This window comes from Pseudoxanthomonas sp. YR558, from assembly GCF_900116385.1.
GTDB lineage: Bacteria > Pseudomonadota > Gammaproteobacteria > Xanthomonadales > Xanthomonadaceae > Pseudoxanthomonas_A.
In genome coordinates, this window is sequence record NZ_FPCI01000001.1 from 1,015,814 (window position 1) to 1,071,190 (window position 55,377).

Sequence of the window (55,377 nt, forward strand, 5' to 3'; positions counted from 1 at the left end):
GCGACATGCCAGTCGGTGTCCGGCACGCGTCGCGCTTCCGGTGTCAGGCGTGCGGCGATGTCATCGGGAACGCGCGTCCCGTTGTGCGGCAGGCTGATGAACAGCGGCGCAGTGCCCTGGTGCAGCATGTAGGTGTCCATGGCGCCATTGTATCGCCGCGCCCCACGCCGTGGATTCAGCGCATCAGCACCACTTCCTCGGCGCTGGTGGGATGGATGGCCACCGTGTCGTGCAGGTCCGCGAGGGTGATGCCTTTCTTGAGCGCGACGGCGAACCCCTGCAGCATTTCGTCGGCGCCTTCACCCAACAGATGGATGCCGACCACGCGCTGCTCCTCACCCACGCAGACCAGCTTGAACAGGCTGCGCTGCGGCGAATCGGCCAGCGCGTGCAGCATGGGTCGGAAACGCGTGGTGTAGGTCTTCACGCTGTCTCCGTGCGCAGCGCGGGCCTCATCCTCGGTCTGTCCTACCTTGCCTGCGGGCGGGTGCGAAAAGACGACGGTCGCGATGTCGCGGTAATCCAGCCGGGCATCGGACTGTCCATCGAACACCCGGTCCATAAGCCGTCGCGCGGCCGCGATAGCCACCGGCGTCAGCGCCGCCTGGCCGGTCACGTCGCCCACCGCATGGATGCCAGTTATGTTCGTGTCCTGCCATGCGTCCACCGGCACGAAACCCCGCGCATCGGTCTTCACGCCCGCGGCCTCCAGCCCCATGTCGCCGGTATTCGGACGGCGGCCGGTGGCGAAGATCAACCCGTCGAAGCGCTCGCTGCGCGTGCCGTCTTCCGCCAGCACGATCACGCCGCCGTCGCGCGCTTCCTCCAGCGCCGCCACCGCATAACCGAAGTGCAGACGCACCCCATGCTGGCGCATGTCATCGGCCAGTTCCGCGGTGATCTGCGCGTCGAAGCCGTCGAGCAGCTTCTGGCTCCGCACGAACAGCTCCACCTGGCTACCCAGTGCCTGCAACACGCCAGCCAGTTCGACCGCGACGTAACCCCCGCCAACGATGGCCACGCGCTGCGGTGCGGCGCACAGGTTGAAGAAGTCGTCCGACACCTGCCCCAGCGCCGCGCCCGGAATGTCCGGTCGCGAGGGCCGACCACCGGTAGCGATCAACAGGTGCCCCGCGCGCAACGGCACGCCGTCCGCGTTCACCACGGTGTGCGCGTCGAGCAATCGTCCGTGGCAGGGCATCAGCACCACGCCGCTTTCATCCAGCCGCTTGCGGTAGCTGGCATGGATGCCGGCGATGTAGCGCTGGCGATGGACGATGAATTCCTTCCAGTCGAGCACCGGCGGCGGCACGTCGAAGCCGAGCGACGATGCCAGCGCGATCTTCTGGGCCATGTCGGCCGCCAGCCACATCGCCTTCTTCGGTACGCAGCCGACGTTGACGCAGGTGCCCCCCAGCTCCTTCGGTTCCAGCAAGGCGACCCGCGCACCGTGCGAGGCCGCGCGGAACGCGCCGGCGAGTCCGCCGGAGCCGCCGCCGATCACGACAAGATCGAATTCCTGTGGCGTCATGCGAATCGCTCCGGTCGGTAGGGAGTGGGATCGAAGGCCGGTGTACGGCCGGTGATCATGTCGGCCATCAACTGGCCGGTGGCCGAGCTCATGCTGATGCCCAGCATGCCGTGGCCCGCGGCGATCCAGACACCGCGCTGGCCGGGCGCGCGGCCAAGCAATGGCAGATCGTCCCAGGTCATCGGACGCCAGCCGCACCAGCGCTCACGGACGTCCGGCCCAACGGGCTCGCGGAGGAACTCGCGCGCGCCCCGCTCCAGCGCGGCGAGGCGGGTCGGGTTAAGACGGTCGTCGTGGCCGGAGAATTCCATCGTGCTGCCGAGCCGGAAACCGCTCTCCCACACGGTGACGCACACCGAGCGATCCTTCAGCACCATCGGATGGCGCGGCACCCGCGTGGGTCGCGAGTAGGTGATCGAGTAGCCCTTGCCGGGCTGGATGGGCGCGCGAATACCGAGCCGGCGCGCGAACGCGGGCGTCCAGGCGCCCAGCGCGATCACCGCTTCGCGCCCTTCCCGCGGCTTCTGGTCCGTCGTTACCCGAACACCTTCGCCAAACTGTTCGAGACGCTCCACGCGACAGTACTCGTCGATGACGCCGCCACGGGCACGCACCACGCGCGCGAGTTCGGCCACGTAGCGGTCCGGGCGCAGGCGGGCATCGCCCGGGAACCGGATGGCGCCCGCCACGCCCGGCAACATCGCGGGCTCCTCGCGCTCGTAGTCGTGCCCACCGAACACCTGCGTGGCAATACCGAATTCCTTCAGCACCACGCTTTCGTCCACGTATTGCTGGAACTTGCGCGGGTCGCGGAAGACGTAATCCAGACCTTCTTCCTCGAACTCGCACTGCAAGCCGTAGCGACCGACCCAATCGGCCAATCGCGTACGCGCATCATCGAGCAATGCCGCGCGTGCTTGTGTGCTCTCCCGCCAGTCGCGCGTGTTGCAGCGCATGGCGAAGCGCAACAACCAGTGCCACAACGCCGGATCGAAACGGGGCTTGAGATAGAGCGGCGCATCGGGCGTGAACATCCAGCGCAACGCCTGCGCCACCACGCCAGGCGCCGCGAGCGGCGGCGCATGGCTGGGCGTGATCGTGCCGCAGTTGCCGTGCGAAGCGCCTCCGCCTGCGGGGCCCGCATCGATGACGCGCACGCTGCGGCCAGCTTCCAGCAACGCCAGGGCAGTCGCCAGGCCGATGGCACCGCCACCGATGATGAGGACGTCGTCGCGGGAGGAATTCACCACGACAGTGTAGTCGCAATCACGCAGTGCGAAGGCGCAGCGGCTGCCACTTGGCGTAGGTCAGCGAGCGCCATGCCCATTCCATCGGTCCGAACCGGAAGCGCGACAGCCAGGCATGGCTGAGCAGCACCTGCACACTGAAGAAGATCAGGGCGAACAGCGGGTGCCAGGCGCGCGGCAACTGTTCGAAGTAGCCCAGCCCATAGCCGTAGAAGATCCACGTGCACACCAGCGACTGCATCAGGTAGTTGGTAAGGGCCATCCGGCCCGCTGGCGCCAGCACTGTGAGAGAGCGCTCGCCCATCGGGCTCTGCAATGCTCTCAGGATCCACGCCAGGTAACCCAGGCACATCAGCAGGTTGGCCGCCATCTGCAGCGCGAAGGCCGTGGATACGCGCAGGTTGAAGGTCGTCGGATCCATCGTCGGCGACAGCGCCACCGAGCCGAGCATGGCCAGCAACCCGAGCGGCAACGCCACCCAGCGCAGCCCGGCGTAGAGACGCGGAAACTCGAGCGGACGCGCAATAGCGCCGCTGCGCACGAACCACGCGCCCAGCAGGAACAAGCCGAAGGCGATGAACCCGAACATGGTGATGTTGCTCAGCGCCATGCCGGTGCTCTTGAAGCGCTGCCATGTCGCATCGACGTAGCTGCCACTGGCGTAAGCAGCCCGCTCGCTATCGACGAGCGCCTGCATCTGCGCACCGATCTCGCCCATCGCCTTGTCCCAGCCCTCGGTGCCGCCGAGCAGCGAACCCATTGCGCCCATCAGGTACATGAAGCCGATCGGCATGACGTAGGCGCCAAGCCCGAACCACACGTACCAGCGGTACGGCAACGGCCGGAATGCCAGAAGCAGGAACGAACACAGGGCGTACATCATCAGGATGTCGCCCGCCCAGATGAAGATCGCGTGCACCAGGCCGATCGCCAGCAGGACAAGTCCGCGGCGCCAGTAGATACCGGCGAACGGGCGGCCTGCCTGCTCGGCGCGCTGCGACATCACCGCGAACCCCATGCCGAACAACAGCGAGAACAACGTGTAGAACTTGCCCTGCACAAGTACGTAGATCAGCAGGTCGACGATGCGGTCCGCTCCGGTCAGCGCCGGATCCACGCCGCTCGCCGAGGCCATCACCGGGCCCACGAAGCCTTCGAGATTCATCAACAGGATGCCCAGCAGCGCGAAGCCGCGCAGCACGTCCATCGCCTCGATGCGCTCCGCCATCCCCACCGGTGCCAGGTTTTCCGTGATCGTCGCCGTCATTCCCTTCCCCCTGGATCGAAGCCTCGATTAGAACATGCCCGCCACACCGTCCTGTGCGCCAAAAAAAACGGCCCGCGTGCGCAGGCCGTTCGATGGACGCATCGGGCGCGACTCAGTGGTGGTGGCCACCGTCGCCGTGCACGTGACCGTGCTCGAGTTCCTCGGCACTGGCTTCACGCACTTCGACGATCTCCACGTCGAAGTGCAGGTCCTTGCCCGCCATCGGGTGGTTGAGGTCCACGTCGACCACGCTCATGCCCACCTTCTCGATGGTGACGGCGCGCGGGCCGAAGTTGGTCTGCAGCACGACCTGCTGGCCGGGGATCAGGCGCTGGTTGCCGAAGTGCTTCTTGGGCACGCGCTGGGTCAGGCCGTCGCGACGCTCGCCATAGGCATCGGCCGCGGCGACATCGACGCCGAAGCTCTCGCCGGCTTCACGGTCCTGCATCGCGTTCTCGAGGCCCGGGATGATGTTGCCATGGCCGATCAGGATCGCCAGCGGCTCGCGGTCCTTCGAGGTTTCGATCGGCTCCTGGCCGGCTTCGGACACGGTGTAGTGGAAACGGACGACGCTGTCTTTTGCGATTTTCATGCGGGACTCTGGGCGGGGCCTGCCTGCCGGCCGGCAGGACAGGAGCGGCTTGTCGGCCGCGAGGGAATGCGGCGAAGATGCGCCGCAATGAAGGCCCGACATTATCCCGGCTTGCCCCTGCCCGCGCCACTTCAGCGCTGGGCCGCGCTGTCCCTCTGCGCCGTCGTGTTGGGCCTGGCCGGCTGTGGCGGTTCCAAACCCCAGGCCAGGAAATCCTCGCCCCCGCCCGCGCAGCGCGCGTGGCCCGTGGTGGAGGCCGACGATCCGGCCGCCGCGACGGCAGTGCTGATGCGGGCTATCGGCCTCGTAGGCACGCCTTACCGGTACGGCGGCAACACCCCGGAGTCCGGCTTCGACTGCAGTGGCCTGGTCACTTATGTATTCCGGGACATGCTGGATGTCCGCCTGCCCCGGACCTCGCGCGAGCTGGCGGGCGTGCAGGGCCCGAAGATCGAGCCCCTCCGGTTGGCGCCGGCCGATCTGGTGTTCTTCGGCAGCCGGGGGAATGTCACCCACGTGGGCATTTACGTGGGTGAGGGGCGCTTCGTCCACGCGCCGAGCACCGGGGGTACGGTCCGGCTGGACCATCTGGACGGTCCCTACTGGCGGGACCATTACACCGGCGCGAAACGCGTCCTTCGTTAGGAATCGGTCAACTCTGTGACAGCGGACGTTCACTCTTAACGAATAAATAACGATTTCTGAACCAAATCGGTCCGATCAGCCGGCATTATCGTGATCATCCTGTGAAACCTTCCCGCGCGTGACGACCGACGACCTGCCGCCAGGCCTGCCAGCCGCCACCCACCGCATCCCGCGGGGGGTTACCCGAATCCTCCTCAGCCTGTCGCTCTGCGTCGCCGCCTCCACGGCTGTCGCCCAGAACGCGCCGGCCCCGGTCGACGCTGCCGCCCCGGCCGCCGTCAGCGCCGATGTGGTCGAAGCGCCCGCCGCGACCCCGGCCAAGTCGGTTACCGCCAGCGTCAAGGAAAAGGCCGCCGAGGCCGCGACCGCGACGCTCTCCGCCCTGCTCCCGCGCCTGGCCGCCAGCGATACGCTGCCGCTGGTCGATCGTTCGGCAATGGTCGCTGGCGACATCAGCAAGCTGCTGGCCGCCTACGACCTCAGCAAGGAAGGCGTGGTCGCCCAGGAACAGCAAGGCGGCAAGGTCCAGGTCGTACTGCAGCGCGCGCTCGCACTGATGGGCACGCCCTACCGTTGGGGCGGCACCTCGCCCGACAGTGGCTTCGACTGCAGCGGCCTGGTCGGTTACGTGTTCCGCACCGCGCTCGGCATCGAACTGCCGCGCGTCTCCCGCGACATGGCCAGCAAGGCGGACGCCGAACTGATCGGCGCGCGCGAGGAACTGCGCCAGGGAGACCTGGTGTTCTTCGGCCTGAAGGGCCGCGTGAACCATGTCGGCATCTACGTCGGCGAAGGCCGCTTCCTGCACTCGCCCAGCCGCGGCAAGGATGTGCGCGTGGACACGCTGCTGACCGGCTACTGGGGCAACCGCTACCTCAGCGGCCGCCGCGTCGCGATGTAACGCGCAGCGCAGATCCGCGATGCGAAGAAGGCCGCCCTGTGCGGCCTTCTTCTTTTCGGTTCGGTGCAGCGCAACTTGCGCCGCATGGCGCGTTGCCGCCATCCTCCGGCAAACGCCACATGCGCGTCATCCAACCATTCGCGCCGAAGGGGAGTCGTACGCGATGCAGGCTTCATTGCTGACCAACCTGCTGCTGCCGTTGGCCTTGGGCATCATCATGCTCGGGCTGGGATTGGGGCTGACGCTGGACGACTTCCGTCGCGTCGCGCGTTATCCGCGCGCGGTGCTGATCGGACTCGCGCTGCAGACGCTGGTACTGCCTTGGGTCGCGTTCGGGCTGGCGCTGGCGTTCGGCCTGCCGGCCGAGCTCGCCGTCGGACTCATGCTGCTCGCGGCTTCGCCCGGTGGCGCGACCGCCAACATCTATAGCCATCTCGCCCGCGGCGATGTGGCGCTGAACATCACCCTGACGGCGATCAACAGCCTGGTCTGCCTGCTGACGCTGCCGGTGATCCTCAACCTGTCGCTGGAGTACTTCCTCGGCGCCGGCCAGTACGTGCCGCCGCCGACGAAGAAGGTGGTCGAGGTCGCCGCCATCATCCTGCTGCCTGTCGCGATCGGCATGTTGCTGCGCGCGAAGGCGCCGGGTTTCGCAGCGCGCGCGGAGAAGCCGATCCGGCTGCTGTCGGTCCTCGTGCTCGCCTTGCTGGTGGTCGCCGCGGTCGTGCAGTCATGGGAAACGCTGGCCACCTACTTCGCCATCGTCGGCCTGGCCTGCTTGCTATTCAATCTGGTCAGCATGGGCGCTGGCTACGTGGCGCCGCTGGCGCTGCGCCTGCCGAAGAAGCAGGCCATCGCCATCGCGATGGAGATCGGCATCCACAACGGCACGCTGGCGATCTTCATCGCGCTCAACGTGCTGGAGAAACCGACGATCTCCGTGCCGGCGGCGGTCTACAGCCTGCTGATGTTCGTCACCGCAGCGGTGTTCGCCTGGTGGGTGTCGCGCAGCGCGCGCGAGGCCAGCGCCTAGCTGCCGGCACCGGAACCGCGCGCTACATAGGCCATGCTGATCGATGCAGGCGCCGTGTCGGCGAAGCCGAACTGCGCATAGAGGTGCCGGGCTTCTCCATCCGCGACCAACATGACGTAGGCCGAGGGTGGTGCGTTTGCGCGCAACCATGCATCCAGCGCCGCCATGATGCGCTTGCCCAATCCCTGCCCCTGGTGGTCCCGTCGCACGGCGATGTCCACGACGACGAACACGGTGCCGCCGTCGCCGACCACCCGCCCCATGCCGATCACGTCACCGGCCTTCAGCAGACTGACTCCGTACAACGTGTTCGCAAGCCCGCGCTCCGCGGCTTGCTGCGACTTCGGCGACAGGCCCGTCTCGATGCGGAGCCGCCGGTAGGTCGGCGCATCGGGGAACGACTCGACCAGTTCGATCGTCCCGGCGTCGCTCATGGCGTCGGCGCTGCGTCGTCCGCGAGGCCCACGTTCGTCGACGCCGATTCGTAGACCTCCCTGTCCAGCAGGCCGGTCTCCTTCGCCACCAGCACCGGTACCAGCATCTGGCCGGTCACGTTGGTCATCGTGCGCATCATGTCGAGGATGCGGTCGATCGCCACGAGCAGACCGATGCCTTCCAGCGGCAGGTTCGCCGCGCTCAGCACCAGCGTGACCATCACCGTCGCCGTACCCGGCACACCGGCCGTGCCGAAGCTGCCCAGCACGGAGGCCAGCAGGATGACGAAGTACTGGTTCACCGACAGGTCCAGACCGAAGTACTGCGCCACGAAGATCGAGGTCAGCGCCGGATAGATCGCGCCGCAGCCGTCCATCTTGATGCTGGCGCCGAGCGGCACGGCAAACGCGGCGTAATCCTTGTCGACGCCGAGGTTGTGGGTGACGCTGCGCAACGCGACCGGCATCGAGGCGAAACTGGACGAACTGACGAACGCCACCTGCATGCCCGGCGCCGCGCCGCGGAAGAACTTCCACGGGTTCAGGCCATGCGCGAGCAGCAGGCTGCCGTACACCACCACGATGTGGAGCGCGCAGGCGACGTACAACGCACCGATGTAGCTGCCCAGCGGCAGCAGCTTCTCGAAGCCGTACGTGCCCACCAGCGAACCGATCAGGCCGAACGTACCCAGCGGGGTCATTTCCAGCACGAAGCGGGTGACCTGCACCATGGTGTCGCTGGCCTCGCCCGCGAGCTTGCGCAGGCCCGCGCTGCGTTCGCCGAGCTTCACGAGTGCGAAACCGAGCAATCCCGCGAAGAAGATCACCTGCAGGATCTTGCCTTCGGTCAACGCCTTGAACGGATTGGCGGGCACGATGTCGAGCAGCACCTGCACCGGCGTGGGCACTTCGCGGACCTGGTAGTCGGGCGCCATCATCAGGCCCGTCAGTCCCTTGCCTGGCTGCACCACCCAGCCCACGGCCAGGCCCACGCAGACGGCGAGTGCCGCGGTCGCGGCGAACCACAGGAACGTGCGCCCACCCAGCGCCGCCACGGACTTTTGTCCGTGCAAACTGGACACCGCATTGATCACCGCAAAGAACACCAGCGGCACCGCGATCATCTTGATCAGCGTGACGTACAGATCGCCCAGCGGCTTCAGCCAGGTCCCCGCCGCCGGCCCCATCAGCCAGCCTGCGAGCGCGCCCAGCACGAAGCCGGCGACGACGCGCTGCCAGAACGGGATCTTCAACCAGGCCGACACCAGCTTCATCCAGACGACTCACTTAAATGGACGGGACACCTTATCCCAAGGCCTACCCCGGGGCGACCTTGCGGGCGGAATGCCGGGTGTCATGAACAGGACACTGCCCGGACGGCATAATGATGCGTCTGCCTTTCCCCGGTTCATCATGCATCTGCGCTCTTTCGTATCGCCGCTCGCCGGCGCAGTCCTGCTCACCGTCCTGGCCGGTTGCGCCAGCACGTCGCCTTCACAGCCCTCTTCCGTCCGCGTCGACGTCGCGCCGGTGGCGCATCCGCAGGGCGAGACCCCGCAGTGGTGGTATCGCAGTGGTGCTGCCAAGGCGGCTGGCAATGGCGCCATGCAGGGGCGCGCGAAGAACGTCATTGTCTTCCTCGGCGACGGCATGAGCCTGACCACGGTGGCCGCGGCGCGCATCTTCGAAGGCCAGCGCAAGGGCACGCCGGGCGAGGAAAACCTGCTGAGCTGGGAGCGCTTCCCACACACCGCCTTCAGCAAGACCTACAACACCGATTCGCAGACGCCCGACTCCGCCGGCACGATGACCGCGGTAGCGACCGGCGTGAAATCGCACATGGGCGCCATCGGCGTCTCCGCGGGCCGCAAGAACGATTGCGCCGACAGCCGCAACAAGCACCTGCTCAGTTGGTTGACGCTGGGCGACAGCGCGGGCCTGGCGACAGGCATCGTCACCACAGCGCGGCTCACGCACGCCACGCCTGCCGCCACGTATGCCCATGTCCCGCACCGCGATTGGGAGAACGACAGCGACCTGCCCGAGGAAGCCGTCGCGGCGGGCTGCACAGACATCGCCCAGCAACTTCTCGCCGCTGCGCGCTTCGGCCATGGCCCGACCGTCGCATTGGCCGGTGGCCGGGGTGAGTTCCTGCCGGTCGACGTGCGCGATCCGGAAGAAGACGACAAGGTCGGCCAGCGCCTGGATGGCCGCAACCTCGTGGCCGAATGGCAGCAGGCGCATCCCCAGGGCGCCTACGTCTGGAACACGCAGCAGCTGAAGGCCGCGGCCGACGCGCCGCAGCTGCTGGGCCTGTTCGAATACGACCACATGCAGTTCGAACACGATCGCCGCAAGGACGACCAGGGCGAGCCCTCGCTCGCCGACCTGACCCGCGCAGCGATCCACACGCTCTCGCGCAATCCGGAAGGCTTCGTACTGCTGGTGGAAGGCGCGCGCATCGACCACGCCAACCACTACGGCAACGCGTATCGCGCGCTCGACGAAACCGTCGCGATGTCCGACGCGGTGCAGGCTGCGCTCGACGCGACCTCGCGCGACGACACGCTGATCCTGGTCACCGCCGACCACTCGCACACGCTGAACTTCGTCGGCTATCCGGTGCGCGGCAACCCCATCCTCGGCAAGGTGCGGGGCCAGGGCGGCGAAGACGACACGCCCGGCGACCTCGCGCGCGACCAGACCGGCATGACCTTCACCACGCTGACGTACGCCAATGGCCCCGGCTATACCGGCGCCAGCAACCGCCAGCCTGCGGGTCCGAAGAAATTCCTGCACGCACCCAGCAGCGTCGAACCCGCCGAAGGCCGCCCGGACCTGAGCCATGTCGATACCGAGCATCCCGATTACCTGCAGGAAGCGTTGGTGCCGTTGAAGTCCGAATCACATGGCGGCGAAGACGTCGGCATCTGGGCCATCGGCCCCGGCAGCGACGCCTTCCGCGGCACGCTGGAGCAGAACACGATCTACCACGTCATCGTGCAGGCCACGCCGAAGCTGCGCGCGCGCTTGTGCGCCGCCGGCACCTGCGACGCCAATGGCGTGCCGGTGGAACTGCCGAAGATCGGCGATTTCGAGAAGAAATGAACCTACGCGCCGGCAAGCCCGGCGCCACGCTTCAGAACGGCTTGGCCAGCACCAGCCAGATGATCGCGATCAAGGCGAACAGCGGCAGTTCGTTGAACCACTTCAATGCGGTCGGCGATGGCAGCGATTTGCCCTTCGCGACGCCCTTCAGCCATCGGCCGGTGACGATGAAGTGTGCCAGCACCAGCGCGACCAACGTCAGCTTGGCGTGCAACCAGCCGCCGCTGATCCCGAAGTAAAACCACAGCACGCCACCGAGGATCACCGCGATCCCGAACATGCTGTGGCCAAAGCCGTACAGACGGCGGCCCATCAGCAACAGGCGCGCCTGCGCGTCGGGCTGCCCGGTGGTCTCGGCCAGGTTGACCAGGATGCGCGGCAGGTAGAACACGGTCGCCATCCAGGCGATGACGAAGACGAGATGGAAGGTCTTGACCCACAGGTACATGCGGCTGGCTCCGTGTGGCTGCGCAGGATGGCGTGCGGCGCATAGGATAGCGCGCCGCATCGCGTAAGCTTGCTGCCTTTCCGTACCCGGGCACGCGCATGACCAAGCAGTACGACGCGGACTATTTCAAGCGCTGGTACCGCGACGGCGACATCGGCGGTGCGCCGCGGCTCGCGCGCAAGATCGCGCTGGCGGTCGCGGTGGCCGAATACCATCTGGAGCGGCCGATCCGCACCGTGCTCGACATCGGCTGCGGCGAAGGCGCGTGGCGCGCACCTTTGCTGAAGCTACGCCCGAAACTCCAGTACCTGGGCTTCGACAGCAGCGAGTACGCCATCCGCCGCTTCGGGCGTACGCGAAACCTGCACCCCGCGCGCTTCGAGGACTTCCAGTACCTGCGTCCGTGCGCGCCGGTCGACCTGCTGGTGTGTTCGGACGTGCTGCACTACGTGCCGACCCGCGAACTGAAGCGCGGCCTCCCCGGGCTGGCGGAACTGTGCGGTGGCGTCGCGTTCCTCGAGACCTTCGCCAAGGAGGACGACTTCGACGGCGACCACGAGGGCTTCCAGCCGCGCAAGGCGGCCTGGTACCGGCAGGCCTTCAACGGCGAGGGGTTCCAGTCGATCGGCAACCACTGCTGGCTGGGCCCGCGACTGGCGGGCGACGTGGCGGTACTGGAGGCCGCGGATTATCGGCCGATAACCTGAACAGGCCACGCGCGGCGCCCTCGCCTTTTGGGGTATGCTGCGGCGCAGCACCGTGCACCAAAAGCGGGATTCCGGACAGCCATGACCTTGTACCAACTGCACGAACTCGGACGCGCATGGATGGCGCCGCTGGCCTATATGGCCGAAGCGAACGCGCGCATCTTCTCCGCCCCGACCAGTTGGTTGTCCAACGTGCCGGGCGCCGAGCGCATCGCCGCCGGCAACGAACTGATCTACCGCATTGGCAAGGATTACGAAAAACCGGCGTGGGAGATCCACGAGGTCGAGGTCGAAGGGCGCACCGTTCCCGTGGTGGAGCAGGAGATCGTCAAGAAGCCGTTCTGCCGCTTGTTGCGCTTCAAGCGCTACACCGACGACGCCGAGACGATCACCACGCTGAAGGACGACCCGGTCGTGCTGGTCGTGGCACCGCTCTCCGGCCACCACGCCACCCTGCTGCGCGACACCGTGCGCACGCTGCTGCGCGACCACAAGGTCTACGTGACCGACTGGGTCGATGCGCGCATGGTGCCGGCGTCCGAGGGCGCCTTCAGCCTGGACGATTACGTCGCCTACGTGGAGGAATTCATCCGCCACATCGGCGCGGACAAACTGCACGTGATCAGCGTCTGCCAGCCCACCGTGCCGGTGTTGGCGGCCGTGTCGCTGATGGCTGCACGCGGTGAAGCCACCCCGCGTTCGCTGGTCATGATGGGCGGACCGATCGATGCGCGTCGCAGCCCGACCGAAGTGAACAGCCTTGCCACGCGCAATCCGCTGTCGTGGTTCGAGAACAACGTGATCCACTCGGTACCGATGCCCTACCCGGGCGAAGGCCGTCGCGTGTATCCCGGTTTCCTGCAGCATGCGGGCTTCATCGCGATGAATCCCAGCCGCCACTTCATGTCGCACTGGGACTTCTACGCGGACCTGGTGAAGGGCGACCTGCAGGACGCCGAATCGCACCGCAAGTTCTACGACGAGTACAACGCCGTGCTCGACATGCCGGCCGAGTACTATCTGGACACGATCCGCACCGTGTTCCAGGAGTTCCTGCTGCCGCGCGGCAAGTGGAAGGTCAATGGCGAACTGGTGACGCCCTCGGCTATCAAGAAGACGGCCCTCATGAGCATCGAGGGCGAACTGGACGACATTTCAGGCCAGGGGCAGACCGCCGCCGCGCACGACCTGTGCACCGGCATCGCGAAAGCCCACCACAAGCACCTGACCATCGAAGGCGCCGGCCACTACGGCATCTTCAGCGGCCGCCGCTGGCGCGACAAGGTCTATCCGCAGGTGCGCGACTTCATCGCGAAGTACGCAGGCTGACGGCACCCACCCACCTTCGTGGCGTGCGCCGATGCACGGCGCACGGGTCTAGCGATTGTCCGGCGACGTGTCGGCGCGCGCAGTGATCCATCGCACCGCCGCGTCCACGGGCGCGCTGGAATCGGCGAAAGCCACGTTGTGCCCGAGCCCGGGAAACACCTGGGACTCGTATGCCTTGCCTTGCGCCTTGAGCGCGTCGAGACGTTCCACCGACAATTGCACCGGCGCCTGCACGTCCACGTCGCCGTAGAGCCAGAGCCCCGGGATCGAAAGCGCGGCAAGCGCATCGCGCGGGTCGGTGTCGGCGAACTGATAACGGTCCGGATCGTTGCGGATGTGGTCGCGCGCGTCGGCCTCGGTATGCGTCTTCCAGAAATCCGGCGCGCCCTGCGTGTAGAACTGGAAGCGCAGCTGCTCGCGCGCGGTGACGACAGGCCCGCTGAAGAGCACCATAAATCGAACAGCAGGTCGCGTGTTGGCGGCGAGCGGAATGATCCAGGTCGCCTGGCTGAAACCCACCAGCCCGACGGGCACGTCGCGAGAAGGAAGATGCGCCAGCAGTGCATCCACGGACGCGCCCGCATCCGCCGCCAGCAACGCGAGATTGGCGGCGTCGACATTGTTGGTGCCCACCTCGGGACCCGCATACACGCCGCCCGATCCACCGACGCCACGCTTGTCGTACGTCAGCACCGTGATGTCGTTGCGGGCCAGGCGTACCGCGAAATCCGGCATGCGTTTTTCTTGCCCGGACCCATGCACGATGACGACCGCCGCGCGCGGATGTGCCGGCTGAAAGAGCGTACCGACCAGGGTGACGCCTTCGCTCTCAAAGCTGACTTCTTTCGATACGACGGCAGGCGGCTCTTCGGCGTGCGGACGAAACGGGACCAGCAGCAGCGACAGGCACAGCAAACGCCCAAGCACATGACGCATGACGACGGCTCCTCGATTCTCTTCGTGAAAACGCCGGGCTGCGAAGGCGGCCCGGCGTTCGATGACCTACACCACCGGCGTCCGCACCAGCAGGTGCTTGGCCAGCCAGCCGTGGAAGCGGCCGATGTAGCGCGCCAGGTGCAGCGTGCCGAACAGCAGCAGGAAGCCCGCCAGGAAGCACACCGGCCACAGCCACGGCCAGTCGGGCGTCAGGTTGATGACATCGACGTCGAACGCGCCGGCATGGCCCAGCAACAGGATGACCGGTGCCGCCATCAGGCTCAGCGAAACGGCCAGGAACGTGATCGCGATGGTGAAGTAGGCCGTGCCCAGCGCCTGCATCAGCACCAGGTACAGCATCGCCGTCCAGGTGCGCCCGTCGGTGAACAGTTCCTGCAACCGCGTCATCCACGGCTTGTCGCGCTGCGTGTACAGCGGGCGGCGCGGCATGCGTTCGCCCAGCAGCACTTCCACGATGCGGCCTTCCACCAGCGACAGCAGCCGCACCGACATCAGGAACAGCAGCAGCAACGGGATGCCGACGATCAGGATCAGCAGACCCACCGACAGGCTCGCGCCGGTGACGACCCAAGTGAAGTAGAACGTGCCGGTCGCCAGCGACAGCAGCATGTAGAACAGCGCGCCGTAGGTGCGTGGATCGGCGGCGACGCCGAAGAAGCGCCCCAGCAGCGACGTGCGCTTGGGCGGTGCCGGCGGCTGCAGTGCGCGCGTCACCGTGACCTCGGTATCGCGGTAGATGTCGGCCACTTCCTCCGGCGCGCCATAGCTGCCGGCGACGGACGCAATGACCTCGGCTTCCGATGTGCCGGGGTTGGCCGCCATTTCCGCGCGCAGGTATTCCTCCGCGTCGTAAAGGGCGTCCTGGACCATGGCCTTGTCGGCACCCGACAGCGCGGCGCGCAATTGCTCCAGGTAAACGGGGATGGTGGTGGGCAGGCTGCCCGGGGCGGTGGTGGTGTTCATGCAGGAATCCCCTCAAGCACGGAATCAACGGAATCGCGGGTGGCGCGCCAGGCGGCGGTCCAGGCCTGCAGGGTCTGCCGCCCTGCCTCGGTGATGCGGTAGTAACGACGCGGCGGCCCGGCGACCGAGGGCTCGACGAAGCTGTCCAGCAGCCCGCCCCCCTCCAGGTTTCGCAGCACCGGGTAGAGCGCGCTCTGCTTGCCGCTGAGCACGCCTTCGCCCACGCGCTCCAGCTGTTTGGCGATCAGGTAGCCATACAACGGCTCCCCTGCGCGGGCCAGGACGGCCAGCAGTGCCAGCGAGACGGTGCCGGCGCTGAGCTCTTTCTGGAACTTCTTCAGATGGATATCGGGTTCGTTCATCGCTCCCCCTTTGCGGACCCGCCGCTAGGTTGGAGAGGATGCTATTGCGAACTTTGATATAGCGAATGTGCCAGTAGTCACTGGGACCGGCGGCCTCCCTACAATCGGGTCACCTACCCGACCGGATCCGCCATGCGCCTGACGCCCTTGCTGCTCGCCTGCCTGCTTGCCCTGCCTGCCGCGCACGCGGCCGAGGCGCCGAAGTACCTCAGCGCCAAGGAGATCCTGGATGCCTCCCCGGATGCCGACTGGCGCACGCTGGATCCCGCGAACACGCTGTACATGGACGTGCGCGGCGGCCGCGTGGTGATCGAACTGGCGCCCGCTTTCGCACCCGAGCATGCGGGCAACATCCGTACGATGGCGCACGAGGGCTTCTGGAACGGACTGGGCATCTACCGCTCACAGGACAACTTCGTGGTGCAGTTCGGCGATGCCGATGCGGAAGACACCGCCAAGGCGAAATCGCTGGGCACCGCGAAGACGAAGCTGCCGGCGGAATTCGCGCGCACGGACAAAGGCGTGTCCTTCACCCGATTGCCGGACGTGGATGGCTGGGCACCCGAGGTCGGCTTCGTCGATGGTTTCCCGGCGGGGCGCGATCCGAAGACGAACGAGGTCTGGCTGGCGCATTGCTACGGTGCCCTGGGCGCCGGTCGCGGTGGTCCGCCCGACAGCAGCAACGGCAGCGAGCTCTACGTGGTCACCGGCCAGTCGCCACGACAACTCGACCGCAACATCACCCTGGTCGGCCGCGTGGTGAAAGGCATGGAACTGCTCAGCGCGATTCCCCGCGGTCCGGAGCCGATGGGCTTCTACGAGAACGCCACCGAGCGCACGCCGATCACCACCGTTCGCCTCGCCAGCGACGTGCCGGAAGCCGAACGCACGCCATTGCAGGTCCTGCGCACCGATTCGAAGACCTTCGCCGCCGCCACCGAGGCGCGCCGCAACCGCCGCGACGGCTGGTACGTGCGTCCGGCCGGCCATATCGACCTGTGCAACGTCCCGCTGCCGGTGCGCACGCCCCCGACCCGCTGAGCCCCCGCAAGCGCCGCCCCGACGGGCGGCGCTTGACAGCCGCGCCCTGTACTTAGATATTTAGCAAATACGTTAATTATCTAAGTTCATATGACAGTCGACCGCATCTTCGACGCCCTGGCTTCGCGCCCGCGTCGCGAAATCCTCGCCTACCTGTCCGCGCAGGAGCTCACCGCCGGCGAGATCGCCGCGCGTTTCGACATGAGCGCGCCCGCCATCTCGCGGCACCTGTCCGTGCTGGAAGCCGCCGGCCTGGTCAGTAGCGACAAGCGCGGCCAGTTCGTTTTCTACCGACTGGCGCCCGACAACCTGGTCAACACACTGACCGGTTTCGCCTTCGAAGTCTGCCCCACCGCCGGCCCGCTGAAGCGCGAAGCCAAGGCGCGCGCGCGCAAGACCGCAACACCCAAGCCCCGCTGATCTTCGAGGAGTCCTGCCATGCACCGCCATGCCGATGTCGTCCCGGGGTTCCCCACCGCCCGCATCCGCTCCTACTCAGGCGGGCTGCCGGTGGAAGTGGTGTTGCTCGCGCAGCTCGGGCCCGGCGCGGGCGATCGCCTGCACGCGGACACCGGCGCGCTGCAGCGCGCGCATCCGGGCTTCGTGGATGCGCTGGATGAGCCATCGGTGCGCATCGCCGCGCCCGATTTCGATGCCGGCGAACGCAGCGCGCTGTACACCTTCACGGTGGGCTCGGCAGGCCATCCCTTCCACCGTCACGCCGGGCACCGCACGTTCACCGCCGTAACCGGCAGCGGTGGCGCGCGCCTGCGTTTCTCCACGGCATCGGACGCGCAGCTCGCGCACGATCCGTCGCACTTCGCCGCTGCCCTGCATCACGTCGACCTGCCCGCCGATGCGCTTTTCAGCGTGCGCTTCGGTGGTGGCACCTGGCACCAGTTCGCGCCGCTGCAGGCAGGCAGTTCGCATCCGGTGCTGTTCGCCCTGTCGTGCCACACCGACGAACTTGGCGGGCTGCCTCAGGGCGCCCTGCAGGACGAAGTCCTGGCCGGCGACGCGAACATCGCCACGCTGACGGAAACGCTGCCGCCTTCCGTGCAGGCGTGGCTGGCCGCGCATCCCGCGCATGTCGAGCGCATCCCGACCGTTCGACTTGCCCTGCATGCGCCGCCTGGCAGCTGGCAGCAGCACCTCTGTGCCGGCCTGCGCGCACGTGCCGGTCGCGTCCGCACGCGGTTGGCGGGCTGGTGCGGCGAGATCGGGTTCGTCGAGGGCCGCGCATCGCCGGTGAAGGCGTTGCCGTCTCCGCCTATCGGATCATTGCTGTTGGATCAACTGCCGGACTTCCATCACGAGGACACCTTCAGCCTGCGCCTGCAAGGCACAACGCACGCGATCGCATCGGCCCTGATGGCGGATGTGCTGGAAGGCTTCCTGCAATACCGCCCCGCCGGCGTGACCCAGCTGATGCGATTGCGGAATGTATTGGTGCGCCCGTTGCGGCTGCGCACCTCGCCGCTGGGCTGCCCGGTGTCGTCGCTGCTGTCGACCGGCGACGGGCCGTTGTTCGCTGGACGCTATCCGGTGCTGGCGCAGCGGATCGATGCCGACGGGCGACGCGCGCAGGTGATCCTCGGCGCGGACGACCGCCATCTGGCGTTCCGTTCCTGCGTGGGCGTGCAGATCACCGATACCGGCGTTGACATCACGCTGGGCACGCGCGTGCGGTGCGCCAACGTGTTCGGACGTGCCTACATGGCCGCCATCACTGGCGTGCACCACGCCTACATCGCGCCGACGATGCTACGCATGGCCGTGGAAGGCGCCGTGCAGCGGCACGCGCCACTGACGCTGGCGCAGGGTTTGTTCGCCTGACGCCCGTCAGGCGGCGCGCTGGCTGGCCGCCACGCTGCCCAGGATCAGCGCGCCCGCGGCCAGCATCGCCAGCGTGACCGGCTCGCCGAGGAACGCCCACGCGAAGCCCGCGCCGAACAGCGGCACCAGGTAGGTCACCGTCGACGCACGCGCCGGACCGATGCGCTGGATCAACCGGTAATACAGCAGGAAGGCATAGCCGGTGCAGACCACGCCGATGGCGATGGCCGCCCCCCATGCACTTGGCGCGATACTGGCCGTTGGCCAATGCGTCGCCGCGAACGGCAGTACCAGCAGCGCCGCGCAGCTCAGCGTCGCCGCCGCTGCGGCGGCCGGCGGGATGCCCGCCAGATGCTTGCGCACCAGGTTCACGCCGACGCCGTACAGCAATGCCGCCGTGGAGCCGGCCACCACCGCGCCGCCCACACTCAAGCCACCGGCCTTGCTCGTCGCCAGCACGACCACGCCCACGAAGCCCACCAGCAGCGCCAGCGAACGACGCGTGCCGATCTTCTGACCGAAGAACAGGAAGCCCACCAGCGCCGTGAACAACACGGTCATCGCGTTGCAGATCGCACCGATCGCCGCAGGCGAACGCTGCGCCGCCCACGCGAACAACAGGAACGGAATGGCCGAGTTGATCGCGCCGATCATCGCCAGGCGCGGCCACATGCCGGCGCGGAAGTGCGCGCGCTCGCGCCACAGGAACGGCAGCAGGACCACTGCTCCCAGCGCCAGCCGCACCTCGACCAGCGCGAACGGTCCGAACGGGTTCGCCGCGATGCGCATGAAGAGGAACGAGCTGCCCCAGATCGCGCCCAGCGCCAGCAACTCCAGTGGTGTGCGCCAGTCGCGTCCGGCCACCTGCGGCAGGGGGTCTACGGTTGTCGTTGCCTGTGCCATCACCGCACCCTCGTTCGTGCCTGCCGCCATTCTGGCCGATCCTGCCAACCCCACAAGCGCGTACGATACGGCCAAGCCACAAATATGGCTTGTGCCTGGAGCCACCATGAGCCTGCGCCCCGCCCTGCTGCCCGCCCTCGGCGTCTTCGCCGCCGCCGCCCGCCATCAGAATTTCGCCCACGCCGCCGACGAACTGCACCTCACCGCCAGCGCCGTCAGCCACCACGTACGCAAACTGGAAGGGCTGCTCGGCGTAGTCCTGTTCCAGCGCCACGCGCGCGGCGTGAAGCTCACGATGGAGGGCCGCCAATTGGCGGATGCCGCCAATGCGGCGCTCGGCGATATCGATGCCGTGGCCTCGCACCTGCAACTCGCCGGCAAGACCACCACGCTGCGCATCACCACGCTGCATTCGATGGCTTACTGCTGGCTGCTGCCGCGGTTGCCGCGTTTCTGCGCGCGCCACCCGCACGTCCGCCTGCACGTCGACACCGGCATCGCACTGACACGCTTCGATGACGAAGGCCCGGAGCTGGGTATCCGCCACGGACCCGGGCATTGGTCAGGCCTGACCTCGTACCATCTGATGGACGACGAACTGTTCCCGGTCGCGTCGCCCGCCCTGCCCGGCATCGAAGCCGTCAAGGAGCCGCGGCAGATCGCCCAGTTGCCGCTGGTGACGGACCTTGCGCTACAGGGCTGGCGCGACTGGTTCCGTGCCGCTGGCGTGCGCGGGCTGCGCCTGCCGTCGATGCACAGCTTCAACGACAGCACCGACGCGATGCGCGCCGCCGTCTATGGTGTTGGCGCCGCACTGGCGCGCCGGCATGTCGCCCAACCCTATCTGCAGCGATACGAACTCGTGCGACTGCCCGGGCCCGCACTGAAAGCGCGCTTCGCCTACTACGCGGTGCATCCCGCGCACAAACCGCCGAGCGCCGCCGCGCAGGCCTTCATCGACTGGCTAAAGGAAGAAGCGCGCGATGAGCGCACGCCGCTACCGCCGATGCCGGACGACTTTCTGGGGCGCGGTCCCTGACATCGTCAGGGCACGGCTTTCAGCGCCTGCACCACGATCGGTTTCAGCGCGCGGATGTTGGGGTCTTCGGATTGATCGGCTTCCAGATGGACACTCATCAGGAAGGCCATCAGATCGTGGCGACGCGCGAGCCAGGTCGTATCCGCATAAGCCTGCTCGGCGTCGCCCAACCTGGGTGGCAACGCGTCGAACCAGCGCGCCCACGCCGCTTCGTCGAGCAAGCCGCGCTTTGCGGCGTACAGCACGGGCCGCGCCAGTCGTCCCGGCTCGCCGAAGACATATGCGTGCGCAGTCTCAGGCACGACCTGGACCGCCACCGCCTGCAGCAATGTCTCTACCTGGGCACGGTCGACACGTTCGTTGAGCATCAACTGGAGCGCCCAGTCCGCGCCATGGGCAACACCATGCCGCCAGCCTTCTTTCGCGTCGAAACCGCGGTAGTCGCGCACCGACGACAGGTACGCAGCCGCGCGCCGCACCATCGCGTCGCGTTCGTCCGGCGACATCCATGGTGCGATGCGATCTGTACGCGCGACTTCGGACAACACGAGTGCGGCGAACGGAGGCCCTACCCCGTCGGCCGTGTCCTGTTCCAGCAATGCGTACAGGCGATCGCGCAGAGTGCGGCGCTGCGCCTCGTCCAACAGGCCCGCACGAAGCCACGCACTGAGGCCCTCGTAGGCGATCCCATCGCGCAACGCCGGATCAGGATCGGACAAGCACGCGGGAAGCCTTTCGACCAACGTCGCGCGCACGTCGTCCGGCACGACGAAGCGCTGCTCACGCAACAACCGCAACGATCCGGCATCCGTTCCCTCGGGCGGACACGACGCGTACGCTGGCGAGGTAAGTAGACTCGCCAGCACCAGCAGTGTCGAAGCGCGCATCGTCATCTCCCCACGTCGTTGGCGACCACGTCAGAGGCTGGCGCCGTCGAACGGGGTCACCTTGAGCACGGCCAGGTCCACGCCCGGCAGGCAGCGCACGTTGACGGCCGCCATCTGCGCACCCGTCTTGGGATGCGCGGCTTCGCCGTACGGGGCGATCCCGCAGACAGCGCAGAAATGGTGCTGGATGTGGTGCTTGTTGAACGTGTAGGTCGACAGGTCGCCTTCGGGCGTCTTCAACACCAGCGCCTCACGCGGCGCGAACCACAACAGGCCGCCACGCCGACGGCAGAGCGAGCAGTTGCAGTCGATCACGTCGTTGACCTCGCCTTCGACCTCGAACGCGATCCGCCCGCAATGGCAGCTTCCTTCATGCTTCATGGCGCGTCTTCCGTTTGGCTGGGTAGCCAGCGTATATCGAATGGCACGGGCACGGGCATGACCTTCGGCCTATGCTTCCGGTTCCGCTCACCGCCGCACCGCAACAGGACTCCCATGCGCAAGACCCTGCTCGCCGCCGCCCTCCTGGCCTCGCTGTCCGCCTGCCAGAAGAGCGAAGCCCCCACCGCCGCCGCCAGCGCCGATACCGCGGCCACCGCCGCGGATACCGCCAAGGCCGATGCCGCCTTCGCCGACCTCTCCAAGCGCGCCCTGGAAGGCTGGCTGCAACTCTCGCCCGCCGGCGCCACCCAGATCGGCGAACACAAATACGACGGCGAACTCGACGACCTGAGCGCCGCTGGTCGGCAGAAAGGCCTGGAGTTCAGCAAGAAGATCCTGGCCGAACTGGATGCGACCGACATCGCCGCGCTCTCGCGCGAGAACCAGGTCGACGCCGCCATTCTCCGCAACCAGCTGCAGTACGACATCTGGACCGCCGAAACGCTGCAGAGCTGGGCGTGGGATCCGCAGGTCTACAACAACGTCGCCGGCGGCGCGATCTACGGCCTGATGGCGCGCGAGTTCGCGCCGCTGCCGGACCGCCTGAAGTCCGCCACCGCGCGCATGCAGAAGATCCCGGCGCTGCTGGCGCAGGCGCGCGAGAACCTGGACCCGGCGCGCGTACCCAAGGTGCATGCCGAGACCGTCGCCAAGCAGAACGCCGGCATCCTCAGCATCGTCGATACCTTCATTACGCCGCACCTCAAGGAACTGCCCGAGGCCGATCGTGCGCGGGCCGACGCCGCCATCGACGGCCTGAAGAAGGCCGTGGCCGAGCACCAGGCCTGGCTGGACAAGACGCTGGTACCGAACGCGAAGGGCGACTTCCGCATCGGCCAGGCGCTGTACGACCAGAAGCTGCAGTTCGCCCTGCTCTCCTCGCTGTCGCGCGCCGACATCAAGCAGCGCGCCGAGGGCGAGCTGAAGCGCGTGCGCGAAGAGATGTACGGCATCGCCCGCACCGTGCTGAAAGACAAGCCCGGCGCGCCCGCGTTGCCGGAGACGCCCACTTCCGAAGAGCAGCAGAAGGCGATCGAGGCCGCGCTCGAGCTGGCCTACGCCGAACGCCCGGCGCGCGACAAGGTCGTGCCGGATGCCGAAGCGGCGCTGGCACAGGCGACGGAATTCGTGCGCAAGCACGACCTGGTCACCCTGCCCGACGCGCCGGTGGAAATCATCGAGATGCCGGAGTTCCAGCGCGGCGTAGCGGTGGCGTACTGCGATTCCCCCGGGCCGCTCGACAAGAACCTGAAGACCTTCTACGCCGTCTCGCCGATTCCGGACGAGTGGGACCAGAAGCAGGTCGACTCGTTCCTGCGCGAGTACAACAGCCGGATGATCCACCTGCTGAGCATCCACGAAGGCACGCCGGGCCACTACCTGGAAGGCTGGCACTCGGCCAAGTTCCCGTCGACGCTGCGCGCGGTGCTGCGCTCGGGCATGTTCGCCGAAGGCTGGGCGGTCTACACCGAGAAAATGATGTCCGACGCCGGCTACCTGGACAACGATCCGCTGTTCCACCTGGTGCAGATGAAGTTCTACCTGCGCACGATCGCCAACGCGATCCTCGACCAGGGCGTGCAGGTGGACGGCTGGACGCGCGAGCAGGCGATGGACCTGATGGTGCGCCAGACCTTCCAGCAGGAACGCGAAGCCGCCGGCAAGTGGACCCGCGCGCAGCTGACCTCGGCGCAGCTGCCGACGTACTTCGTCGGCGTGCAGGAGCACTTCGACATGCGCAAGGCGGCGGAAGCCAAACAGGGCGCGCAGTTCAACCTGAAGGCCTACCACGACCAGGTGCTGTCGTACGGCGCACCGCCGGTGCGCTTCGTCCGCCAGCTGATGCTGGACGAACCGATCAAGTAAGACCGGCGCGTGACGGAAACACCGCCAAGGGCGGGCCACAAGGCCCGCCCTTCTTCATTCGGGATGCAACGACGACGTCGCGACGATCACACCGTTGGCATCGGCATAGATCCAGTCGCCCGGCGCGATCGACAGGCCGGCGAACGCCACCGGCACCTCCACGTCGCCCAGGCCGCGCTTGTCGGTCTTCATCGGATGCGATGCCAGCGCCTGCACGCCGAGCGGCAAGGCGGCGAGCGCGTCCACATCGCGTACGCAGCCGAAGATCAGGAAACCGGACCAGCCGTGCTTCACCGCGTTCGCCGCGATCTGGTCGCCCAGCAGCGCACGCCGCAGCGAACCACCGCCATCGACCACGATCACCCGGCCTTCGCCCGGCGTCGCCGCCAGTTCACGCACGCGCGAGTTGTCCTCGAAACACTTCACCGTCACTGCCGGCCCGGCGAACGCAACGCGTCCGCCATAGCCGCGGAACACCGGCTCGGCGACCTGCACATCGGGGTACTGGTCGCACAGGTCGGGCGTGGTCCAGGACATGCGGGCTCTCCGGCGTGGGGTGGCCCGATGGTAACGCGGCGCTGACGGCCACCGCGCTATCCTGACTGCATGGACGATCTATTCGCTGCACCGCCGCCCACGGCCACCGACGGTATCCGCATCGGCATCGGCGGCTGGACCTTCGCGCCGTGGCGCAAGAATTTCTATCCCGATGGCCTGGTGCAGCGGCGCGAGCTCGAGTACGCCAGTCGTCAGCTGACCGCCATCGAGATCAACGGCACCTACTACAGCGCGCAGAAGCCGGCGACGTACGCCAGCTGGCGCGACCAGACGCCGGACGGCTTCGTGTTCTCGGCCAAGGCGCCCAAGCGGATCATGCAGTCGCGCTCGCTGGCGTCGACGCGGGCCCAGGTGGAGGATTTCGTCGGCGGCATCGCCGAACTGGGCCCGAAGCTGGGGCCGCTGGTCTGGCAGTTCGAAGCGGGACGACGCGTGGAGGCGGACGAACTCGATGCCTTCCTGGCGTTGCTCCCGCGCGACGTGGACGGTCGCCCGCTGCGGCACGCGCTGGAAGTCCGCGACCCCGCCGCCGTGGACGCGGACTTCATCGAACTCGCGCGACGCCACCAGGTCGCCACGGTCTTCACCGATTCCACCGACTACCCGTCCTTCGCCGACCTCACCGCGGATTTCGTCTACGCACGCCTGATGCGCTCGCAACCGATCGAGACCGGTTACCCGCCGAAGGAACTGACGCAATGGGCCGAACGCGCACGCGCCTGGTCGCGCGGTGAAGACATCGCCGAACTGCCGCACGTGGGCGAGCCTGCGCCCGTGCTGCCCCGGCGCGACGTGTTCCTGTACTTCATCAGCAGTGCGAAAGAACGCAACCCGGCGGCGGCGATGGCAATGATCCGCCAAGTCGCGAAGTAACCCTCAGTAGCGCAGCGGTCGCTTCGCGATGATCCAGGCGGCCACACCGACACCGACCACGCAGGTGAAGGCCACATAGTGCGCCGGCGCCAGCGGGCCCCATGCCTTCGACAACCAGGCGAGCAGCGGCGGGGTCAGCCCGCCGAACGCCGCTTACGCCACGTTGTAGGAAAACGACAGACCGGAAAAGCGCACTTCCGGTGGGAACGCAGCGACCATCAGCGCCGGCGTCACGCCGACCACGCCGCAGCAGAAGCCGGCCAGCGTGTACCACGCCACGAACTGCGTTTCATGCCCCGACAGCAGCGCGCCGTACAGCGCGTAGGCCGCCACGCCCAATCCCAGCGAACCCGACAGCAGCGCACGCCCCACTCCGATCCTGTCCACCGCCCAGCCGGCCGCGAGGCAGCCGAACACCAGCGCCAGCGTCGCCAGGCTGTTGCCGTGGAACGCGACCGCGGGCGCAATGCCGAAGCTGGTCTGCACCAGGGTCGGCGTCAGCAGCACGACGACGACGATCGCCGCCGTCAGCTGCCACGAGGCGAGGATCGACAGCAGCACGGCCGGCCGATGCGCGGCGAGCACCTGTTTGACGGGCACCTGGCGGGCGAGCTGCCGGCGTTCGCGCATCTCGACGAAGACCGGCGTTTCTTCCAGCCAGCGCCGCAGCCATACCGCGACAAAGCCGAATACGCCACCGATCAGGAATGGCACGCGCCACACCCACGCCTGCACCTCCGCGGCACTGTAGTGCGTGTTGATCCACGCGGCCAACAGCGAGCCGATCAGGATGCCGGCGGTCAGACCGGCGGTCAGCGTGGCGCAGGCAATGCCCACGCGGCTGCGCGGCACGTGCTCGGCCACGAACACCCAGGCACCCGGCACTTCGCCACCGACCGCGATGCCCTGCACGATCCGCATCGTCAGCAACAGCAACGGCGCCAATGCACCGACCTGCGCATGCGTGGGTAGCAGGCCGATCAACAGCGTCGGCACCGACATCATGAAAACGCTGAGCGTGAACATGCGCTTGCGACCCAGGCGGTCGCCGAAATGCGCCATCACGATGCCGCCCAGCGGACGCGCCACGTAACCGGCGGCAAAGATGCCGTACACCTGCAGCTGCGCCAACCACGGCGCGGTGCCGGGCGGGAAGAACAAGGCGCCCAGCGTCTTGGCGAAGAACACGAACACGACGAAGTCGTAGAACTCCAGCGCGCCACCCAGTGCCGACAGGCCGAGCGTCTTCGCATCGCGCCGGTCGAAGGGGCGTTGTACCGGAGCGACGGGTGTGTTCATTCGATCATCGGCAGGATGGGCGGCGGGCGACCATCGCACGCGGCCGTGCGGCCGTCCAGTTCACCGTGGCGATGCGCGCTTGCCGCCCAGCGCGCGATCCAGGCCCACGACGACCAACCCCAGCACGATGAACACGCCCATGACACCCAGCGCGTTGACGCTGACCCGTGCCCAGCCGAGCTGCCCTACGTCGATGAAGGGATAGGGGTACTCGCTCACCCACGCGCCGCGCAGGAACACCCAGATGACGTAGCCCAGCGGGAACAGCAGCCACCCCGCGACGTCGCGCCAGCACAGCGCACCGTGAGGCACGCAGGTCAGCCACCACGCCCAGTACGCCAGCGGCACTGCGTAGTGCAGGCCGGTGTCGGCCCACCATTGCGCGCCCTGCGGCTGCCACAGGTGGCGCAGGATGAAGAAATAGATGCTGCCGGTAACGCCGATGTAGAGCGCGACCGCACCGCGCACGCGGGCCTGCGCGAAGAAACCTGGACGCCCCGTGGCCGCGGTGAACGCGACCAGCGCCACCGCGATGTTGCTGAGGATGGTGAAGTAAGTGAAGAACCGCAGCGTGCCCAATCCCACGCCGAGGGTGTCGCGCGTCAGCTGCACGATCAGGATGTACTGCAGCGTCAGCGCCGACAGAGCCAGCAGCCCCACCAGGGCGGCGCAGGTACGGGATGCGACGGGAAGGCGTGCAGGCGACATCGGTCATCCTCGGTCCGCAGTGTCGCCAGCTTGCCACGGCGGACGCCTGGCCGGGAGTGGTCCCATCGCCAGCCGCGCAGTGCTTCGGCGACAATGGGCGGATGCCGATGACACCGACCGCCAAGGCCCAGCTGCAGATCCACCTGTGCGTCCTGCTGTGGGGCTTCACCCCCATCCTGGGCAAGATGATCAGCCTGTCGGCCCTGCCGCTGGTGTGGTGGCGCATGCTGATCGTGGTCGCGGCGCTGGCGCTGCTGCCGCGCGTCTGGCGCGGCCTGCGCGCAATGCCGGCGAAGCTGATGCTCGCGTACTGTGGCATCGGCCTGATCGTCGCCCTGCACTGGCTGACCTTCTACGGCGCGATCAAGCTGTCCAACGCCTCGGTCGCGGTGACCTGCATCGCCCTGGCACCGGCCTTCACCTCGGTGATCGAGCCGTGGCTGACGCGTCGCCCGTTCTCCTGGCGCGAACTGCTGTTCGGCATCGCGGTGCTGCCGGGCGTGGCGCTGGTCGTGGGCGGCATTCCCGATGGCATGCGCCTGGGCGTGCTGGTCGGCGCGCTGTCGGCGCTGCTGGTGGCCGTGTTCGGCCCGCTCAACAAGCGCCTGATCGACCACGGCGAGCCGCTGACCATCACCGGCCTGGAACTGGGCGCCGGCACGCTGCTGCTGACCGCACTCGCCCCGCTGATGCCGACGCTGTTCCCGGCCTTCGCAGGCGACCTGTTCGTGCTGCCCGGCCTGAAGGACGGCGCGCTGCTGGTGATCCTGTCGCTGGCGTGCACGCTGCTGCCGTTCGCGCTGTCGCTGGTCGCACTGAAGCACCTCAGCGCATACGGCGTGCAACTGGTGACCAACCTGGAACCGGTCTACGCCATCGTGCTGGCCATCGTGTTGCTGGGCGAACAGCGCGAACTGACGCCGTTGTTCTACCTCGGCGTGGGCATCATCCTGGCCGCGGTATTCCTGCACCCGCTGACCCAGCGCAGTAAGCGCATCGAACACCCGGAAGTGCTCGGTACCTCCGAGGCGAAGAACGTCGTCGACTGACGTGCTTTAGCGGGCGACGACCACCGGTACCTGGCTCGTCGCGATCACCTTCAGCGCCACCGAGCCGACGAACAGCTGCTTCAGCGCCCCGCGGCCGTGCGTGCCCATCACCACCAGGTCGGCCTTGCCCGATTTGGCCTGCTTGACGATGCTCTCGGCGGGCTCGCCCACCAGCACCTTTTCGACGAACGGGATCTGTGCACGCTTGAGCGCGGTCCGCGCCTTCTTCAGCGCGTACGCGCCGTTCTCCGCGTGGTAGCGCTCCACGCCGTCGCTGCCCAGTTCGAGCGCGACCGACCGCAGCAGCGGTGGATCGACGTACAGCAGGGTGACGGTCGGCGTCTCCGCCAACGACTTGCCAAGCTCCACCAGATGACGGACGGCGGTCAGGCCGATCTCGCTTCCATCCACGGCCAACAGGATCTTCATCGTCGTGCTCCGCAGGGGGCGGCCGCACGCTGCGCCGCCGACAGAGACACGATGCGTCAGTCCGCCGCAGCGCGCATTGATCCCGATCAACTCAGCGGGCGGCCACCACCACGCGGTCCCGGCCGTTACGCTTGGCCTCGTACAGCGCCTGGTCGGCACGACGGAACATGGTTTCCGCCGTATCCTCGCGCAGGCGCGCCGCCAGGCCGATGCTGACCGAGATCGGCAGGCCCATCGGCAGCAGGCCGACGCTCTGGCGCATGAATTCGCACTGCAGGCGCGCTTCTTCCAGCGTGGCGCCCGGCATCAGGATGACGAACTCCTCGCCGCCATGGCGCGCAGCCAGGCCGCGACCGGCGGCCTGCGCCTTCAGCATGTCGGCCAGGGCCACCAATACGCGATCGCCCTCGTCGTGCCCGTGGATGTCATTGACCGTCTTGAAATGGTCCACGTCCAGCACGGCCACCGCCAGCGGGTCTCCGCTCTGCGCGGCCTTCTGCATGGCACTGTCGAGTGCCGCGGCGAACGCGCGACGATTCGGCAACCCGGTCAGCGGATCGGTGCGCGTCTGTTCGGAGAGGTCCGCATTCTGCTGTTCCAGCTGGTCCTGGTAGAGCTGCATCTGCTGCTCGTACCAGGTCCGCTCGTGCAACTGGTGCCGCAGCTGCTTGCTCACGCGACGCAGTTCCAGCAACTGGACGATCTGCCGCGACAGTGCATCCAGCGCCTGCAGTTGGAAGGGCGCCAACTCGTGCGGCTTGTCGTCCACCACGCACAACGCGCCCAGCGCGAAGCCTTCCTGCGTCACCAGCGGCGCACCGGCGTAGAAACGGATGCCGTTCGCCGCGGTTACCAGCGGGTTGTCGGCGAAGCGATGGTCGCGGGTGGCGTCGGACACCACGGTCGCGGCGCCGGGGTCCAGCACGGTGTGCGCGCAGAACGAAGTCTCCAGCGACGGGTCCGGGCTTTCCATTCCGACCTGCGCCTTGAACCACTGGCGGTCGCGATCGATCAGCGTCACGGCCGCCATCGGCACGCCGCAGATGCCGGCGGCGATACGGACCAGGTCGTCGAAAGCCCGTTCGGGCTCGCTGTCGAGGATGTCGAAGCTGCGCAATGCAGCGAGGCGTTGTTCTTCGTTGTCGGGCTTGGGCGGTTTGCTCATGCCGGGCAATCGTTCACGTGGGGACGGGCGAAGTATGCCCGTCTTTGCCGGGATGGAAACCCCCACGGCGCCGAGCCGCGGAAGCCGTCACAGGCTTACCAGCTGTCCTGCTGCGGCAGCAGTCCACGCAGTTCCTGGTCGGTCAGGTTGCGCCAGCGTCCCGGCTTGAGGTCGCCCAGCTTGACGTTGTCGATGCGCACGCGGCGCAACTGGGTGACGCGGTAATCGAACGCCGCGGCCATCAGGCGGATCTGCCGGTTGAGGCCTTGCGTCAAGGTGATGCGGAAGCCGAACTTGGCGATGCGGCTGGTCCGGCACGGCAGCGTCGTTTCGCCATGCACGCGTACGCCCCGCGCCATGCCGCGCAGGAATTCGTCGGTCACCGGCTTGTTCACCGCCACCAGGTATTCCTTCTCGTGGCGATTCTCCGCGCGCAGGATCTGGTTGACGATGTCGCCGTTGCTGGTCAGCAGGATCAGCCCTTCCGAGTCCTTGTCGAGCCGGCCGATCGGAAAGATGCGCTGCTCGTGGCCGATGAAGTCCACGATGTTGTCCTTCACCGACGTTTCCGTGGTGCAGGTGATGCCCGCCGGCTTGTTCAGCACGATGTAGACATGCCGGCGCTTGCCGGCCTTCACGGCGCGCAGCTTGAGTGGCTGCCCGTCGACCAGAACCTCGTCGCCCTCGCCCACCACGGCGCCGGTGCCCGCGGGAATACCGTTGACGGTGACGCGCCGCTCGCCCAGCAGGCGGTCGGCTTCGCGGCGGGAGCAGAAGCCGGTGTCGGCGATGTATTTGTTGAGGCGGACGGTCATGCCGCCATTATCCGGGATCGGCAGGCCGGCGTCGCCGGCCCTGCGTTCAGGCCGGTTCCGCCACCGCCTCGTCGACCCGCGCCAGGTCCGCCAGCGGGCATGGCACGTGCACCGCATACCCCTGCACGTAGCCGATGCCGACCTCGCGCAACTGCGCCATCACCGCCTCCGACTCCACCCACTCGGCAATCGTCACCTTGCCCAGCGCCTGCCCCATCTGGCTCATCGAGCGTACCAGGGCGAGGTCGGATTCGCCCTTGGCGAGGTCGCGGATGAAGGCGCCATCGATCTTCAGGATGTCCACCGCCAATCGCTTGAGATAGCCGAACGACGACAACCCGCTGCCGAAATCGTCCAGCGCGATGCAGCAGCCGCGCGCCCGCATGCCGTCGATGAAGCGACAGGCATCGTCGAGGTTGGCGATCACCGCAGTCTCGGTGATTTCGAAACACAGGCGCTGCGCCACGCCGGGATGCTGGTCCAGCAGCAGGTTGACGTGGTCGAGGAAGGCCGGATCGGCGATCGACTGCGCGGACACGTTCACGTGGCAGAGATCCACGCGCGCGAGCTCTGCGGGGTGGCGGGCGAAGTGGCGGCACAGCGCGTCGATGACGGCGCGGTCCACCGCCATGCCCTGCCCGTAGCGCTCCATCGCCGGCAGGAATACGCCGGGTGCGTGGACGCGCCCTTCGCGGTCGCGCAGCCGCACCAGCACTTCGTACTGGAAGCGATCACCACCATCGAGCGCGACGATCTGCTGCGCATACAGCAGCAGGCGGTCTTCGGCGATGGCCAGTTGCGTATGCGCGACCCACTCGAGTTCGTGGCGGCGGCGCGACAGACTGGGGTCGGAGTCGCGATAGCAGCGGATGCGGTTGCGGCCTTCTTCCTTGGCCATGTAGCAGGCCGCGTCGGCGGCGCGCAGCAGCCAGTCGACGTCCACCGCCGCGTCGTTGATCTCGGCCACGCCGATACTGCAGTTGAGGCCGAACGCACGCCCGTTCCATTGGAACGAAGCCTCCGCCAGCGTGGCGTGGATGCGCGCCATCGCCGCCTCGGCTTCTTCCAGCGTGGTGTCGTGCAGGAGGATCGCGAATTCGTCGCCGCCCAGCCGGCCCAGCCAGTCGTCGCGGCGCAGTTGCGCCGCGACGCGGCTGGCGAAATGGCAGAGGAAGCGGTCGCCTGCTTCATGGCCGCAGGTGTCGTTGACCAGCTTGAACTGGTCCAGGTCGATGTAGCACAGCGTGTGCCGCCCCGCGCACCCCCGCGCCTGGCCCAGCGCGCACCCGAGGCGGCGGGCGATTTCGCGGCGATTGATCAGTCCGGTGAGTTCGTCGTGACTGGCCTGGTGTGCGATTTCGCAGGCGAGTTCGTGCGCATCGGACACGTCCTCCACCAGCACGAATACCCGATCGTCGCTCTGCGCGTTCGCCGCCACCACCGAAGCGGTCCATCGGACCCAACGCACTTCGCCATCCTGCCGCACCAACCGGCGTTCGCCGGGTTCGAGCAGACGGTCCCAGTCGATTCCGCCCTTCGCATCCAGCCGCACGTCGTCGGCATGCAGCACGTCGTGCAGCCGCAGCGCCCGGATCTCCTGCAGCGCCCTGCCCAGGATCTGCGCGAGCGCCTCGTTGGCCTGGGTGAAGCGCCCATCGCGGTCCAGCTTCAGCATGCCTACCGCGGACTGGTGGAAGGCCATGCGGAATTCGCTTTCGGTTTCGCGCACTCGCCGCAGCGTCTTGCGCATCACATGGAGCGCGTAAGCGCACAACACGAGGAACGCCAACGCACTGAGCGCCAGCAACACATGCCGCATGAAGTCCGCGCCGTCGGCGAGCGAGCGCGAGAAGGCGATCTCGCGTGGACGCAGGCGGGCGTCGATCGCGGTGAGTTCGCGCTGGTACGCCAGCACTTCGTCGGCATCCAGACTGCGCGCGGCCTGCTGCGCTTCCAGTTCGTCGGCCAGGCGCACCAGCTGCAGGATCTCCACCTCGGCTTCGCGCCACAGGCGGACGGAATCGCGGAAGTACGGCGCGCCGCTGAGCCCGCGGTACATGCGGATCAGGCGATCGAGATTGCCGGGCGCATTGCCTCCCTGCAGGAAGCCCGCTCGCGCGGCGGCCACGTCCACCGGCGTCTGCTCCAGCGCCAAGCGTGCCGCGCGATCGCCCAGCGGCACCTGCAGGGAGGCGCGCGCTTCCGCCAGATCGGCGGCATCGCCATGGCTGGCGTAGCGGTAGAGGCTATGCACGGCACGCTGCTGGGCCTTGGACCAGTGGCTCTCGCCGATGATGTAAGCGGTCGCGCCGGCCTGGGTCTCCAGGATCGCGGCCGTCAGCAAGGCGCCCAGCGCGGACAGCAGGATCAACACCATCACCCGTGCGGGCAGGCGCTTCAGGCCCCTGTCGATGTCGGTGCCGGCGGGGTCGCCGACCGATGCTGCGTCCTTGTTGTCCACGTACCGCTCCCGTCGGTGCTGCCCGTCTGCAGGCGCCGCACACGCAGGCCCCCGCGCTCGTTCATCGGCCCCGCCGACGCCGGCTTGAGGGTGGCGAGGGCTTTCGACGCGATCGGCCGACCAGTGGTCGTGCCGCGTCAGGTGTTGCCGTCCAGGGCGGCTTCGGCTTCGACCACCTGGTCGCGCCCGGCGCGCTTGGCGCGATACATCGCGGCATCCGCGCGACGCAGCAGCGATGCCGCATCGGCGTCATCCGCTGTGAAGGCGGCCAAGCCGATGCTCGCGGTCACCGCCAGGCCGGCGATGGCCAAGCCCTCGCCCGCGGCACTGACCTGCACACGCATCTGCTCCAGGCGCGCGCGCGCGGCATCGCCGCCGACGCCGGGCAGCAGCACCAGGAACTCCTCACCGCCCATCCGGATCACGTCCGCCGGCGTCCTTACCGCGGCGGTCAGCGTGCCGGCCACGGCCACCAGCACGCGGTCGCCGACCGCATGCCCGTGGACGTCGTTGATGCGCTTGAACAGGTCGATGTCCAGGAAGCCCACCGACAAGGCACCCGCCCCGTTGCGGGCATCGGCCATGTGCTGCTCCAGGCGTTTCAGGCCGGCGCGCCGGTTCGGCAGGCCGGTGAGTTCGTCGGTGTCGGCCAGCGCGCGCATCTCGTCGCGCTGCCGGCGCAGGTGGCCCAGCCGCAGGTTCAGCACGTAGGCGCTGACGGTCAGGAACCAGGTGATCGAGAACTGGATCGCCTCCACCCGGTATTCGATCAGGAGCCGGTTGTCGGCCATGTCCATGACCGTCATCGCCAGGAACGGCAGCACCGCGGCGATCGCGGCGAGCGCATCGGCGCGGCGGCGGCGCAGGCTGGCCAGGCCCAGCACGAGGATCGCCGCGCACCCAAGCGCGAACGCGGCGTCCATGCCCACCGCCAGGCGCGAGAGCGTGCCCAACGGCAGCCACAGCGCGGCCAGTGCGGTCGCGCAGATCGCGGCGGTCAGCCACGGCAGCCAACGCTCGGTCGTGGGCCAGGTGCGCGCGGCACCAACCAGCAGCCACATCACGTACAGCAGCACCGGCAGGCCCAGGCACGAGAACGCCACCAGCCAGCGCGACTCCTGGTCGCCGATCGGCAACCACGGTTCGGGATATCCGCTCAGCCCGCTGAGCACGGCCTGTCCCAGCACCATGAGCGTGCACAGCAGCGTGTAACCGAGGAACACGCGGTCGCGCGTGCTCAGGAAGCCCATCAGCGCCATGAACGCCAGCGCGATGGCGATGGCCAGGCACGAGGTGCGCACCAGCAGGCGCGCGGTGTCGAACTGCTGCACCGGGCTCGGCGCGCCGATCCGCACGGTGGGGATCCAGCCGGGCTTCAGGGGCGCTGCCCAGGCGACCTGGATGGGTTCGTGGTTGCCCGCGGGAGGCACCACCACCATGCCGACGCCGGCACGGAAACGGGAATCGCGCGTGCGCGCATCGTGCATGCGCCCGCAGATCTCGCGGTCGCCGTGGTGCACCCGGACTTCACCGGCGAAGATGTTGAAGACGTTGATCGCCTGCGGCGCGCCGGACCAGCCTTGGGGCGGCGCGGGGATCTCGACCCGCTCGGTCAGTTCGGCCTGCATCGCGGGCGTACAGTGACGCTGCGGGGCCTGTTCCGACGTGGGCGCGCCGGTCACCAGGTAGTCCCGGCCGACCTGCGGCGCGGCCAGGGCCAGGCACGGCAATGTACAGAGCAGCATCAGCCACCCTGCGATCACGCCTCGTTGCCTCCCCGATCCCTTCACGAACACTCCGGTACGTCGCCGCTTCCCGACACCCGGTGCGCTGGCTTGCGTCTACGAAATGCAACTTCCATGCCACCTACCGGCGCCCCCGCGCCAGCCGGCGATCCTCACTCCTGCCGCGGCGGTCCCTTGCGGTGCGGCTTGGCGGCCGGCTTGCCCGCTCCGAACGGCTTGTCGCCGCGCGGCTTGCCCTTGCCGGCGCCTGGGCCACCGAACTTGCGCGGCGGCGCGGCACCCGCACCGCCGCCCTCGCCGGGCTTGTGGATGCGGAGCTGCTGGCCCGACACCCAGACCTTCTTCAGGTGCATCAGCACCTCGCGCGGCATGCCTTCGGGCAGATCGAGCGTGGTGTGGTCGTGCTGGATGTCGATCCGGCCGATGTAGCGGCTTTCCAGCCCGGCCTCGTTGGCGATGGCGCCGACGATGTTGGCCGGTTTCACGCCATGGGCGTGGCCCACTTCGATCCGGTAAGTCTCCATGCCCACGTCCGGCGCGGTGCGCGGCGGCTTGTCGGCGCGCGGACGGTCGACGTCCGGACGCTCGATCTTCGAACGCTCGGGCTTTTCGAAGCTGCGCGCCGGGCGCTCGCCCGGTGCGTCGTCATGGCGGCGCGGACGGTCCTCGCGCTCGCGGCGCGGGGCGTTGCCGTAGGTCTCGTTGCGCACCGGGCGCTGTTCGCGCGGGGTGCGCTCCTGCGACAGCAACAGCGGCGTGTCGCCCTGCACCAGCTGCGCCAGCGCGGCGGCGATGTCCACGGCCGGCACGTTCTGCTCGCGCTCGTAGCGCTCGATCAGCGCGCGGAATTCGCCCGCCTTGCCCGATGCCAGCGTGTCGGTGATGCGCGAGAGGAACTTCTCCACGCGGCGGTCGTTCACCGCTTCCACGCTGGGCAGCTGCATCTCTTCGATCGGCTGGCGCGTGGCGCGCTCGATCGAGCGCAGCATGCCCTTCTCGCGCGGGGTGACGAACAGGATCGCATCGCCGCTGCGACCGGCACGGCCGGTGCGGCCGATGCGGTGCACGTAGCTTTCGGTGTCGTACGGGATGTCGTAGTTCAGCACGTGGCTGATCCGCTCCACGTCCAGGCCGCGCGCCGCCACGTCGGTGGCCACCAGGATGTCGAGCTTGCCGTCCTTGAGCTGCTGGATGGTCTTCTCGCGCGCCGCCTGCTGCATGTCGCCGTTGATCGCCGCGGCGGCCAGCCCGCGCGCCTGCAGCTTGTCGGCCAGTTCCTCGGTCGCCGCCTTGGTGCGGGCGAAGACGATCATGCCGTCGAACGGTTCAACTTCCAGGATGCGGGTCAGCGCATCCAGCTTGTGCATGCCGCTGACCCACCAGTAACGCTGGCGGATGTTCGCCGAGGTCGTGGTCTTGGCCGCGATGTTCACCTCGACCGGTTCCTTCAGATAGGTCTGGGCGATGCGGCGGATGGCGGGCGGCATGGTCGCCGAGAACAGCGCCACCTGGCGCGTTTCCGGCGTCTTCTTCAGCACGGTTTCGACGTCGTCGATGAAGCCCATGCGCAGCATTTCATCGGCTTCGTCCAGCACCAGCGTGGTCAGGCCGGAGAGGTCCAACGAACCGCGCTCGAGGTGGTCGATCACGCGGCCGGGCGTACCGACGACGACATGCACGCCGCGCTTCAGCGCCTGCAGCTGCGGGTAGTAGCTCTGGCCGCCGTAGATCGGCAGCACGTGGAAGCCCGGGATCTTCGACGCGTATTTCTGGAACGCCTCGGCCACCTGGATGGCCAGCTCGCGCGTGGGCGCCAGCACCAGCGCCTGTGGGCGATCGGCGTTCAGGTTGATGTTGGCCAACACCGGCAGCGCGAACGCCGCGGTCTTGCCGGTACCGGTCTGCGCCGTGCCCAGCACGTCGCGCCCGCCCAGCATGGCGGGGATGGTCGCGGCCTGGATCGGCGACGGGCTTTCGTAGCCCACCTCGGTGACGGCCGCCATGACGGGCGCGGACAGGCCGAGATCGGCGAACAACAGGGGGGCGGGCGAAGGGGATTCGGTAGACATGCGGGGACTCCGGGGCGTCGCGGAGCCGCACGCCGAGCCGCGTATTGTGCGCCTTCGGGGGGGCTCCTGTCGCGTTGCAGCACGCGATGCCCCGGATTCTGCCGGGAGCGGCGTGATTTTTCCGCCACGGCGGCGAATCACTTCCTGACCGCACAATCGACCCGGTGCCGGAATGGAAACGACCCTCGCCATGACTTCCCCGACGGACACGGAAGCCCGTGAAAGCTTCCAGGCCCTGCTGCAGGCCCATCGCGGCATCGTCGCCAAGGTCGCCGGCACCTATGCCTGGCACTCGGACGACCGCGACGACCTGATGCAGGAGATCGCCACCCAGTTGTGGCGCGCGTGGCCCGGCTACGACCCGCAACGCCCGGCGGCGACCTGGATGTACCGGATCGCGCTGAACGTGGCGATCTCGTATGTGCGCGGCCGGACACGCGGCGTGCAACCGGAGGCCTGGAACGAGGACCACCACGACCTCGCCGACCCGCGCGCACACGACCACGAGGGGCGCCAGCAGGTCGACCTGCTCTATCGCTTCATCCAGGCACAGCCGCCGCTCGATCGTGCCCTGCTGCTGCTCTACCTGGAGGACCGCAGCCATCGCGAGATGGCCGACGTGCTGGGCCTGAGCGAAACCAACGTCGCCACCAAGATCAGCCGGCTGAAGCAGCGGCTGCGCCAGGAACTCTGACCCCATGACCTCTTCCCACGGAATCGCCACGATGGAACCCGATGATCTGAAACTGGCGTGGCAGACGCTGTCGCGCCGCCTGGAGCGTCACGACGCGCTGCAGACCCACGTATTGCTGGAACAGCGCAAGCAGAAGGCGCTCACCAGCCTGCGCCCGCTGTTCTGGGGCCAGATGGTGCAGACGCTGTTCGGCGCGCCCTTCATCCTGCTGGCCGCGCTGCTCTGGATCCGCGGCGGGCAGTCGGCCGACGGGTTGCCGTGGACCACGGTGGTGGCCGGCATCGTCGTGCAGCTGTACGGCATCGCCACGGTCGCGATGGCGGGCCAGACGATGCACCGCATCCGCGAGATCGATTACGCCCAGCCCATCGTCGACATCCAGAAGCGGCTGGCCACGCTGCGGCGTACCTACCTCGTCAACGGCATGCTGGCCGGGCTGCCGTGGTGGTTCATGTGGGTGCCGCTGCTGATGGTCATGGCGGGACTGGGCGGCACCGACCTGTACGCACGCGCGCCCGGCATGGTCTGGATCGGGATGGGGGTGGGCGTGGCAGGTCTGCTGGGCACGCTGTGGCTGCACCGCTGGTCGCGCAATCCGGCGCGCCCGCGCCTGGCCAAGTTCATGGACGACAGCGTCACCGGCACCAGCCTGCGCCGGGCCCAGGCGCAGATCGACGACGTGGCGCGTTTCGAAGTCGAGTGAGCGCGCAGGCCGTCGCTTACACTGCGCGCATGCACACCCTCGATTTCGACCTCGACCGCGACCACGTGGAACTCAACCAGCTGCTGAAACTGGTCGGCCTGGCCGACAGTGGCGGCCAGGGCAAGGCCATCGTCGCCAGCGGCGAGGTGACGGTGGATGGCGTGGTGGAACTGCGCAAGACCGCGAAGATCCGCGCTGGCCAGGTCGTCCGCGTCGGCGATGCCGAGATCCGGGTGGTGGGGGTCGAGGGCTAGGCCCTCCTTCCTGCACGACGGCACGTCGCTCGACTCACACCAAGTCTCGTTCTACTCACACAAAGCCTCAGCGGTGAGCCTTTTTTGGCTGGCGCGTGAGTGAAAAAGCCTCGCTCGACACTCACCAAGCCTCGCTCGACTCACACAAAGCCTCAGCGGTGAGCCTTTTTTGGTCTGGTGAGTGAGCGAAAAAGCCTCGCTCGACGCTCACTAGGCCTCGTTCCCGTCAAACAAAGCCTCGGCGTTGAGCCTTTTCGCCTGGCGCGAGAGTGAAAAAGCCTCAACGCTCCGCCCCGCGGGCGGACGCCACTCAGTGTGCGGTGCCCGCCTCGGGCTGCGCGGTACCGGCCGCATCCTCGGGCGCGGCTTCCACGTCGGCCAGGCGGTCGAATTCGGACAGCGGGCTGTCGGCCGGGCACTTCGCATCCGGGAACTGGAAACGTCCGCGCAGTTCGAGGCCGCAGGCCTGCATCTCGTCCAGGCCGGCACCGGCGGTCTTGCACTCGGTGTCGAAGCTGCGCATGAAGGCATCGCGCCGGTTGACGAAATCGGCGCCGCAGCGACGCATCAGTTGCAGGCGATCCAGGTCGTCCTGGGCCGCGTTGGTGCCGTCCAGGCCGTATTCCTGCAGCTCGTCCTTGCTCAGCAGGCGCAACCGGCGGTTGGGCACGGTCATCATCAGGTCGGCCACGGCCACCGCAACGCCGTTGCGCGACAGGTAATCCTTCACCCGGTCGTAAACGCCGCGGAGTTCCTCGTTGAGCTCGCTGCGGGTGGTGGCGGTGGAGCTCATGCGGATGATCCGGTGCACGCCGACCTTGCCGGAGATCATCCGGTTGTCGCCCGCACCCAGCACGAACACGCAGGCGCTATGGCAGACCGAACCCTCGCGCACCCAGATCGTCCAGCCGCTGGCACCGATCGCATCGCCCGCGCGGATGGCGTCCTCCACCTGTCCACCGGCCGAATCCAGGTCCAGGATGCGCTTGTGGATGCCCATGCGGTCGGCGATGTCGGCCACGCGCTGGACCAGGTCGGTGAAGTCGGCCGCGATCTTGCCCTGGTAGCGCAAGCGCAACACGCCGCCCTTCTGGCATGGCGACAAGGCATCGACCACGCTGAAGAACGCCAGCGATTCCAGCGGTACGCCGTCGCCGTCTTCGGTGGTGTAGTCGGCCTGGCAGCTGACATGCGCCGTGCCCGAGGCCACCTTGGCCGTCGGCCATTCCGTCGGCAATGCACTTTCGGATTTGGGCGCCCCGATCACCACGGGGTCGGTGGACACCGCGCCGTCGCCGCGCTCGGCCTGCTGCGCGGGCGTGTCCTTCGGCGGCTCGACCGGCGCCTGCGCCAGTGCGTCGGGCGCCACGTCAGGCGCATCCATGCGGCAGCCCGCCAACGGGAGCATGGCCAGCAGCAGGAGTAACGTCAGGGGGAAAAGGCGGGACAGCATCCGGTCGTTCGCACAACGCCCGCGTGCATGCACGCGGGCCTGATGGGGGTTCGCCCCTAGTCTAGTGTGAATCGGATGCGCCAGCCCTGCCCTGCGATGAACCCGCGCCGCGCACGGTCACAGCAACGCCCACAGCACCTGCAGCAGGCCCCACAGCGAGACCGCCCACACCACGGTGCGCAGGTACGGCACGCCGAAGGCATACAGCGGCACGTACACCAGGCGCGCCCAGAAGTAGCACTGCGCACCCAGTGCCGTGGTGGCGTCGCCGCGCTCCAGCGCAACGACCGCAAGCACAGCGGCGGCGAAGAACGGAAAGGTTTCCAGGAAATTGCGCAGCGCGCGGTCCACCCGCGCCGCCGCACCGGTCAGTGGCGGCAGCACCGCATCGCGCGCGCCGACATTCCACTTCAGGCCGCGCTGGTGCGTGGTCAGCGTCGCGCCCAGCAGTACGTGCACCAGGCCCAGGGCGACGGACCAGGCCAGCATCTTCAGTTCGATCGGCATTGCGGACGCTCCGGTGAAAGGTCCGCGGACTATAGGGCCTGCCAGCGCGCGACGCCGCAATCCCGCATCGGTGCGATGACCGAGCGGGCATCTGCGCACGCCGGTGCAATCGGCGCGCAAACCGGGATGGGAAGGTGATGGCATCGCCACCCTCACCCCGGATTACCTCCCATGCCGGACACTCCCCACGACATCGACCTGCAACGACGGCAGCTGATGCTCGCCGGCACCGTCCTTGCGGGCGCCACCCTGCTGCCACTGGCGGCCTGCAGCCGCAACGACGCGCCGGCATCGACCGCATCGCCGCTTCCTCCCCCTTCCCCCACCCTCGAGAGAACCGCCATGGGCCTGTTCACCACCAAAGACGACGTGCAGATCTACTTCAAGGACTGGGGCCCGAAAGACGGCCCGGTCGTGACGCTCAGCCACGGCTGGCCGTTGAATGCGGACAGTTGGGAATCGCAGGCCTACCACTTGGCGGCGAACGGCTTCCGCGTGATCGCGCACGACCGCCGCGGTCACGGGCGCTCCAGCCAGCCGTGGGATGGCAACGACATGGATCATTACGCCGACGACCTGGCGCAGCTGATCGAACACCTGGACCTCAAGGACATCACGATGTTCGGCTTCTCCACCGGCGGTGGCGAAGTGGCACGCTACATCGGCCGCCATGGCACCCAACGCGTGAAGAAGGCCGGCCTGGTGTCCGCGGTGCCGCCGCTGATGCTGAAGACCGAGGCCAATCCGGGGGGCCTGCCGATCGACGTGTTCGACGGCATCCGCGCCGGCCTGCTGGCCAACCGTTCGCAGCTGTTCAAGGACATTCCGAGCGGTCCGTTCTTCGGCTACAACCGTCCGGGTGCGAAGCCCTCGCAGGGCGTGATCGATGCGTGGTGGCTGCAAGGCATGATGGGCGGGCACAAGAACACGTACGACAGCATCAAGGCGTTCTCGGAAACCGATTTCACCGAGGACCTGAAGAAGTTCGACGTGCCGACCATCATCATCCACGGCGACGACGACCAGATCGTGCCGATCGATGCCGCTGCGCGCGCCTCGGCCAAGCTGGTGAAGAACAGCCAGCTGGTGATCTATCCCGGCGCGCCACACGGCATCACCGACACGCACAAGGACAAGCTCAACGCCGACATGCTGGCGTTCGCCAAGAGCTGATCGCCGCACCGACCGGCGCGCGTGATCGCGCGCCGGTTCTGCCTGCCCCGTTCACCCATTGCACGGGCCGCGCTTGCGGCCCGGCGGCGATTTCGGTATCACGGTCCCCGGGGCGTCGGCCCCGCAGGGGAAGGCATTGGCAATACACCAGGACCTATGGCGGCCCATGCAATGGGCACAGCGCTTTGCGGCTGCGTTGGCCTGGGCGATGGCGGCCGGGTTCACGTTGATGAACATGGGTAGCGGCCATTTCGTCGACGACAGCGTGCCGGTGGTCGGCGTCCTCGTGGCCATCGCCACCTGGCGCAGTGAGGAACGCAAGGTGCGCGGCGCGGTGGTGGGCCTGCTGACCGTGCTGTTCCTGGTGCATGTATGGCAGTTCCATGCGCTGGGCACCTGCCTGGTGCTGGCCGCGACGACGATCATCGTGTGGGCGCGCCTGTGGCGCACCTATTGGGCCGAGTTCGTCATGCGCGTGTTCGCTGCCGCGCTGCTGCTGCTCGCCGTGCAACCGGTGCTGGGCGCATTGCAGCCCGGTGGCGCACCCGCCGAGATCGGTTGGTCGCTGGCGCTGTCGGCGCTGGCGATGTTCCTGTTGGTCTACACGCCCTCGTTGCGCGCGGGACGGACCCTCGACACCAGCACCGAACTGGTCGCCTTCGTCCTCGCTTTCAGCGTGGTGGCGCTGGTCGGCTGGCACGCGCCCGGCAGCCTGGTCGGCCGCATGGGCGTGAGTTACCTGCCGATGCGCCCGATCTCGACGCTGACGCTGGCCCTGCTCGCACTGGCCCTGCTGCTGCGCCAGCGCGACCAGGAGCGCGCGGCGTGGACGCTGATGGGCCTGGTCGCCCTGCCACTGCTGCTCACCCTGCTGCAGACGATCGGCGGCGTCACCACGCCGTTGAACGCGATGCTGCACGGCATCGGCTGGTTGCCGCGCGCGACCACGCCGCTGATCGGCGGCTACACCGACTACGGCGTGCTGACCACGTGGATCGCGGTGGCGCTGCTGCCGCAGGCATTGCAGCGTTGGGAGAACGCGCGTTGGGGCATCGTCCGCGGTCTCGGCATCGCGATGGCGTCGGTGGCGGGCATGGCGGCGCTGGGCCTGCTGATGCAGCTGCCTTACCACCGCGAAGGCATGTCGATGTACCAGATCTCCCTCACCGCGACCGCGCAGCTGGGCGCGATGGGGCTGGCGCTGGCGGTGGCCGGGGAAAACTCGTTGCGCGAGCGCTTGTTCGGCGTGCTGCCGATGGCCGCCGCGCTGGCGCTGGGCGGCATGTTCTGGCTGGCCGCCACGGCCGACCGCGACGCGATGGCGCGCCGGGTGATGGAGACGCAGACGGCAAGCGCGTCGGCGACGTTCCAGCGCGGCGTCGAATTGCGCCGCAGCGCATTGCGGCAGTTGTCGTCCTCGCTGGTGGCCGCGCGTCCGGAGACGGCAGAGGACCTGTTCAACCGCCATGTCGCCGACATGGTGAAAGCCTATGCCGCCTTCCGCGTGGTGCGCAGCGTCGGCGACGCGGGCGAATTCCGTTGGGTGGAACCGGGCTTCGATGCGCCTGCGGCGCCCTCGCCTCCGCTGCCCGTCGCCGACGAAGGCCACCTGTTGCCGGTGCCTGGCGGCTGGTGGCTGACCGTCGACAGCGGCGATCGCCGCACGCAGGCCTTCATCGCGCTCGACGACTTCGTGCGCACGCTCAACAAGGCGGTGTTTTCCGACCGGCCCGTGCGGGCCACCGCCGACGGCATGCAGACCGTCGAGCAGGGCGACCCGATGGGCGATCCGCTGTCGGTGCAGCAGGTGTCGCTGCCGGGCCACGTCGTGGAACTGTCGCTGTGGGCACCGCCTGCGCTGACCTCGTTCGCGCTGCCGCGGGCGCTCGTCGTGGGCGGCCTGAGCAGCGGCCTGCTGATCGCGTTCGTGCTGTTCCTGCTGGACCTGTCGCGGCGCCGCTCCACCGAGGCGGCGGAAACCGCGCGCTCCTTGCTGACCGAGACCGAACGCCGCCTCGACGTGCAGCGACGACTCAACGATGCCGCCGCGATGGACAGCGCCACCGGCCTGCCGCGCTTCTCCGCGCAGGCCACGCTGATCAGCGAGCAGATCGCCACGCCGACGCCTTCGGGGCACGGGCTGGCGATCGTCGACCTGGATGGCTTCGGCATGGTCAACGATTCGTTCGGCCATGACGGGGGCGACGAAGTGCTGCGCCGCATGGGTCAGCGCATCTCCGGTGCCGTCGCCGAGCAGGGACGGGTGTACCGCTACGGCGGCGAGGGGTTCCTCGTGCATTTCGCCGACACCGACATCGACCAACTCAATCATTGGGCAGAAGAGATCCGTCGCGCGGTCGGCCAGCCGATCGCGCTGTATTCCACGCATCCCTCGTTCACCGTCACTGCGAGCATCGGCCTGGCGCACGCGCCGGAACACGGCATCGACCTGCAGGGCCTGCTGCGCAGTGCGGACGATGCGCGCCACCTGGCCAAGCGCGCCGGCCGCAACCAGGTGCGCCTGCCTTCGACCGGTGCGCTGCAGGAAGCCAACGACCGCCTCAGCCGCGTCACCGCGCTACGCGAAGCGGTCGCGCGCGGCCAGCTGCGACTGGCGTACCAACCCGTCGTCGATGGCGACACGTTGCAATTGAACGGGTTCGAAGCGCTGGCGCGCTGGCGGCACCCCGCCTGGGGCGAAGTGCCGCCATCGGTCTTCATTCCGCTGGCCGAAAGTGCAGGCCTGATGGAAGACATCGGCCATTTCGTGCTGGAACAGGCCTGCCAGCAGTTGGCGCGCTGGCGCGCGATGGGTCTGCGCACGCTGGGCATGGCGGTGAACCTCTCGCCCAGCCAGCTGGGTCAACCGACCCTTGCCCCGTGGATCGCCGATTGCCTGCAGCGCCACGCGCTGCCGGCGGATGCGCTGACGCTGGAACTCACCGAAAGCGTGCTGGTGGAGGACATGGGTGCCGCGCAGCAGATGCTGCAGGCGCTGCACGCGCTCGGTGTGCGCCTGGCGCTGGACGATTTCGGCACCGGCTACTCCAGCATGGCCTACCTGCAGCGGTTGCCGCTGGACATCATCAAGATCGATCGCAGCTTCGTCGACGGCATCGCCGCCGAAAGCACCGATCGTGCCATCGCCCGCACGATCCTCGTGCTCGCGCACGAAATGGGGCTGCGCACGATCGCCGAAGGCGTGGAAACCGCGGAACAGATGAGCGCGCTGCAGCAGATGCGCTGCGATGAAATGCAGGGTTACTTCTTCGGCCGGCCGATGGAAGTCGACGAAGCCACCACCCTCGCCCGCGGTCAGCTGCGGCAGGCGATGGCCTGAGCCGCTGCATCAGGTCAGCCGCGCAGCAGCGCCTTCATCGCAGCGGCCTCGCCGCTATCGGGAAACACGCGCGTCGCGAGCGTCGATGACGCGATACCCAGGTGATCGCCGACCACACCCTTGAACACGCTGCGCAGGTCCGTGGTCGCGCGCAGGTCGCGTCCCTCGTTGAGTTGCGTGTTCGCCAGCCCCGGCCAGTCGCCGGCAATGCGCCCGCCGGCCACCGCGCCACCGGCGAGCAGCGCCAACGTGCCGGTGCCATGGTCGGTGCCGCCAGTGCCGTTGACGGCGGCCGTGCGGCCGAATTCGGTTACCACCATCACGACCGTGCGCGCCCACAGCGCGCCGATGCCCTCATGGAACTGGCGCAGGCCCTGGTCGAGCTCGGCGAGCTTGCGGGCGAGCACCGGGCCCTGCTGGGCATGCGTGTCCCAGCCGGTGTTCTCGACGAAACCGATGCGCGGGCCCTCGGGCGCGGCCATGAAGCGCGCCGCGGCGGCCATCGCCTGCGGCAGGCGCGCCACGTTGCCACCGGTCTGCATGCCCTGAGCCGCGACCGCCTGTTCGAACGGATGCGAGAGGTGCGCGTCGGCGGCGTACAACGACTGCAGGCGCTGCAAGAGGATGGGGTTGACGTCCTCGGGCAACGGTGGCGACCACGTGGTCGATTCTGCCGGGCCGCGCAGGATCAGCGGCATCACCGTACTGACCGACAGCGCGCGGGACGACGGCAGTGCGGCGACGCACCGGTTGAGCCACCCGCTCGCCATCCCACCGCCCGCGGCCGTGCCGCTCTCCAGGTTGTCCTGCGCTTCGAAGTGCGAGCGGAGCCGATAGGGGGGTGCCACCGCCAACACCGGCAACCATTCGCGTTTGGCATACAGAGCGTGACTGAAGGCGAGCGCGGGATGCAGGGCGAAGTTGGCGTCCAGCGGGCGCACGCCTTCCACCTTCAATCCACTGCGCAAGCGCGCGAAGGCCGGATCGCCGACGGGCGTGACGACGTGCAGGCCATCGAGGCCGCCGCGCAGCAGCACGACCAGCAGGCGCGTGTCCTGCGCATCCACCGCGTGCGCCAAGCGCGGCCACAGGCTGAGCGTGGTGGCAGCGCCGCCAGCAGCGAGGAAATGGCGTCGGGTCAGTTTCATGCTCAGCTTCTCCACTGGAAGGCGGGACTGGCGAACAGCAGCGCCAATCCTTCGCGCGGCGATTCGGCGCGGCGCAGGGCAAGCGCGGTATCCGCGTCCAGGTGGGGACCGAACACCTGCTCGGCCGTGCGCAACGGATCCGGCTCGGCGCCCGTCGCGGTTTCCGCGAGCGTCTGGGCCGCCTGGATGCGTTTCCACACCGCATCGGCACCACTCCACTCCGCGGCGTCGTCGGCAAAGCCCGCGGGCGAGCGCGGCGTGAAGGGGGGTTGTCCGAGGCGGGCGAGCAACGCGACCAGCGCGCGGGGCTGATCGCCCGGCATCGTGCCGGTACTGCGCATCGCGGACACAAGATAGTCGTCCGGCGTCTTCAGCTTGCGCGCATCGGCCGCCCAAGCCTCCGGGCTATCGATCATCGCGGCATAGACGGCACGCAAGTCGCCGCCGGTGCGCACCCACGCGTCCGCCATGCGATCCACCAGCGTACGCGGCGCCGCATCGTTGACGAAATGCCGTGCGAGCTTGCCGCAGACGTGCTGCGCCGTGGCCGGATGCACGGCGAGATCGCGCAGGATCGCGCGACCTTGCGCCTCGCCTTCCGCCGTGTAGCGTCGCCCCAGCACCTGGCGTGCGCCGGCTTCATGGGCGTTGGTGCGGAAGTGGAAGGTCGCCGATGCGCTGCTATCGAGGTCTCGCGGCAACGGCACGCTCCAGCCGGTGATCGCACGCGCCAGTTCGCGCACGTCATCCTGCGCATAGCCGCCGTCGACGCCGAGCGTATGCAGTTCCAGGATCTCGCGCGCCAGGTTCTCGTTGAGTCCTGCACGCGCCGCAGCGCCCGCGTCCATCCGCCGGCGTTGACGCTGCGCCAGGCGCGACTGCTCGCCCACCGAACGCACGTTGTCGAGATAGCGCAGCATCGCCGGGTGTCGTTCCACCGCGAGCAGCAGGTCGGCGAAGTCGCCGGCCACATGCGGACGGATTGCTTCGCGTTCCATCGGTGCGGCGTAAAGCGCCGCCGTGCGCTTGTCCGCGGAGACGGCGAAGTGATTGGACCAGAACCGCACGAGCCGCTCGATGAAATCCTGCTCGGTGCCCACCGCCTGGCGATAACGCCAGCCGAGCTCCTGCAGCTGCAATCGACCGAAACGCGCACGGAACCCCATCACCGCGTCGTCGTTGCCGTTGCCGTTCCGCGCCGCACGCCGCTCGCGCAGATAGTCGTACTCCTGCCGCAGGAAGTCCGCACTCGTCGGCAGTGCCACACGCGGCGTGGCCATCGGCGATGCGAGTTGCGCATGCAGCCATCCGCGCGGATCGTCGAGCCGCGTCAAGGTGTCGGGACGGGCACCCAGGCCGAAGCGGTTGGCGGCGCTGATGGTTTCGCGTCGGATCATCGCAGGTTCCCGTGGAGCGATACGACATCCAACGCGTGGCATGCATGCGCGTTGACACGCGCGTGGCGTTGTCAGCGATGTGGACGCGGCTTCACCGGGATGAATGCGAAGGCTGGCCTTGCCGCAGCTGCGCCATGAACGCGCGTCCGGCCGGCCCCGGTGGCGTGTCCTTGCGCCAGACCGCGCGCATCGGCATCTGCGCGTAACGCGGATCGGCGTCGGCGATACGCAGGCGTTTCAGGCGGCCGGCGGCGAGATCCTCTTCGACGATATGCAGCGGCATGTGGCCCCAGCCCAGGCCGGCGCGCAGGAAGGCGTGCTTCGCGCCGAGATCGGCCAATCGCCAGGTGAGCGGCGATTGCACCGCGAAATCGCGGCCCGCCGTCAGCGGCGTGCGATCAGTCAGCACGAGCTGCACATGCTGGGCCAGCGTCTTCGACGGCACGGTGCCGCGCACGCTGGCCATCGCATGTGTAGGCGAGACCACGGTGACGAAGGGCACCGCCAGCAGCGGCTCGGTCGCCACTTCGTCGGGCAGCTCAGGCAGCGAGCCCACCACGCCGAGACCACAGGTGCCGTCCAGCACGGGCTGGATCACGCCGCCCAGCACTTCCACGTACAACCGCAAGGGGGTGTGCGGGAACGCGCTGCCGCTGTGCGCGGCGGCACGCGTCAGCGCGTCCATCGGGAACATCACGTCCACCGCAACGGACAACTCCGGCTCCAGGCCTTCGGCCACGCTGCGGGCGCGCGCCTTGAAGGTATCCATATGCCCGGCCACCGCGCGCGCTTCCACCAGCAGTACGCGGCCGGCCTCGGTCAGTTGCGGGTAGCGACTGCTGCGGTCGAACAGGGTGACGCCGAGTTGCAGTTCCAGGTTGGCCAGGGTCTGGCTGACCACCGATTGCGCCCGCCGCAGCTTGCGGCCCGCAGCGGAAAAGCTGCCCTGTTCGGCGGCGGCGATGAAGGTGCGGAGCTGGTCGAGCGTGACGGCATCGAGCATGTATCGCTCCAGACGATGGTTTTCATCGAAATATATAGGCTTCCGGCATGTATCGCCACGGCCTAACCTGCGCCCCGTACCCGTTGCACCCACCTCTTATTCCCTGGAGTCCACCATGTCCACCGTTACCGCTATCCCGGCCACCACCCGCGTCCCCGCCCTGCGTGGCGCCGCCGACCTCGTCGGCCGCAGCCTGCTCGCGTCCCTCTTCGTCATCTCCGGCCTGGGCAAGCTGGCCGCCTACGCCGGCACCGCCGGCTATATGGAGTCCGTCGGTGTCCCCGGCGCCCTGCTGCCGCTGGTCATCGCGCTGGAAGTGTTGGGCGGCCTGGCCATCGTCGCCGGCTACAAGACCCGCATCGTCGCCAGCCTGCTGGCCGTGTTCTCGATCGCCAGCGCCGTGCTGTTCCACAGCAACCTGGGCGACCAGATCCAGCAGATCATGTTCCTGAAGAACTTCGCCCTGGCCGGTGGCTTCATCACCCTCGCCGCCCGCGGCGCCGGCGGCTGGAGCATCGATAACCGCTGAAGCCGCATCGCTTCCTGCACCACGCGGAACGCCGGCCCATGCCGGCGTTCTTCGTTTCCGGCGCGTGCCCGCACGCGGGTACAAGCCTGTGCCGAACCCCCATGCGAGCGTGCGATCTGCCCTTTGATGGAGCCGCGCATGCGCCGTCGCCTCTTGCTCGCTTTCGGTCTCGCCGCCCTGTCGGCGGCCAGCGTCTGCGTTGCCGCGAATGCCGTGCGCCTGCCGGTGACGCCCTTCGCCACCCTGCCCTCGGATGCCCGTCATCCGGAAAGCCTGGATGTCGATCCGGCGACCGGTGAGGTGTACGTCGGCACCTTCGATGCACGCATGCCGGAGTCCGCCCGCAACAACCAGGTGCTGCGTTTCGCTGCCGATGGCCGGTTGCTTGCCCAGCGTCGCTTCGGGCCGACGCCGCTCACCGGCATCGCCTTCCACGACGGCCACGTCTACGTGTTGAATTTCGGCGCGTCGAAACTGCAGCGGCTGCCGGCGCGCTTCGATGCGGACAGCGCGATCGAGGATGTGGCCACGTTCGTCGCCCTGTCGCCACCCGCCCCGCCGGCACGGCGCATCGGCAATCCCGACGGCAGCCACGACACGATCACCTTCGGCTCGCAAGGCTTCCCGGCCATCAACGGGATGGTGTTTGATCGCGCGGGCACGCTGTACGTCTCCGATTCGTTCCAGGGCGCGGTCTATCGCATCGCGAAGGTGGCCACCTGCCGGCCCTGCACCGTCGAGCTGTTCGCACGCGACCCGCTGCTGGCGACCACCGGTGCGCTGCCGTTCGGCGCGAACGGCATGGCGTTCAACGCTGACGAGTCCATCCTCTACATCAACAACGCCGGCGACGGCCGCGTACTGCGCAAGCGGATGCCCGACGGCGCCCTCGAGGTGCTGGCCGACGGCGTCTACGGTGCCGACGGGCTGCTGTTCCATGCCGGCTTGCTGTGGGTTTCCGCCAACCAGATCGATACGCTGGTGGCACTGGACGAGCGCGGCCGCGTCCGCCATCGTGCCGGCGACTTTCTCGGGGTTGACGATCAGGGCGCACCGCGTGGGCTGCTGTTCCCCGCGGCGAGCGCGGTGCAGGGGCGCCGCATGATCGTCGCCAACCTGGCCCTGCCGCTCAGCGCCGCGACCGGCGACGAGTGGGAAGAGGACGTCACCCGCTGGAACCTCATGCAGTTCGATCTTCCCGATCCGCCGCCGCCTGCCCACTGAGGAACATCCCATGCTCAACATCACCCCGTTCGGTTGGTTCCATACCGCCATCAGTCTCGTCTCGCTGTTCGGCGGCCTGTACGCGCTGCTGCGCTACCACGACATCCGCTATGCAACGTCGCTGGGCAAGGCCTACACCTGGTTCACCGTCGCCACCTGCCTCACCAGCTTCTTCCTGATGCGCACCGGCAAGCTCAGCGAAGCGCATGGCCTGACTGTGCTGACGCTGATCGTGCTCGCGGTCGCGGTGCTGCTGGGCCGCAACGCGGTGCTGGGTTCGTGGCGGCATGTCGCTTCGGCATTGGCGTTCACGCTGACGGTGTACTTCCATTTCATCCCGGGCTTCACCGAAACGCTGACCCGCGTGCCGATCGGCGCGCCGCTGGTGTCCGGCCCGCAGGACCCGTTGCTGCAGAAGCTCGTGGGCGGCACTTTCCTGATCTTCCTGGTCGGCATGATCCTGCAGGTGCGCGCCCTGCGACGCGGTCGCACCACCCTCGCCCAACCCGCGACCTGATCCGGCGGACGCGGCGGCCATGCTGACCGCCTTGCCCACGCTGGACGCCGTGCTCGAGGCGCATGCGTCGGCGCTGGGCGGCGACGCCCTCGGTTACCGCCACCACGCGTACCGGGTGGCGAATTTCTCGTGGATGCTGGCGCCCGGCGATGAGGATGCGCGCGAGAAGCTCAGCATCGCCGTGGCGTTCCATGACCTCGGCATCTGGACGGCGGGCACGTTCGACTACCTGCCGCCTTCGCGCGTGCTCGCGCGGGACTATCTGCACCAGGCGGGAAAAGCGGCCTGGATGGTCGACGTGGACGCGATGATCGAATGCCATCACAAGTTCATGCGCACGCCTGCCGGCACGTCGCCCGCGGTGGAAGCCTTCCGCCGCGCCGACTGGATCGACGTCAGCCTGGGCGTGCGCCGGTTCGGCCTCGCGCGACGTGCCGTGCGCGACGTGATGGCGGCCTTCCCGGACGCGGGTTTCCACCGGCGGCTGGCCGAGCTGATGCTCGCGCGACTGCGCCACCACCCCCTCGATCCGCTGCCGATGATGCGGTGGTGACCCGATGGGCCTGCCACATCGCGCCGACGAACGGTCATTGACTTATATAGTTAGGACTCCTAACTTATACGCCATGATCGATGCCCCCTTTCAGCGCAGACAGGCCACGCGTGGCCTGGAACAGCTCACCCACCTGGTGCGCGCCCAATCGTGGCGCCAGGACGGCACGCCCTCGCTGCCGCCGACGCAGGCGGCGGTGCTGCGCATGCTGCAGGGCGTGCAGGATGGCCTGCGTGCGCGACAGATCGCCGAACGCCTGGGCGTGTCGGCGGCCAGCCTCAGCGATTCGCTGAAGGCGCTGGAAGGCAAACAATGGATCCGCCGCACACCCGACCCCGACGATGCGCGCGCCGCCCGCGTGAAGTTGACCTCGGCCGGCTCGCGCATGGCCACGCAGTTGCAGCGCCCGGACCAGGGCATGGGCTCGCTGGTCGAATCGCTGGGCGAAACCGACCTCGGCGCGCTGTTGCGCGTCACCCAGTTGCTGGTCAACGAAGCGCAGGAAAAGGGGCTGGCCACCGGCCTGCGGACCTGCCTGGGCTGCGAGTTCTTCCGGCCGTTCGCCTCGGACGAACGCGCGGCGCCGCATGTCTGCGCCTTCCTGGACAAGGCCTTCGGCAACAGCGAACTGCGCGTGGACTGTGCCGAACAGCGGCCTGCCGACGACGAACAACGGCTTGGAAGCGTGGCCCGCTTCCGCCAACCGACTCCGCCCTAGGCGGAAAAAAGAAGGACGGCGCCCGACTGCAATCGGACGCCGCCCGGTACCTCCCACCCACCCTACGAGAGCAAGCAAGAGGAATTCGATTATGCGCCAGAACACCACCCAACGTTTCGCGTTGGCCGCCGCACTCGCGCTGGCCATCGGCGGCGTGCACGCCCACGACGGCAAGGCCCACACCGGCGGCATCCCGTCCACCGCCAACAAGGCGGTGACCGCCGATTTCGACATCGTCCACACCAAGATCAGCACCGAGAAGAACATCGCCACGTTCCACATGGCCGTCTCCGGCAAGGCCGGCAAGAGCACGCCCGCCGCGACCGGCAAGCTCGCCGGCAGCGATGTGTTTTCCTACGTGTGGCCGACCACCATCGATCCGTACGAAGTCGGCTTCGAGAAAGGCGCCGGCATCCTGGCGATGGCGGTCACCGCGCATCCCGATTTCGACGACACGCCGCTGTACGACGAGAACGGCGACGGCAAGCTCGACAACGACGGCAACCTCTGGCACAGCCACTGGGTCGTGCTGAAGCCGAACGAGGCTTGCGGTCCCGGCGCGCTGGGCGTGGTCGACATTCCCGAAGGCAGCAAGCCGCGTTTGCCGAAGACCTGGCCGGGCTTCCCGATCCTGCTCGACAGCCCCGGCTGGAGCCCCACGCTGAATGCCGAGACGATCGAAGTGAAAGTGCCGTTCGACGACATCGGCGTGGTCACCGCCGGCAGCTTCGACGGCGTCACCGCTGGCCTGCGCGTCAACGCCAGCGTGCATGCGCCGCTGCTGTGCGTGGTGGACGTGTTCAAGGTCGCCTCCGGCAACCTGAGCCTGCCCGGCAAGCCGAACCAGTAATCGCTCCCTGCTCGCGCCGGCCCGCATGGGCCGGCCGCGACCCCACGAGAACATTCCCATGAACGCCATTGATCGCCCGGCGCCACCCTGGCAGGTGGACCGCTGGTTCAACACATCCCGTCCCCTGTCGCTGGAAGCGCTCCGCGGCAAGGTCATCGTGCTCGAGGCCTTCCAGATGCTGTGCCCGGGTTGCGTGTCGCACGGCCTGCCGCAGGCATCGCGTGTGCACGCGACGTTCCCCGCGGACCAGGTCGCCGTCGTCGGCCTGCATACCGTATTCGAACACCATGCGGCGATGACGCCGGTGGCACTAGAAGCCTTCCTGCACGAATACCGCATCGCCTTCCCGGTCGGTGTGGACCGCCCCGGCACACCGGGCCCGATCCCGCAGACGATGGAGGCCTACGCCATGCGCGGCACGCCGACGCTGGTGCTGATCGACGCAGCCGGCCGGATCCGCCACCAGCATTTCGGCCAAGTCAGCGACCTGGTGCTCGGTGCACAGATCGCATCGCTGGTGCACGAGGCGCAAGCGTTCGCGCAGGCATCGACGCAACCCCGCGAAACCGCCCCCGGATGCGGGCCGGAAGGGTGCGCCCTGCCCGCCTGAAGTCGGGTGGCCGGTGCCGCCCGTCGGCGGCGTTCAATCGGACACAGGGGCTTCACGGCGCGTTCGCGCCACTCAGGTTTGGATAGCACCATGCATCGCGCCCCCGCCCCCTTCTCACTGCTGCACCGCCTGGCCTTCATGGGCCTGGGGATGACGCTAGCGGTGCTCAGCGGGGCTTTGTTCCCCTAGACCTTCAGGTGACGGCGCGGTGCGGATCCAGTTCCGCCGCCCACGCGAGTGCAAGCGCGCGCTCGTCCTGCGCGAACGTACGGACTTCCGTATTCGACAACAGGTGCCCTGCGAATTCTGTCGCGGCCACCAGCCACCGCTTGTCGGTGACGATCGCCGCACGCGCGAAGCGGCCGAACTCGCCCAGCTTGGACGCCGCGTAGCGCAGGTCCTTGCCGACGGCGTCCAGCGACACGCCCTGCATGTCGCTGAGGTCGCTGAGCACGGCGATGCGCGGAAACCGCGACAAGCGTGTTTCCAGATCGACGATGCACGCGTCGTAGTCTGCGCCCGTCAGCTGACCGGTGAAACGATACGCGGCGACATGCGGCGGGCTGGCCAGGGTTTCGATCATGCGGTCACTCCCTTATGCAGGAACGGCGACCATAGCTGCCGCCGCGCACGGGGGTGTCAACAGGACTTCACGAAGCTGGATCACCGATCAGGCTGGCCCGGCCTCAGGCCCGGCGCAGCGACCAGAACCCGATATCGCGCCGCACGCGGTACCCGAGGCGCTCGTACAACCCCAGGGCACGCGGATTCTCGTAACTGACGTGCAGGAACGGTTGGCGCCCATGCGCCAGCGTGTCGTTGGTCAGCCAGGTGGTGAGGTGGCCTGCATAGCCGTGTCCGTTGAAATCCGGATGCGTGCAGATCGCGCTCATCTCCCGGTGGCCGTCATCGCCCAGGCGCTCGCCGATCATCGCGGCGAGCCGGCCTTCGCGGTAGAGGCCGAAGTAGCGCCCCATGTCCATCGTCCGCGGGCGGAAGTAATGCGGATACACCAGCGCGGTCAGTGCCAGCACATCCTCGCGGTGCGCGTCGCCCAACGGCACGATCTCCGGCCCGTCGGTGGGCGCGAGCGGTGCATCGCACACCATCTGCGCGAGCGGCCGGAACGCGCGCAGCACCCAGCCTGCCGGCACGGCCGGCGCCACGCCAAGCAGATACACCGCTTCCTCAGGCGCCACCAGGCGCGCGAGCGCATCGCCCACCTTCACCTCCGCCGACGTGACGCCGAGGAACGGCGCATGGTCGGACGGATAGCGCGCCACCTCGCCCACCCGCAGCGCGATGCCGCGATGGATCGAATCCAGGGCGGACCAGAAGGGATTGTCGAGGGCGTCGGTCATGGTCGGGCGACGGTAGGGGAACGGCGATTATCCACATCGCGGCACCCCGGTCATGTCGCGGCGAACCATGCAACCGGCGACGCCGCTCCGTATGCTGCGCGCATGACGACATCGCCCTTGCGCTCCCTGACGCGCGTCGCCCCCATGGCGCTTGCCCTGCTGCTCGCTGGCTGCGTCACCGCCCCGCCGGCACCTACGCGACCGCCCGCCGATACGCGCAGCGAGATCGTGCGGCGCATGCCCGCCAAGGTGGCCGACCGCGACCGCTGGGCTGCCGACATCGAGACCGCGTTCGCCGCGCAGCGCATCGAGCCCACCAGCGAGAACATCTGTGCGGTGCTGGCCATCACCGAACAGGAATCCGGTTACGTCGCCAATCCCGCAGTGGCGAACCTGCCGAAGATCGCGCGCGGAGAGATCGACCGCCGCGCGGCCGCCCTGCACGTGCCGACATTCATGGTCGATGCCGCACTGGCACTGCGCTCGCCCGACGGCCGCCGCTACGCCGACCGCCTGCGCAACGTGCGCACCGAGCGCGACCTCAGCGACATCTACGAAGACATGATCGGCAGCGTGCCGCTGGGCAAGCGGTTGTTCACCGACTACAACCCGGTGCAGACCGGCGGGCCGATGCA

General features: G+C 68.1%; 56 protein-coding genes (2 of these 56 only partly in view). 26 read left to right on the forward strand and 30 right to left on the reverse strand.

Annotated features, from left to right (window positions below):
* The 5 genes from hutG to BM365_RS04885 all read right to left on the reverse strand — a co-directional run.
* Positions 1–140 carry the 5' end (the start) of an N-formylglutamate deformylase gene (gene hutG, locus BM365_RS04865; RefSeq protein WP_093487092.1) on the reverse strand. The gene continues 637 nt to the left of window position 1, outside the view, so the window shows 140 of its 777 coding nt (coding positions 1–140); it begins with the start codon at positions 138–140; its stop codon lies beyond the left edge, outside the window.
* Between the two features lie 35 nt (positions 141–175).
* Positions 176–1,531: a glutathione-disulfide reductase gene (gorA, locus tag BM365_RS04870; protein WP_093487094.1), complete on the reverse strand. Its 1,356-nt coding sequence runs from the start codon at positions 1,529–1,531 to the stop codon at positions 176–178.
* Positions 1,528–2,778, reverse strand: a complete 1,251-nt coding sequence (locus BM365_RS04875; protein WP_093489499.1) for an NAD(P)/FAD-dependent oxidoreductase — start codon at positions 2,776–2,778, stop codon at positions 1,528–1,530. Before BM365_RS04875 ends, gorA begins: the two co-directional genes overlap by 4 nt.
* A gap of 19 nt (positions 2,779–2,797) precedes the next feature.
* Entirely contained in the window at positions 2,798–4,045 is a 1,248-nt protein-coding gene (locus BM365_RS04880; protein WP_093487096.1) for a DUF418 domain-containing protein, read from the reverse strand.
* A 112-nt stretch (positions 4,046–4,157) separates the two neighbouring features.
* Positions 4,158–4,637 (reverse strand): FKBP-type peptidyl-prolyl cis-trans isomerase, encoded by a 480-nt coding sequence (locus BM365_RS04885; RefSeq protein ID WP_093487098.1) that lies wholly within the window; start codon positions 4,635–4,637, stop codon positions 4,158–4,160.
* 87 nt (positions 4,638–4,724) lie between these two features.
* Between BM365_RS04885 and BM365_RS04890 the strand changes: the two genes are divergently transcribed.
* The 3 genes from BM365_RS04890 (at position 4,725) to BM365_RS04900 (ending at position 7,216) form a co-directional block, all read left to right on the forward strand.
* Entirely contained in the window at positions 4,725–5,282 is a 558-nt protein-coding gene (locus tag BM365_RS04890) for a C40 family peptidase (protein WP_093487100.1), read from the forward strand.
* A gap of 118 nt (positions 5,283–5,400) precedes the next feature.
* Positions 5,401–6,183, forward strand: a complete 783-nt coding sequence (locus BM365_RS04895; RefSeq protein WP_093487102.1) for a C40 family peptidase — start codon at positions 5,401–5,403, stop codon at positions 6,181–6,183.
* Positions 6,184–6,346: 163 nt separating this feature from the next.
* Positions 6,347–7,216, forward strand: a complete 870-nt coding sequence (locus BM365_RS04900) for a bile acid:sodium symporter family protein (protein WP_093487104.1) — start codon at positions 6,347–6,349, stop codon at positions 7,214–7,216.
* On the opposite strand, the gene BM365_RS04905 is transcribed toward BM365_RS04900, so the two are convergent.
* Both BM365_RS04905 and BM365_RS04910 read right to left on the reverse strand, forming a co-directional pair.
* On the reverse strand, positions 7,213–7,650 hold the full coding sequence (locus BM365_RS04905) for a GNAT family N-acetyltransferase (protein ID WP_093487106.1): 438 nt from the start codon (positions 7,648–7,650) through the stop codon (positions 7,213–7,215). The two genes, BM365_RS04900 and BM365_RS04905, sit on opposite strands and share 4 nt — an antisense overlap.
* Positions 7,647–8,924, reverse strand: coding sequence for a dicarboxylate/amino acid:cation symporter (locus tag BM365_RS04910; RefSeq protein ID WP_093487108.1), 1,278 nt, complete (start codon positions 8,922–8,924; stop codon positions 7,647–7,649). The genes BM365_RS04905 and BM365_RS04910 overlap by 4 nt, the downstream gene beginning before the upstream one ends.
* Before the next feature lie 139 nt (positions 8,925–9,063).
* Here BM365_RS04910 and BM365_RS04915 point away from each other — a divergent pair, with 139 nt between their 5' ends.
* Positions 9,064–10,758: an alkaline phosphatase family protein gene (locus tag BM365_RS04915; protein ID WP_093487110.1), complete on the forward strand. Its 1,695-nt coding sequence runs from the start codon at positions 9,064–9,066 to the stop codon at positions 10,756–10,758.
* A 31-nt stretch (positions 10,759–10,789) separates the two neighbouring features.
* Here BM365_RS04915 and BM365_RS04920 read toward each other — a convergent pair whose 3' ends face one another.
* Complete coding sequence (locus BM365_RS04920) at positions 10,790–11,206, reverse strand: CopD family protein (RefSeq protein WP_093487113.1); 417 nt, start codon at positions 11,204–11,206, stop codon at positions 10,790–10,792.
* A gap of 98 nt (positions 11,207–11,304) precedes the next feature.
* Here BM365_RS04920 and BM365_RS04925 point away from each other — a divergent pair, with 98 nt between their 5' ends.
* A complete protein-coding gene (locus BM365_RS04925; RefSeq protein WP_093487115.1) occupies positions 11,305–11,913 on the forward strand; it encodes a class I SAM-dependent DNA methyltransferase in 609 nt (202 codons plus the stop codon).
* A gap of 81 nt (positions 11,914–11,994) precedes the next feature.
* The gene (gene phaZ, locus BM365_RS04930) at positions 11,995–13,242 is read left to right on the forward strand and encodes a polyhydroxyalkanoate depolymerase (protein WP_093487117.1); all 1,248 of its coding nucleotides are present in this window, start codon (positions 11,995–11,997) and stop codon (positions 13,240–13,242) included.
* 48 nt (positions 13,243–13,290) lie between these two features.
* Here phaZ and BM365_RS04935 read toward each other — a convergent pair whose 3' ends face one another.
* The 3 genes from BM365_RS04935 to BM365_RS04945 form a co-directional block, all read right to left on the reverse strand.
* Entirely contained in the window at positions 13,291–14,178 is an 888-nt protein-coding gene (locus BM365_RS04935; protein ID WP_093487119.1) for an alpha/beta hydrolase, read from the reverse strand.
* A gap of 66 nt (positions 14,179–14,244) precedes the next feature.
* Positions 14,245–15,162 (reverse strand): sensor domain-containing protein, encoded by a 918-nt coding sequence (locus BM365_RS04940; RefSeq protein ID WP_093487121.1) that lies wholly within the window; start codon positions 15,160–15,162, stop codon positions 14,245–14,247.
* Positions 15,159–15,524: a PadR family transcriptional regulator gene (locus tag BM365_RS04945; RefSeq protein WP_093296662.1), complete on the reverse strand. Its 366-nt coding sequence runs from the start codon at positions 15,522–15,524 to the stop codon at positions 15,159–15,161. The genes BM365_RS04940 and BM365_RS04945 overlap by 4 nt, the downstream gene beginning before the upstream one ends.
* A 132-nt stretch (positions 15,525–15,656) precedes the next feature.
* Between BM365_RS04945 and BM365_RS04950 the strand changes: the two genes are divergently transcribed.
* The 3 genes from BM365_RS04950 (at position 15,657) to BM365_RS04960 (ending at position 18,401) form a co-directional block, all read left to right on the forward strand.
* Positions 15,657–16,565 (forward strand): peptidylprolyl isomerase, encoded by a 909-nt coding sequence (locus BM365_RS04950; RefSeq protein ID WP_093487124.1) that lies wholly within the window; start codon positions 15,657–15,659, stop codon positions 16,563–16,565.
* A 90-nt stretch (positions 16,566–16,655) separates the two neighbouring features.
* Positions 16,656–16,985 carry a metalloregulator ArsR/SmtB family transcription factor gene (locus BM365_RS04955; protein ID WP_093296658.1) on the forward strand — a complete coding sequence of 110 codons (330 nt, stop codon included), beginning with the start codon at positions 16,656–16,658 and terminating at the stop codon, positions 16,983–16,985.
* A gap of 18 nt (positions 16,986–17,003) precedes the next feature.
* Complete coding sequence (locus BM365_RS04960) at positions 17,004–18,401, forward strand: DUF2867 domain-containing protein (protein WP_093487126.1); 1,398 nt, start codon at positions 17,004–17,006, stop codon at positions 18,399–18,401.
* A 6-nt stretch (positions 18,402–18,407) separates the two neighbouring features.
* On the opposite strand, the gene BM365_RS04965 is transcribed toward BM365_RS04960, so the two are convergent.
* Positions 18,408–19,304, reverse strand: coding sequence for a DMT family transporter (locus tag BM365_RS04965; protein ID WP_093489501.1), 897 nt, complete (start codon positions 19,302–19,304; stop codon positions 18,408–18,410).
* A gap of 106 nt (positions 19,305–19,410) precedes the next feature.
* On the opposite strand from BM365_RS04965, the gene BM365_RS04970 reads away from it, so the two are divergent.
* Positions 19,411–20,343, forward strand: coding sequence for a LysR substrate-binding domain-containing protein (locus BM365_RS04970; protein ID WP_093487128.1), 933 nt, complete (start codon positions 19,411–19,413; stop codon positions 20,341–20,343).
* Positions 20,344–20,348: 5 nt separating this feature from the next.
* Here BM365_RS04970 and BM365_RS04975 read toward each other — a convergent pair whose 3' ends face one another.
* Positions 20,349–21,230, reverse strand: a complete 882-nt coding sequence (locus tag BM365_RS04975; RefSeq protein ID WP_199186219.1) for a DUF2785 domain-containing protein — start codon at positions 21,228–21,230, stop codon at positions 20,349–20,351.
* Positions 21,231–21,260: 30 nt separating this feature from the next.
* Positions 21,261–21,611, reverse strand: a complete 351-nt coding sequence (locus tag BM365_RS04980; protein WP_093487132.1) for a GFA family protein — start codon at positions 21,609–21,611, stop codon at positions 21,261–21,263.
* A 114-nt stretch (positions 21,612–21,725) separates the two neighbouring features.
* Between BM365_RS04980 and BM365_RS04985 the strand changes: the two genes are divergently transcribed.
* Positions 21,726–23,537 (forward strand): DUF885 domain-containing protein, encoded by a 1,812-nt coding sequence (locus BM365_RS04985; RefSeq protein ID WP_093487134.1) that lies wholly within the window; start codon positions 21,726–21,728, stop codon positions 23,535–23,537.
* A gap of 54 nt (positions 23,538–23,591) precedes the next feature.
* On the opposite strand, the gene rraA is transcribed toward BM365_RS04985, so the two are convergent.
* Positions 23,592–24,074: a ribonuclease E activity regulator RraA gene (rraA, locus tag BM365_RS04990; protein ID WP_093487136.1), complete on the reverse strand. Its 483-nt coding sequence runs from the start codon at positions 24,072–24,074 to the stop codon at positions 23,592–23,594.
* Positions 24,075–24,143: 69 nt separating this feature from the next.
* On the opposite strand from rraA, the gene BM365_RS04995 reads away from it, so the two are divergent.
* On the forward strand, positions 24,144–24,968 hold the full coding sequence (locus tag BM365_RS04995; RefSeq protein ID WP_093487138.1) for a DUF72 domain-containing protein: 825 nt from the start codon (positions 24,144–24,146) through the stop codon (positions 24,966–24,968).
* Between the two features lie 153 nt (positions 24,969–25,121).
* Here the strand turns inward: BM365_RS04995 and BM365_RS05000 are convergent, their stop codons facing one another.
* Positions 25,122–26,267 carry an MFS transporter gene (locus BM365_RS05000; protein WP_343124172.1) on the reverse strand — a complete coding sequence of 382 codons (1,146 nt, stop codon included), beginning with the start codon at positions 26,265–26,267 and terminating at the stop codon, positions 25,122–25,124.
* 60 nt (positions 26,268–26,327) lie between these two features.
* Positions 26,328–26,975, reverse strand: coding sequence for a Pr6Pr family membrane protein (locus BM365_RS05005; RefSeq protein ID WP_139227328.1), 648 nt, complete (start codon positions 26,973–26,975; stop codon positions 26,328–26,330).
* A gap of 101 nt (positions 26,976–27,076) precedes the next feature.
* On the opposite strand from BM365_RS05005, the gene BM365_RS05010 reads away from it, so the two are divergent.
* Positions 27,077–28,024 (forward strand): DMT family transporter, encoded by a 948-nt coding sequence (locus tag BM365_RS05010; RefSeq protein WP_093487142.1) that lies wholly within the window; start codon positions 27,077–27,079, stop codon positions 28,022–28,024.
* Positions 28,025–28,030: 6 nt separating this feature from the next.
* Here the strand turns inward: BM365_RS05010 and BM365_RS05015 are convergent, their stop codons facing one another.
* The 6 genes from BM365_RS05015 to BM365_RS05040 all read right to left on the reverse strand — a co-directional run bounded on the left by BM365_RS05015 (position 28,031) and on the right by BM365_RS05040 (position 36,708).
* A complete protein-coding gene (locus tag BM365_RS05015; RefSeq protein WP_139227330.1) occupies positions 28,031–28,453 on the reverse strand; it encodes a universal stress protein in 423 nt (140 codons plus the stop codon).
* Between the two features lie 91 nt (positions 28,454–28,544).
* On the reverse strand, positions 28,545–29,618 hold the full coding sequence (locus BM365_RS05020) for a sensor domain-containing diguanylate cyclase (RefSeq protein ID WP_093487146.1): 1,074 nt from the start codon (positions 29,616–29,618) through the stop codon (positions 28,545–28,547).
* A 95-nt stretch (positions 29,619–29,713) separates the two neighbouring features.
* Entirely contained in the window at positions 29,714–30,433 is a 720-nt protein-coding gene (locus BM365_RS05025; protein WP_093487147.1) for a pseudouridine synthase, read from the reverse strand.
* A 46-nt stretch (positions 30,434–30,479) separates the two neighbouring features.
* Positions 30,480–32,894: a putative bifunctional diguanylate cyclase/phosphodiesterase gene (locus BM365_RS05030; protein ID WP_093487149.1), complete on the reverse strand. Its 2,415-nt coding sequence runs from the start codon at positions 32,892–32,894 to the stop codon at positions 30,480–30,482.
* A gap of 137 nt (positions 32,895–33,031) precedes the next feature.
* Positions 33,032–34,657 carry a sensor domain-containing diguanylate cyclase gene (locus tag BM365_RS05035; protein ID WP_233210765.1) on the reverse strand — a complete coding sequence of 542 codons (1,626 nt, stop codon included), beginning with the start codon at positions 34,655–34,657 and terminating at the stop codon, positions 33,032–33,034.
* A gap of 134 nt (positions 34,658–34,791) precedes the next feature.
* Positions 34,792–36,708, reverse strand: a complete 1,917-nt coding sequence (locus tag BM365_RS05040; protein ID WP_093487153.1) for a DEAD/DEAH box helicase — start codon at positions 36,706–36,708, stop codon at positions 34,792–34,794.
* 190 nt (positions 36,709–36,898) lie between these two features.
* Here BM365_RS05040 and BM365_RS05045 point away from each other — a divergent pair, with 190 nt between their 5' ends.
* Genes BM365_RS05045 through BM365_RS05055 form a run of 3 tightly spaced genes read left to right on the forward strand, consistent with a single transcriptional unit; the run spans position 36,899 to position 38,359 of the window.
* Entirely contained in the window at positions 36,899–37,402 is a 504-nt protein-coding gene (locus tag BM365_RS05045) for an RNA polymerase sigma factor (RefSeq protein WP_093489503.1), read from the forward strand.
* A gap of 4 nt (positions 37,403–37,406) precedes the next feature.
* Positions 37,407–38,105 (forward strand): serine/threonine protein kinase, encoded by a 699-nt coding sequence (locus BM365_RS05050; RefSeq protein WP_233210764.1) that lies wholly within the window; start codon positions 37,407–37,409, stop codon positions 38,103–38,105.
* 29 nt (positions 38,106–38,134) lie between these two features.
* Entirely contained in the window at positions 38,135–38,359 is a 225-nt protein-coding gene (locus tag BM365_RS05055) for an RNA-binding S4 domain-containing protein (RefSeq protein ID WP_093489505.1), read from the forward strand.
* Between the two features lie 310 nt (positions 38,360–38,669).
* Here the strand turns inward: BM365_RS05055 and BM365_RS05060 are convergent, their stop codons facing one another.
* Both BM365_RS05060 and BM365_RS05065 read right to left on the reverse strand, forming a co-directional pair.
* Positions 38,670–39,812 (reverse strand): COG3904 family protein, encoded by a 1,143-nt coding sequence (locus tag BM365_RS05060; RefSeq protein WP_093487157.1) that lies wholly within the window; start codon positions 39,810–39,812, stop codon positions 38,670–38,672.
* Positions 39,813–39,929: 117 nt separating this feature from the next.
* A complete protein-coding gene (locus BM365_RS05065; protein WP_093487159.1) occupies positions 39,930–40,319 on the reverse strand; it encodes an MAPEG family protein in 390 nt (129 codons plus the stop codon).
* Between the two features lie 342 nt (positions 40,320–40,661).
* On the opposite strand from BM365_RS05065, the gene BM365_RS05070 reads away from it, so the two are divergent.
* Positions 40,662–41,492: an alpha/beta fold hydrolase gene (locus BM365_RS05070; protein ID WP_199186250.1), complete on the forward strand. Its 831-nt coding sequence runs from the start codon at positions 40,662–40,664 to the stop codon at positions 41,490–41,492.
* A 166-nt stretch (positions 41,493–41,658) separates the two neighbouring features.
* The gene (locus tag BM365_RS05075; RefSeq protein ID WP_093487163.1) at positions 41,659–44,832 is read left to right on the forward strand and encodes a putative bifunctional diguanylate cyclase/phosphodiesterase; all 3,174 of its coding nucleotides are present in this window, start codon (positions 41,659–41,661) and stop codon (positions 44,830–44,832) included.
* A gap of 14 nt (positions 44,833–44,846) precedes the next feature.
* On the opposite strand, the gene BM365_RS05080 is transcribed toward BM365_RS05075, so the two are convergent.
* The 3 genes from BM365_RS05080 to BM365_RS05090 all read right to left on the reverse strand — a co-directional run bounded on the left by BM365_RS05080 (position 44,847) and on the right by BM365_RS05090 (position 48,380).
* Entirely contained in the window at positions 44,847–45,980 is a 1,134-nt protein-coding gene (locus BM365_RS05080) for a DUF1501 domain-containing protein (protein WP_093487165.1), read from the reverse strand.
* A 2-nt stretch (positions 45,981–45,982) separates the two neighbouring features.
* Positions 45,983–47,377, reverse strand: a complete 1,395-nt coding sequence (locus BM365_RS05085; protein ID WP_093487167.1) for a DUF1800 domain-containing protein — start codon at positions 47,375–47,377, stop codon at positions 45,983–45,985.
* A gap of 91 nt (positions 47,378–47,468) precedes the next feature.
* Positions 47,469–48,380: a LysR family transcriptional regulator gene (locus BM365_RS05090; RefSeq protein WP_093487169.1), complete on the reverse strand. Its 912-nt coding sequence runs from the start codon at positions 48,378–48,380 to the stop codon at positions 47,469–47,471.
* Between the two features lie 115 nt (positions 48,381–48,495).
* On the opposite strand from BM365_RS05090, the gene BM365_RS05095 reads away from it, so the two are divergent.
* The 7 genes from BM365_RS05095 (at position 48,496) to BM365_RS05125 (ending at position 53,381) form a co-directional block, all read left to right on the forward strand.
* A complete protein-coding gene (locus BM365_RS05095) occupies positions 48,496–48,909 on the forward strand; it encodes a DoxX family protein (RefSeq protein WP_093487171.1) in 414 nt (137 codons plus the stop codon).
* Between the two features lie 138 nt (positions 48,910–49,047).
* Complete coding sequence (locus tag BM365_RS05100) at positions 49,048–50,133, forward strand: SMP-30/gluconolactonase/LRE family protein (RefSeq protein WP_139227332.1); 1,086 nt, start codon at positions 49,048–49,050, stop codon at positions 50,131–50,133.
* 10 nt (positions 50,134–50,143) lie between these two features.
* Positions 50,144–50,650 (forward strand): hypothetical protein, encoded by a 507-nt coding sequence (locus tag BM365_RS05105; protein ID WP_093487175.1) that lies wholly within the window; start codon positions 50,144–50,146, stop codon positions 50,648–50,650.
* A 19-nt stretch (positions 50,651–50,669) separates the two neighbouring features.
* Positions 50,670–51,203, forward strand: a complete 534-nt coding sequence (locus tag BM365_RS05110) for an HD domain-containing protein (protein ID WP_093487177.1) — start codon at positions 50,670–50,672, stop codon at positions 51,201–51,203.
* A 73-nt stretch (positions 51,204–51,276) separates the two neighbouring features.
* Positions 51,277–51,921 carry a MarR family winged helix-turn-helix transcriptional regulator gene (locus tag BM365_RS05115; protein ID WP_158253446.1) on the forward strand — a complete coding sequence of 215 codons (645 nt, stop codon included), beginning with the start codon at positions 51,277–51,279 and terminating at the stop codon, positions 51,919–51,921.
* A 91-nt stretch (positions 51,922–52,012) separates the two neighbouring features.
* Positions 52,013–52,771 carry a hypothetical protein gene (locus BM365_RS05120; RefSeq protein WP_093487181.1) on the forward strand — a complete coding sequence of 253 codons (759 nt, stop codon included), beginning with the start codon at positions 52,013–52,015 and terminating at the stop codon, positions 52,769–52,771.
* A 58-nt stretch (positions 52,772–52,829) separates the two neighbouring features.
* Positions 52,830–53,381 (forward strand): redoxin domain-containing protein, encoded by a 552-nt coding sequence (locus BM365_RS05125; protein ID WP_093487183.1) that lies wholly within the window; start codon positions 52,830–52,832, stop codon positions 53,379–53,381.
* 193 nt (positions 53,382–53,574) lie between these two features.
* Here the strand turns inward: BM365_RS05125 and BM365_RS05130 are convergent, their stop codons facing one another.
* Together BM365_RS05130 and BM365_RS05135 are read right to left on the reverse strand one after the other, a co-directional pair.
* Complete coding sequence (locus BM365_RS05130) at positions 53,575–53,964, reverse strand: SpoIIAA family protein (protein WP_093487185.1); 390 nt, start codon at positions 53,962–53,964, stop codon at positions 53,575–53,577.
* Positions 53,965–54,067: 103 nt separating this feature from the next.
* Complete coding sequence (locus BM365_RS05135) at positions 54,068–54,742, reverse strand: GNAT family N-acetyltransferase (RefSeq protein ID WP_093487187.1); 675 nt, start codon at positions 54,740–54,742, stop codon at positions 54,068–54,070.
* Positions 54,743–54,844: 102 nt separating this feature from the next.
* Between BM365_RS05135 and BM365_RS05140 the strand changes: the two genes are divergently transcribed.
* Positions 54,845–55,377: the 5' portion of a DUF1615 domain-containing protein gene (locus tag BM365_RS05140; RefSeq protein WP_093487189.1), read on the forward strand. Its footprint extends 568 nt past the window's final position; the window shows 533 of its 1,101 coding nt (coding positions 1–533); it begins with the start codon at positions 54,845–54,847; its stop codon lies beyond the right edge, outside the window.

Coding starts and splice junctions, on each gene's coding strand:
- gorA (WP_093487094.1), bottom strand. CDS start 1,531: ATGACGCCACAGGAATTCGATCTTGTCGTGATCGGCGGCGGCTCCGGC.
- BM365_RS04880 (WP_093487096.1), bottom strand. CDS start 4,045: ATGACGGCGACGATCACGGAAAACCTGGCACCGGTGGGGATGGCGGAG.
- BM365_RS04885 (WP_093487098.1), bottom strand. CDS start 4,637: ATGAAAATCGCAAAAGACAGCGTCGTCCGTTTCCACTACACCGTGTCC.
- BM365_RS04890 (WP_093487100.1), top strand. CDS start 4,725: ATGAAGGCCCGACATTATCCCGGCTTGCCCCTGCCCGCGCCACTTCAG.
- BM365_RS04900 (WP_093487104.1), top strand. CDS start 6,347: ATGCAGGCTTCATTGCTGACCAACCTGCTGCTGCCGTTGGCCTTGGGC.
- BM365_RS04905 (WP_093487106.1), bottom strand. CDS start 7,650: ATGAGCGACGCCGGGACGATCGAACTGGTCGAGTCGTTCCCCGATGCG.
- BM365_RS04910 (WP_093487108.1), bottom strand. CDS start 8,924: ATGAAGCTGGTGTCGGCCTGGTTGAAGATCCCGTTCTGGCAGCGCGTC.
- BM365_RS04915 (WP_093487110.1), top strand. CDS start 9,064: ATGCATCTGCGCTCTTTCGTATCGCCGCTCGCCGGCGCAGTCCTGCTC.
- BM365_RS04920 (WP_093487113.1), bottom strand. CDS start 11,206: ATGTACCTGTGGGTCAAGACCTTCCATCTCGTCTTCGTCATCGCCTGG.
- BM365_RS04925 (WP_093487115.1), top strand. CDS start 11,305: ATGACCAAGCAGTACGACGCGGACTATTTCAAGCGCTGGTACCGCGAC.
- phaZ (WP_093487117.1), top strand. CDS start 11,995: ATGACCTTGTACCAACTGCACGAACTCGGACGCGCATGGATGGCGCCG.
- BM365_RS04935 (WP_093487119.1), bottom strand. CDS start 14,178: ATGCGTCATGTGCTTGGGCGTTTGCTGTGCCTGTCGCTGCTGCTGGTC.
- BM365_RS04940 (WP_093487121.1), bottom strand. CDS start 15,162: ATGAACACCACCACCGCCCCGGGCAGCCTGCCCACCACCATCCCCGTT.
- BM365_RS04945 (WP_093296662.1), bottom strand. CDS start 15,524: ATGAACGAACCCGATATCCATCTGAAGAAGTTCCAGAAAGAGCTCAGC.
- BM365_RS04950 (WP_093487124.1), top strand. CDS start 15,657: ATGCGCCTGACGCCCTTGCTGCTCGCCTGCCTGCTTGCCCTGCCTGCC.
- BM365_RS04955 (WP_093296658.1), top strand. CDS start 16,656: ATGACAGTCGACCGCATCTTCGACGCCCTGGCTTCGCGCCCGCGTCGC.
- BM365_RS04960 (WP_093487126.1), top strand. CDS start 17,004: ATGCACCGCCATGCCGATGTCGTCCCGGGGTTCCCCACCGCCCGCATC.
- BM365_RS04965 (WP_093489501.1), bottom strand. CDS start 19,304: ATGGCACAGGCAACGACAACCGTAGACCCCCTGCCGCAGGTGGCCGGA.
- BM365_RS04970 (WP_093487128.1), top strand. CDS start 19,411: ATGAGCCTGCGCCCCGCCCTGCTGCCCGCCCTCGGCGTCTTCGCCGCC.
- BM365_RS04975 (WP_199186219.1), bottom strand. CDS start 21,230: ATGCGCGCTTCGACACTGCTGGTGCTGGCGAGTCTACTTACCTCGCCA.
- BM365_RS04980 (WP_093487132.1), bottom strand. CDS start 21,611: ATGAAGCATGAAGGAAGCTGCCATTGCGGGCGGATCGCGTTCGAGGTC.
- BM365_RS04985 (WP_093487134.1), top strand. CDS start 21,726: ATGCGCAAGACCCTGCTCGCCGCCGCCCTCCTGGCCTCGCTGTCCGCC.
- rraA (WP_093487136.1), bottom strand. CDS start 24,074: ATGTCCTGGACCACGCCCGACCTGTGCGACCAGTACCCCGATGTGCAG.
- BM365_RS04995 (WP_093487138.1), top strand. CDS start 24,144: ATGGACGATCTATTCGCTGCACCGCCGCCCACGGCCACCGACGGTATC.
- BM365_RS05000 (WP_343124172.1), bottom strand. CDS start 26,267: ATGAACACACCCGTCGCTCCGGTACAACGCCCCTTCGACCGGCGCGAT.
- BM365_RS05005 (WP_139227328.1), bottom strand. CDS start 26,975: ATGTCGCCTGCACGCCTTCCCGTCGCATCCCGTACCTGCGCCGCCCTG.
- BM365_RS05010 (WP_093487142.1), top strand. CDS start 27,077: ATGCCGATGACACCGACCGCCAAGGCCCAGCTGCAGATCCACCTGTGC.
- BM365_RS05015 (WP_139227330.1), bottom strand. CDS start 28,453: ATGAAGATCCTGTTGGCCGTGGATGGAAGCGAGATCGGCCTGACCGCC.
- BM365_RS05020 (WP_093487146.1), bottom strand. CDS start 29,618: ATGAGCAAACCGCCCAAGCCCGACAACGAAGAACAACGCCTCGCTGCA.
- BM365_RS05025 (WP_093487147.1), bottom strand. CDS start 30,433: ATGACCGTCCGCCTCAACAAATACATCGCCGACACCGGCTTCTGCTCC.
- BM365_RS05040 (WP_093487153.1), bottom strand. CDS start 36,708: ATGTCTACCGAATCCCCTTCGCCCGCCCCCCTGTTGTTCGCCGATCTC.
- BM365_RS05045 (WP_093489503.1), top strand. CDS start 36,899: ATGACTTCCCCGACGGACACGGAAGCCCGTGAAAGCTTCCAGGCCCTG.
- BM365_RS05050 (WP_233210764.1), top strand. CDS start 37,407: ATGACCTCTTCCCACGGAATCGCCACGATGGAACCCGATGATCTGAAA.
- BM365_RS05055 (WP_093489505.1), top strand. CDS start 38,135: ATGCACACCCTCGATTTCGACCTCGACCGCGACCACGTGGAACTCAAC.
- BM365_RS05060 (WP_093487157.1), bottom strand. CDS start 39,812: ATGCTGTCCCGCCTTTTCCCCCTGACGTTACTCCTGCTGCTGGCCATG.
- BM365_RS05065 (WP_093487159.1), bottom strand. CDS start 40,319: ATGCCGATCGAACTGAAGATGCTGGCCTGGTCCGTCGCCCTGGGCCTG.
- BM365_RS05070 (WP_199186250.1), top strand. CDS start 40,662: ATGGGCCTGTTCACCACCAAAGACGACGTGCAGATCTACTTCAAGGAC.
- BM365_RS05075 (WP_093487163.1), top strand. CDS start 41,659: ATGCAATGGGCACAGCGCTTTGCGGCTGCGTTGGCCTGGGCGATGGCG.
- BM365_RS05080 (WP_093487165.1), bottom strand. CDS start 45,980: ATGAAACTGACCCGACGCCATTTCCTCGCTGCTGGCGGCGCTGCCACC.
- BM365_RS05085 (WP_093487167.1), bottom strand. CDS start 47,377: ATGATCCGACGCGAAACCATCAGCGCCGCCAACCGCTTCGGCCTGGGT.
- BM365_RS05090 (WP_093487169.1), bottom strand. CDS start 48,380: ATGCTCGATGCCGTCACGCTCGACCAGCTCCGCACCTTCATCGCCGCC.
- BM365_RS05095 (WP_093487171.1), top strand. CDS start 48,496: ATGTCCACCGTTACCGCTATCCCGGCCACCACCCGCGTCCCCGCCCTG.
- BM365_RS05100 (WP_139227332.1), top strand. CDS start 49,048: ATGCGCCGTCGCCTCTTGCTCGCTTTCGGTCTCGCCGCCCTGTCGGCG.
- BM365_RS05105 (WP_093487175.1), top strand. CDS start 50,144: ATGCTCAACATCACCCCGTTCGGTTGGTTCCATACCGCCATCAGTCTC.
- BM365_RS05110 (WP_093487177.1), top strand. CDS start 50,670: ATGCTGACCGCCTTGCCCACGCTGGACGCCGTGCTCGAGGCGCATGCG.
- BM365_RS05115 (WP_158253446.1), top strand. CDS start 51,277: ATGATCGATGCCCCCTTTCAGCGCAGACAGGCCACGCGTGGCCTGGAA.
- BM365_RS05120 (WP_093487181.1), top strand. CDS start 52,013: ATGCGCCAGAACACCACCCAACGTTTCGCGTTGGCCGCCGCACTCGCG.
- BM365_RS05125 (WP_093487183.1), top strand. CDS start 52,830: ATGAACGCCATTGATCGCCCGGCGCCACCCTGGCAGGTGGACCGCTGG.
- BM365_RS05130 (WP_093487185.1), bottom strand. CDS start 53,964: ATGATCGAAACCCTGGCCAGCCCGCCGCATGTCGCCGCGTATCGTTTC.
- BM365_RS05135 (WP_093487187.1), bottom strand. CDS start 54,742: ATGACCGACGCCCTCGACAATCCCTTCTGGTCCGCCCTGGATTCGATC.